Genomic DNA, 55,059 nt, shown 5'->3' with positions numbered 1-55,059 from the left:
GGTGATCTGCTCCACCAGCACGGGCCAGCAGGCGGCATTCCAGGCGATGAGGCTGATGTTGGATCGGTTGCCCTTGTCCCCCGTGCGCCCGTGCGCCAGGCGGTACAACGGCACGGTGACGGGCATCGTGGTTGGCAGTGTGTTCATGCGGCGTGCTCCCCGGCTTCTTTCTCGACCCCTTTGTCGACCCCTTTGTCGATCTCTCCCTCGGCCCACTTCCATCCGGTGGCGACGCTCTGCTGCGCCAGCAGGCAGGACACCGTGCCCAGCCGCGCGCGCAGCGCCGTGCGCACGCCGCCGCCGCCGGCCGGCCCGCAGGTGTACAGCGCATTGACCTCGCGCGGCAGGCGCCGCGCCTGGGCCTGCGTGGGGCGCAGCCAGGCAGCGCGCAGGCGCACGTCCTGGGGGGCGGCTGCGCCGGCCGGCTGCGCGTCGCGCCAGCGGCCGGCGTCATCGCCCAGCACGCTGGCCACGCCGATCCAGTCCAGGCGCAGGTCGCCTGCGGCCTCGCCGCCCAGGCGCTCGCGCAGCACCTCGCCGGCCAGCCGGGCGCGCTCCAGGGCGCGCGGGCCGGCATAGGAGATCTCGCCCTCGGCCAGCCAGCCCGAGGCATGGCAGACATTGACCTTGTAGTGGCCGTTGTGCGCATGGCCGCGCACGCCGCTCAGGCGCACGGCGTCAGGCCCCACCTGGTGCACCTCGGCCTCGGACAGGTCGGCCACCACGTCGGGCGTCAGGTAGGCGGCCGGGTCGTGCACCTCGTACAGCAGCTGTTCCTTGACCGTGCGTTCGCTGACCAGGCCGCCCGTGCCTTCGGGCTTGGTGATGGTGCAGTCGCCCGAGGGCTCGATGATGGCGATGGGATAGCCCAGCCGCGCCAGGCCCTGCACGTCCTTGAAGCCCGGGTCGGCAAAGTAGCCGCCCGTGACCTGCGCGCCGCATTCCAGCAGGTGGCCTGCCATGGTGGCGCGCGCCAGGCGGTCCCAGTCGTCCCAGGCCCAGCCGAAATGCGCCATGGCCGGCCCCAGGGTCAGCGAGGGGTCGGACACGCGGCCGGCCACCACGATCTCGGCGCCGGCCTGCAGGGCCTCGGCAATCGCGCGGGCACCGATGTAGGCGTTGGCACTGACCAGCGAATCCTCGGGAAACTCCGCGCCCAGCGCGGCCCGCAGCGCCCCGCGGTACGCCGGGCCGCTGACATCGTCGCCATGCACCACGGCGATGCGCGGCACGCGCAGGCCCAGGCGCTGCGCCAGCCGCTGGATGCAGCGCGCCGCGCCTTCGGGGTTGGCGGCACCGAAGTTGCTGACGATGCGTATGCCATGCGCCAGGCAGTCGGCCAGCACGGGCTCCAGCAGGTCCTCCAGCAGGGGTTCATAGCCCGCGTCGGGCTGCTCGCGCCGCGCGAGCTGGGCCAGCGCCAGCGTGCGCTCGGCCAGGGTCTCGAAGATCAGGCAGGCGCTCTGGCCGCTGGCCGCCAGGGCGCGCACCACGGGCGCGGCGGCATCGGTGCGGTCGCCCGAGAAGCCGGCTGCGCAGCCCACCCACAGCGGGGGCCTGTCCGGGGCAAGAGAGGGTTCCAGGTTGTCCATGAGAGCCAATGTAGGCAGCCGCTGCTAATCTGTGAAATCGATTGTTCGGATCGACTTATCCAAAAACCAGATGAATATCTCCTCCCGCCAGCTCGATGCCTTCATCGCCCTGGCCCAGCTCAGCAGCTTCACCCTGGCCGCGCAGCGCTGCCATCTGTCGCAGCCGGCCTTCAGTGCCCTGATCAAGGGGCTTGAAGACGGCGTGGGCGTGCGCCTGTTCGACCGCAGCACGCGCCACGTGGCGCTGACGCAGGAGGGGGCGCAGTTCCTCGATGCCGCGCAGCGCATACGCGCCGACCTGGGCGATGCCGTGCACGGCCTGCGCGAGGCGGCGGCGCTGCAGCGCGGGCGCGTGTCCATCGCCCTGCTGCCTTCGCTGGCGGCGGCCTGGCTGCCGCCCGTGCTGGCGCTGTTCCATGCGCGCCATCCGGGCATACAGCTGCAGGTGTCGGACCTGCTGTCCGAATCGTGCATCGCCCAGGTGGCCTCGGGCCAGGCCGACCTGGCGCTGGCCGCCATCCGCGCCGACACCGAGGAGCTGCAGGCCGAATGGTTCTGCGCCGACCGGCTGCACCTGGTCTGCCGCGCCGACCATGCGCTGGCGGCCCTGCCCGCGCCGGCCATGGCCGACCTGCGTGACCAGCCCTTCATCCAGCTCGCCCGCCACAGCAGCGTGCGCCAGTACCTGGAATCGCAGGAACAGGCCCCGCCCCTCAACACCTTGCTGGAGGTGGAGCACCTGGCCACCGTGATGGGCATGGTGCGCGCGGGCCTGGGCATCAGCGTGGTGCCGGCCCTGGCGCTGTTCCACTTCGTGCAGCCTGGCCTGGTGACGCGCCCGCTGGCCGATGCCGACCGCCGGCGCGACCTGTACCTGGTGCGCAGGCGCCAGCGCAGCCTGTCGCCGGCCGCCCAGGCCTTCCACGCGCTGGCGCTGGAGCATCGGCCCGGTGCGGGCGAGACCACCTGATACGGGGCAGCACGAACCTCGCAGCACAATAGCCCGATCGCCAAACGCATCCGAAAGCCGCCACCGTGGGTGAATTCGACCTGATCCGCCGCTTCTTCCAGCGCCCCGTGCGCCGCGCCGCCCTGGGCGTGGGCGATGACTGCGCCCTGCTCGCCCCGGCGCCGGGCATGCAGCTGGCCGTCTCCAGCGACATGCTGGTCGAGGGCCGGCATTTCTTCGCCGACGTGGACCCGCGCCTGCTGGGCCACAAATCCCTGGCCGTGAACCTGTCCGACCTGGCGGCCTGCGGCGCGCGTCCGCTGGCCTTCACCCTGGCCCTGTCCCTGCCGCGCGCCGATGCGGCCTGGACCGAGGCGTTTGCGGCCGGCCTGCTGGCCCTGGCCGACGCCCACGGCTGCGAGCTGGTCGGCGGCGACACCACCCAGGGGCCCTTGAACATCTGCATCACCGTCTTCGGCGAAGTGCCGCCCGGCCAGGCCCTGCTGCGCAGCGGCGCGCGCGCAGGCGACGACATCTGGGTCAGCGGCAGCCTGGGCGATGCCCGCCTGGCGCTGGAAGCCCTGCTGGGCCACACCACCTTGCCACCCGGCACGCTGGCCGCCGCGCGCCAGCGCCTGGAAGCGCCCACGCCGCGCGTGGCCCTGGGCCAGGCGCTGCTCGGCATTGCCAGCAGCGCGCTGGATGTGAGCGACGGCCTGCTGGGCGACCTGGGCCACATCCTGGAGCAATCCCGCGTGGGCGCCAGCCTGGATACGCGCCTGATCACGCCCCTGCTCGATGCCGGCAGGCACACGCCCCTGGCCATCGACCTGCTGCACCAGTGCACCCTGTCCGGCGGCGACGACTACGAGCTGTGCTTCACGGCCCCGGCCGACCGGCGCGATGCCGTGCAGGCCGCAGGCCGCGACAGCGCCACGCGCGTCACGCGCATCGGCTGCATCGAGGAGCAGCCCGGCCTGCGGCTGATCGGCCCGGACGGAGCGGCCATGGCGCCCCGGTGGACCTCATTCGACCACTTCGCTGCGGCCTGACGCCGCGCCAAACCACTTTCATCCGAGAAGGACTGCCCATGGTTCAACGCTCCGCCCTGCCCGCCCTGCCCGCCCTCTCGGCCCTGGCCGCCGCCTGCTTCCTGCTGGCAGGCACCCCGGTCCAGGCCCAGGCACAAGCCCAGGAAGCCACCATCGCCCGCGCCCCCATCGCGCGCGTCACCCTGTATGCGGGCGTGGCCTCGGTGGAGCGCACGGCGCGCATCACGGCCGCCACGCGCCAGCTGGTGTTCGAGTGCCTGCCGGGCTCCATCGACCCGCAGAGCCTGCAGGTCAGCGCCGATGCCGGCGTGCGCCTGGGCGACTACAAGCTGCAGTCGCAGCCGCGCGAACTGGCCTCCAAGGCCTGCGCCAGCCCGCTGGAGCAGCAGATCCGCACGTTGGAAGACCAGCTGGCCGCGCTGGAGGCCGACGAGTCCGCCGCCAAGCTCGTGGGCGACTACCTGCAGGGCCTGGCCAAGCCCGGCGATGACGCCAAAGCCCCCGCCCTGCCCGCCGCCAGCCAGCTGGGCGCCGCCACCGAGGCGCTGCGCAGCACCAGCCGCGGCAACACGCTGCGCGCCCACCAGATCCTGCGGCAAAAGCAGGCGCTGCAGGAGCAGCTCAGGCCGCTGCAGCTCGAACGCGACCGCACGGGCGCAGGCAACGCCCAGGTGATGAAGGTCACCGTGCAACTGGCCAGCCCGGCCGATGCCAATGTGCAGCTCACCTACCAGGTGCGCGGCCCGAGCTGGCAGCCCACCTACCGCGCCCAGCTGGACCCGGCCAAGGGCACGGTGGCCATCGAACGCCTGGCCCTGGTGGCCCAGAACAGCGGCGAGGACTGGAGCCAGGTGCAGCTGCTGCTATCCACCGGCCAGCCTTCGCGCAGCACGCAGGCACGCCTGCCCAATCCCTGGACGCTGGATGTGGAACGGCCCCGCCCCGTGGCCGCCATGGCCCCTGCGCCAGCGCCGGCCCCGGCGGCCCCTGCGATGATGCTGGAGCGCGCCCGCAAGCCCGGGGCGGCCGGCGAGGCCGCCGAACTGCCGGTGCTCGATGTCGCCAGCCTCAACACCGCCTACGCCACGCAGTTCTCCGTGCCCTACCGCATCAGCGTGCCCTCCAGCAGCGAGCGCGTGACCCTGGCCCTGGGCGCGCAGAACCTGCCGGCCACCTTGCTCACGCGCACGGCGCCCGCCGTGGAAGAGGCCGCCTACCTGGTGGCCCAGCTGGCCGTGCCGGCCGGTGTCTGGCCCGCAGGCCCCGTGGCCCTGTTCCGCGACGGCGCCTTCGCCGGCCAGGGCCGGCTGGACTTCGGCAACGCCGCCGCGCTGGCCCAGGGCCTGTCCTTCGGCCGCGATGACAAGGTGGTGGTGCGCAACCTGCCCGTGGACTCGGCCACGGGCAGCGGCGGCCTGCTCAGCAGCAGCACCGAACGCCAGGTCACGCGGCGCTTCCAGGTGGACAACCGCCATGACCGCGCCATCGAGCTGCAGGTGGTGGACGCCGCACCCGTCTCGCGCAACGAGCAGATCCGCGTGCAGTCCCAGTACAACCCGCAGCCGGCCACCACGCGCTGGAACGACCGCAACGGCATGATCGCCTGGCAGCAGCCGCTGGCCGCTGGCGCCAGCGCCAGCTTCGAGGCCCGCCACCAGATCCGCCATCCGCAGGATCTGGCGGTCGAAGAGCGTCAGTGAAGCACCAGGGCCGCGCTTATGATCTCGCCCCATGAGTGACGCGCCGCTGCGGCCGGAGGTTTCCGGCGATCCTGCTACCCCCACCTTTGCCTCTGCGGCGCGCCCACCGGAAGGCCCGCCGCAGGGCGGCATGGCACGCCCCACGCTGGAATTCATGATGTCCCACCCGGCCCACTTCATCGCCATGGGGCTGGGCTCGGGGCTGGGGCGCATCGCGCCCGGCACCGTGGGCACGCTGTGGGCCTGGCTGTCCTTCCTGCTGCTGCAGCACTGGTTCACGCCCCAGCAGATCGGCCTGCTGATCGCGGGCAGCATTCCGCTGGGCTGGTGGGCCTGCACGGTCACGGCGCGCCACATGCGCGTGGCCGACCCGGGCAACCTGGTCTGGGACGAGATCGTGGCCTTCTGGCTGGTGCTGTGGCTGGTCATGCCCACGGGCTTCTGGGGCCAGCTCATCGCCTTTGCGCTGTTTCGCTTCTTCGACGCCGCCAAGCCCCAGCCCGTCAAATGGGCCGACCGGTGCTTCAAGGGCTTCGGCTGGCGCGGCGGCTGGGGGATCATGTTCGATGACCTGGTGGCCGCCTTCTGCACGCTGCTGGTCATCGCGCTATGGCGCCATTTCATCGGCTGAAGGAGCTGGCATGAACGCATCCAACGAACTCGTCGAAACCCTGGCAGGCCTGCTGCTGCAGCGCGGCTGGATGCTGGCCACGGCCGAGAGCTGCACGGGCGGCATGATCGCTGCGGCCTGCACGGACCGCGCCGGCTCCAGCGAATGGTTCGAGCGCGGCCTTGTCAGCTACTCCAACGCGGCCAAGCACGACCTGCTGGGCGTGCCCGAGCCGCTGATCGCCGAACACGGCGCCGTGAGCGAGCCCGTGGCGCGCGCCATGGCCGAAGGCGCCATCGCCCACTCACGCGCGCAGTGCAGCGTGGCCGTGACAGGCGTGGCCGGGCCGGGCGGCGGCAGCGCCGCCAAGCCCGTGGGCACGGTCTGGTTCGGCTGGAACGTGTACGGCACCACGCACAGCGAATGCCTGCGCTTTGACGGCGACCGCGCCGCCGTGCGCCAGGCCACCGTGGTCCATGCCCTGCAGCGCCTCAATGCGCTGATCAGCGCAAGGCTTTTATGAGCCGGTGCGCGATCTCCTGCAGCGGTGCAGGCAGGGCGCGGTAGCTTTCCAGCAGGCGCTGCTCGTCCACGGGCAGCGGCGCGTTGTCGTCTTCCAGGCCAGCCGTCAGCTCCAGCGCCGTGGTCTGCAACGCCAGGGCCACGCGGGCCAGGGTGTCGTTCTTGAGGGTGCGGATGGCCCCCGATTCGATCTGCGACACGGCCGAGGCCGTGATGCCCGCCGCCTCGGCCAGCCGGCCCTGGGTCATGCCCAGTTCGGCGCGGCGGGCGCGTATGCGTTCACCGATATGTCTCATGGCCCGTGCATCCAAAGCCTGTGGCGCGGGCGCTCAGGCGCCGTGGCACTTCTTGAACTTCTTGCCGCTGCCGCAGGGGCAGGGGTCGTTGCGGCCCGGCTGCTCGCCCTTGACGATGGTTTCCTGGCGCGGGCCCATGCTCTTCCAGATCTGGCGCAGGTCGTACAGCGCCCAGATGGCCTCGCCGAACTGCTCCACGCGCTCCTGGCTGGTGCTGGCGGGGCCGTCCTCGTCGTACATGCAGACTTCGGGCTTGCCGGTGTCATCCTCGGTCAGGGCCACGACGGCGTTGAGCGCCTCGTTGAGCCAGCCGGCGGCTTCCTTGTCGCGCGGCGCGGCCCATTCCTCGGCCCAGTTCTCGACCACGAACATGAAGCCCAGCGCCCAGATCTGGCCGAACGAAGGAATCTCGCCGTCATCGGGACGCTCTTCCTCGGGCAGCGACAGGATGGCGCCGCGCATGTCCATGGCCTCGGGCTGGAAGGTGCGGTCGTCTTCCAGCGTCTTCACATCGGCGTCCAGCTGGGTGCGGATCTCGTCCATGCGCAGGCCCACCAGCTCCAGAAAGCGCGCCTGCTGCGCCGCATCCTTGAACACTTCCATCAGCGGCAGCGGCTGGCCCTCGGCCACCTCCAGCGTGCCGCCGTCGCCCAGCAGCATGGGCAGCCACTCGGCGGCCGGCACCTCGCGGCGCGTGCAGATCAGCGCCGTCAGGAAACCGTCGCAGAACTCCCACTGCGGAATCTCCTCGCCGCGCGTGCGCAGCTCGTCGAGCAGATCGTCAAGCTCCTCCAGCGCCTCGGGCGTCAGGGCAGGCTCGTCGGGCAGGGCGGTGGCTTCGTGGGCGTCGTTGGACATGGCGGAAATCTCTAGGGAAAACAGGGAGAAGGAACCGGCCACGGCCAGCCCCTCGAATGAATGGCCCGCAGTGTAGCCGCGCCGCCATGTCCGTGGCGCCCGGTCGGAACTGGCGCCCACGGGGCCATATCTCCCACATGGCCCACCCGCTACCCGGCTCCCTGCCAGGCCGGGAGCATGGAAAGGCCCACCCATTCCCCGACCCGGCTCATCGTCAAATTCTGCAAAGCGCCGCTGGCGCCGCCAAAGACTGCCACCAGTGCCCATGTCTGCTCGTCGAAACCGCGGGTCGTGCAGCAGGCCATCTGGGGCAGGCACATCGCCTCGGACTGGTCCTGGGCCAGCAGGCTGACGAATTCCTGCGCGGTCACGGTCTCCGGATCCAGGCCCATGGGCCAAGTCCCCTTCCAGCGCTGCGCATCCAGGGTCACGCTGTGCACGCCCCATGTCGGAGCGCCTGGCATGTCGCCCCAGGCCAGGCGTTGAAGGACCAGGCCCAGCCCCCTCTCCGCCCATGTCACCGGGTAAGGCGGGGCGTGATCGATCTTCAGCAGCTGCGCATCGCTCAATCCCGCCTGGCGCAGGGCCAGGCGCAGGTAATCCTGCCGGCTGTGCCGCCCCAACGTGCGCAACACGGCATCCATCAACGGGGCGATGGGCTGTGGATTCATGGTGCCGTCCATTCAGAACTCATCAAAACGACGCATATAGGCATCGCATGCCAGTTGCCATGCATGCTCATCATTGGAGCCAGAAGGCGGCGGTCCGATGAAGTTGTTGAGCCGGGATTTGGCACGAATCGGTTTGAGCAGGCGCGCCGCCTCGCCAAAGGCGGGCAGTGTCAGTCCCTGCTCCATATCCCCCAGCCCAGGAAAGTCTCCTGCACGGATTCCCAGGCAGTTGCCTACATCACCGGCCGAAAGATACTGGCTGGCCTCGATCTGCTTGCGCACCGCTTCCCGCCCGCCCAGTTTTTCCAGCAAGGCATCGCTGACAAAACTGAGCCAGTTGATGCTGTACATGGCGTTGTTGAAGTCATGGCTCTGCAAGGCGTGGCCACCCAATGCATTCAAGCCTGGAAACCGCTGAAGATAGGGATATAGCACTTGCTGGCCCTTGCCAACAGGTCCGATATTTCGTTCTTCCACTGCAGGCATGACACCCCATCCGGCAATGGCCCAGAAGGGCTGCATCAACTCCACTAGCTGGGTGGTAATTTTTCCCACATTGCGCTCAGGCGGTTGATCAAGAATCCACCTGACAGGAAGTGCCATGCGAATGAAAGACATGGCAGGGCCTATGCCAGGTGATTGATAGCGATCCTTCATCCAAAGCCCTTCGTCGTTGTTGATACAGCAGTAGAGACGAAAGTCTTGCGCATTTTTTTCCCACACTTCAGGGGGCTTAGGCCTACCCGAGGCCATATAAAATATCAGAGCATAACCTTTTGGGTTATCAAAGCTCTTCTGTTTCTTTGCAGCCAACTTTCTTTGTGCTATCGCGCTGGTCAGCATGGCTGGCATTCCGTCATACCAATAAACCAGCCGTTCCTTCCCTACGGCCTCACAAAAAAGATCAACCACTTTCCATGCACGTTCACGCACAGCCAAGGAATCCCCCTCATGGAACACCATTTCAATGGTCCAGCCGGCTCTTGCACAAACATCACCGAACTGATTGCACAGTACCAGCGCCTTGAGAATATCCATCGTCGCCACGGTGGCAGCATCCGCCTTCTCATTACCGCAAGGCCAATTGAAATCATTTTTCGCAGCCATCTTGATCTTCTCCATTACTTCAAAACACCAGAAATCAGAACAAATCAAACCGGCTCATATAGGCATCGCATGCCAGCAGCCATGCATGTTCATCATTGGAGCCAGAAGGCGGTGGTCCGATGAAGTTGTTGAGCCGGGATTTGGCACGAATCGGCTTGAGCAGGCGCGCCGCCTCGCCAAAGGCGGGCAGTGTCAGTCCCTGCTCCATATCCCCCAGCCCCGGAAAGTCTCCGGCCCGAATCCCCAGGCAGTTGCCCACATCCCCGGCGGAAAGGTATTGGCTGGCCTGCACCTGCTTTCGCACGGCCTCCCGCCCACCCAGTTTCTCCAGCAATGCATCGCTGACAAAACTCAGCCAGTTGATGCTGTACATGGCTTTGTTGAAGTCATGATCGAACAATGCAAGACTTCCTATGGCATTCAATCCTGGGAACCGCTTCAGATAGGGATATAGCACTTGCTGGCCCTTGCCATCGGGTCCAATATTGCGTTCTTCCACTGCAGGAATGACACCCCAGCCGGCAATAGCCCAGAAGGGTTGCATCAACTCCACCACCTGGGTAGTGATCCGGCCCACGTTGTGCTCAGGTGGCTGGTCAAGAATCCACCATGCTGGAAATGCTATGCGAATGAAAGACATGGCAGGACCTATGCCAGGTGAGGTAGAGCGATCATCTAGCCATGTGTATTCTTCGTTGGCAATACGACAGTAAAGACGAAAGTCTTGTGCATTGTTTTCCCATACTTCAGGTGGATTTGGTTTACCCGAAGCCATGTGGAAGATCAGTGCGTAACCTTTAGGGTTGTCCAAGCTTTTCTGTTTCTTGGCGGCCAGCTTTCTTTGTGCGATCGCGCTGGTCAGCATGGCTGGCATTCCGTCGTACCAATAAACCAATTTTTCTTTCCCCACAGCCTCACAAAAAAGATCGACCACTTTCCATGCGCGCTCACGCACGGCCAATGAATCCCCATCATGGAACACCATCTCGATCGTCCAGCCTGCTCTTGCACAAATACGCCCAAATTGATTCTTCAATACCAGCGCCTTGATAATATCCATCGTCGCCACAGTGGCCTTCTGCAGCTCTTTGGTACTCAAAGGTTTGTTGAAGTCTTTTGCCATATCCATCCTCCATATTTCGCCGTATCTAAACCATCGCTTCAAAAGGCCAATCCGAGGACTCTTGCGAGTGCGCTCCCCACCGCACCTACACCTCTAAGTGCCCGCCCCAGCGCAGACGCACCGGCCGCAGCCCCGACCGCCGCCGCCGTATCCTCATTCACCCGCTCTGACAAAGAGATGGCCTTTTCCCTATTGGCCTGCCATCGCGCTGCCTGATTCAACACACCTTCGTTTTCCTTTTCGCCATTACTGTCGCAAGCACAGCTTTCGGCGTCCAAGGCTTCTTTGAGAAACTTATTTTTAAAAATATATTCGTAGGCATCAATCTGACTCATGCCGTCTGGCCCTTCAACATTGGAATACCCATCCCCGGGAAACTTCATCTCATAGACCCGCTGCACGTTGTCCAGCACAGGCGGCAGGCGCGGGTTCTTCACCACGACCACATCCGGGATGCGCGAGCCCGCAGGCCGGCTGCGCGTGGGTCGTACGGGCTCCCTGCGCGACATGACGGGGGCCTTGTTCAGGTACGGCACTTCCTGCTTGTAGTAGCCCCGGTAGCCTTCAAACCCGTCGGCCTGCATGACCACGCCGGCCACGCAGCGCTGGCCCAGGCCGCCGGTCATGCAGCAGCAAAACAGCTCGCACAGCGCCCTGCGGTCCAGTTCGTTGTCGAAGTCCCGGGTGCCGCATACCTTGTTGAAGCCCACAAGCACGACGGCCTTGCACAGGTCCCTGGACCGCTTCAGGCGATTGAGGGCGATGAAGGCGGGGACCAGTTGTTCGCAGCTCATGCGCCAGGCCCGCCGAGGGGCGAGGAGGATTCGCCCACAGGCGTGCGCCGCCGCACCACGTCCCAGATGCCCATCGGCAGTTCAAGCATCATCAACTGGATGCGTCCGTCAGGCGGCAGGTCGGTGCGCGAGAGAAACTTGCGCACGGCGGGAAATTCGTCGAAGCGCTCGCCAAACTGGTGGCGCAAGGCCAGGAAGCCGATGACATCGTCCGGCGTCGACAGGCCCCAGCCCACCGCACGGTCAAGGCCTCGCCGGGTGTGGGCCAGCAGCCTGTCATGTGGCCAATCCTGCTCGCTGAGATGGCAGGTCTGCCGCACGATGGCGGCAATCCCTTCTTCGCTGGGCACGAGGTTGCGGCGCAGCGTGCGCTGCATTTCCAGGGTTGAAATTTCCATCATGGCGAAGACACCTCCCATTGCCTGTTGTCCAGGCGCGCCAGGCCTGTGACGTGGTCCAGAAACTTGCGTTGCGCCATGCCGACCCAGATCCCCTCGGGATGCGGTGCCAGGCAGGCGAGGATGCTGTGGCCGCGGAACCAGTCCCCCAGATGCGCCGGGTCGAACTGCGCCAGCAGGCGAGGCAGCACGCGCGGGTCGTAAAAGCGCAGCCACAGCCGCTGGCCGCCGTCTCCCCTGGCCTGCAGAAACCGCTTGAGATGGCGCTTGAGCGCAGGGGCCGGCAGCCGGCTGATCAGGAAAATGCCCCAGTGCGCCTGCCAGCCTTCATGCGGCCAGCGCTGGAACAGCGGGCTGCCTGCATGCACCCGCATGAGATAGGGCGCGTAGCGCGCATAGCGGGCGGCGGGCATGCCGTCATACAGGCAGGTGATGCCGGACTGCGGCGGCTCGGCCAGGATGGCGTCATGCAGGTGCTCATCCGCCGCCGCGTCCACGATGGCGTAGAGCAGGCCGTCATAGGTCGCCGCCACCTTTTCGAGCACGGCCTGGCGTGCCATCTGGAGGTCGTCCGGCGTGCCGGGGCCTGGGGGGATCAAGGTGGACATGGCGATTCAGTCCTCCATGGCCGACACGAAGGCGGCCCCCGATTGCGCGGCTTCGGCCAGGCACCGGCCCGCATTCGCACCGATCCAGACGGTGGTGCAGCCCGAGACGACCACGCCGCCGTGCACGGTCCTGTCCCCCATGCGGGCTGCGGGCCTGCCGCCGATCAGAACCGTGGCTTCGCCTTCGGCAATGGCGTCGGGCGGCGAACGGGGGCACAGCGCCTGGTCCGTGACCCTGGCCGCCGGCATGCCGCCTATGAGCACATCGGCCTGGCCGGAGAGAATGGCCCCGCCCCCGTGGGCGGGACAGGCATGCATGTCGCCCACTCTTGCTGCAGGTTGTCCCATGCGAGTGTCCCGGGTTCAGCAGTTGATCTTCACCAGCGGCGACTTGATCTCGACCATGGCCGGAGAGATCTCGATGGAGCTCGCCCCCGATTGCAGCCGGATGCTTCGGGTGCCGGTGACGATGACCTGTTGCCCATCGACCGTCAGCGTGGTGCCCGCCGCCAGGGCCAGCTGTCCGCCCGCATCGACCAGGCTGTTGGCGCCCACCCGCAGCGCGTGGTCGTTGCCGACGTTGACCGCCTGGTCCTGCCCTACCTCGGTGCTGTCGTTGTTCTGGATGGTGCTGCTGCGGTTGTTGCCCACGATGAGGCCTTCATCGCTTCCAACCTGCGCGCTGCGGTTGCGCCCCACGGTCCGGCTCCAGTCCATCCCCACGCTGTCGCTTCGCAGGACACCCACGTTGCTCATCAGCACCGCGCCTACGTTGAGGTTGTAGGCACACCCCACGGTGACCATCTTGAACAGGCCCGTGCCCTGGGTGTAGCCGATGCCCACGGTTTCGGATTTCATGCGCCCCGTGGCCAGGGTCCAGTTGCGGCCGATGCTGTCGCGTCCATTGGCATCCACGGTTTTCGTGCGGTTCTTGCAGATGCGGATGCTTTCATCCAGGTCCACCGTGCGCGTGCGGTTCTGGTGGACGGTGAGGGTCTCGTCCAGGTCCACCACCTCCGTGCGCCAGCCGTGGACATCGATCTTCTCGTTGCGGTCCACGGTCTCCGTGCGGTCCCGGTGGATGACATTGGTCTCGTCCCGGTCTACCGTCTTGCGCCGGTCGTTGCCCACCCATTTGTCTTCGTCGTTCTCGACTTCGGTGAGCTGGTCCTTTTGCGCGTGCAGCCACAGCTGTTCGGCGCCCGCCTTGTCCTCGAAGCGGATGGCGTTGGCGTCGCCCTGGCCGTTCTTCATGCCTGACCCCGGGTTGCCATCCTTGCTCGATCGGGTCTTGATGCCCGATTGCGTGGCATTGGCCGGCAGCGCCCAGGGCGGCATGTTGGCCGCGTTGTAGACGCAGCCCGTGACCAGCGGATAGTCGGGGTCGCCATTGAGGAAGTCCACCACCACCTCATGCCCTATGCGGGGGATCGAGATGGCGCCAAAGCCCGGGCCTGCCCAGTTGGTGGCCACGCGGATCCAGCAGCTGGAGTTCTGGTCCTTCTTGCCCAGCCGGTCCCAGTGGAACTGCACCTTGATGCGGCCGTATTCGTCGGTCCAGATTTCTTCTCCGGCCGGACCCACGACGACGGCAGTCTGCGGGCCCGTGGTGCGCGGCTTGGGCGTGGTGCGCGGCGGCGTGAAAGCCAGGCTGGTGGGCTGGGCCTGCAGCTCGTAGCGCTGGAAGGAGCCTTCTTCCTTGGCGCCGTCCCGGGTACTCGGTGCGGATGGGACGCCACGTACGCTGGAGATCGCGCTGACGCGAGGGTTTTCTTTCAGGTGGTAGCTCAGGCCCGTGATCAGGTACTGCCGGTTCTGGTCACCACGCGGGTAGTTGTAGAGGCTGAAGGTGTAGCCCGTGGCCAGCGCCCGATGGCAGGACTGGCCCCGCACCCGGCTGTGGCCCGTGAGGCCTTGCTTCAGGCGCACGCGGATGTAGGCATCTCCGTCGCCGTACTCCGTGTAGCCGCCCGGCCATTCGTAGGTTTCATGGCCGTCGTGCGCATGGCCCGGTGGATCGCGGCGCATGTGGGACAGTTCGGCCCGGGGCTTTTTGAAGTCGTAGTCGTCGATGTAATGGCGGCCCGGCTTGATTTCCTGCTCCAGCTGCCAGGCGTGGATGTTTTCCTGGTCGCCTGCGGCGGCTTTTTCCGGGGGATAGAAGGGAATGGATTCGCCGCCGGGCAATGCGCCGTGCGAGGCAATGATGTCGTCGCACAGCACCAGGGTGTGTTCTCCCATGGCATGCGCGAAGTGGTAGTAGATGCCTTCGTGCTCCATCAATCGCGAGACGAAGTCGCAATCGCTTTCGTTGTATTGCACGCAGTAATCCCAACTGCGATAGGCGCGGGTGAGTTTCCTTTGCATTGGATGGCCATAGACGCCCAATACCTGCTCGACGATGTCGGGCACGTTGAGGTTCTGGAAGATGCGAAAGTCGCTCTTGCGCGTGGCCAGCCACAGCCAGGGGCTCAGCCGCGCCTTGTAGGCGTAGTGGCGGTGGTCCTGGCCCTGCATGCCGAAGCGGGTGACGATGCCGTCGATGAAGCGCCTGCCGCCGCCCTGGGTTTCTATTTCGATGGTGGCGTTTTTGCCCAATAGGGCCTTGGGATCGATGCTTTCGCTTTCGCTGAGCATTTCCACATCGAGGCTGAAGAGCTGGCTGATGTTTTCCTGGCCGCGCAATTCACGGAAATGCAGTTCATCGCCCAATGGCGTGTGGATGGTGACTCGGCGTGTCATTGGTGCTCTCGCCCTGTGGGGGCGCCCTCCCGATCTTTCGATACGGAAAGATCATGGAAGAATGAGCCGCTCTATGGAAATTCCAATTTCTGCCAAAAAATAGGATTGCCAAAAGGAAAATTGCCGCTTCTCCCACTCGGATCGGGCTTGGGAAAAGCCTAGGACAAGCGGCCGGAGCAAGGGCCTTCATGATGTGCAGCCGCTACACATCGCCCCGCTTGGCCGTCCCCCGGATCAGGGCGCCGCACGCCCGCGCAGCCGCTCAGGGGTTCAAAGAGTCCTTGCGATGATCTCCTTCATGATCTCGTCGCTGCCCCCGTAGATCCGCCCTATGCGCGCATCGGTCCAGGCGCGGCCGATCTGGTATTCGGTCATGTAGCCGTAGCCGCCGTGCAGTTGCAGGAATTCGTCGAGCAGGCGGTTTTGCAGCGCCGTGGCATTGAGCTTGACCATGGCGGCCCGGTCGGGCGCGAGCGCGCGGCGCAGGTGCAGGGCGATGCAGTCGTCCACGAAGACGCGCAGCATGGTGGCCTGGGCCTTGGCCTCGGCCAGCTTGAAGCGCGTGTTCTGGAAGTCGAACACCGGCTGGCCGAAGGCCTTGCGCTCGCGCGTGTAGGCAATGGTCTTGTGCAAAAAGGCCTCGATGGAGGCGGCGGCGCGCACGGCCACCACCAGGCGCTCCTGGGCCAGTTCGTGCATGAGGTACCTGAAGCCCGCGTTCTCCTCGCCCAGCAGGTGGTCGGCCGGCACGCGCACGTTGTCGAAGAACAGCTCCGAGGTGTCCTGCGCCATGAGGCCGATCTTCTCGAGCTTGCGGCCCTTGGAGAAGCCGGGCATGCCGTCCTCGACCACGATCAGGGACACGCCCTTGGCACCCATCTCGGGCGCGGTCTTGGCGACGACGATGACCAGCTCCGAATTGATGCCGTTGGTGATGAAGGTCTTCTGGCCGTTGAGCACGTAGTGGTCGCCCTCGCGCCGCGCCGTGGTGCGCACGGACTTGAGGTCGCTGCCCGCGCCGGGCTCGGTCATGGCGATGGCGCCGATCAGCTCGCCCGCGGCCATGCGCGGCAGCCAGCGGTCCTTCTGCACCTTGCTGCCATAGGCATGGATGTAGGGCGCGACGATGTCCGAATGCAGCGGAAAGCCCAACCCGCTGGCGCCCGTGCGCGCGATCTCCTCCAGCAGCACGGCCGCATGGCCGAAGTCGCCGCCGCCGCCATAGGGCTCGGGCAGCATGGGGTTGAGCAGGCCTTCGCGCCCGGCCTTGCGCCAGACCTCCTTGGGCACGATGCCCTGGCGCTCCCATTCGGCATGGTGGGGGACGATCTCGCGCTCGAAGAAGCGGCGGGCCTGCTCGCGGAACTGTTCATGGTCTTCGCGGTAGACGGAGCGCTCGGTCAGGTCTTGCATGGGTCGGTATCCGGTGGTTGTCGGTGAGGAAAGACGGGGAAGGGCCGTTCAGGCGCTGCGCAGGCTGAAGCCCGCGTGGGGCTGCTCGCGCAGCCTGTCCTTGAGCACGCGGCGCAGCAGCTTGCCCGTGGGCAGGCGCGGCAGCTCGTCCACGAACTGCAGGCGCTGCGGGCGCTTGAGGCGCGACAGCGTGGCGCCGGCCTCGGCGACGATGGCGCGTGCCATCTCGGCGCTGGCCGCATGGCCCTGGCGCAGCACGACCACGGCCATGGGCTGCTCGCCGAAGTCGGGCTCGGGCACGCCGACCACGGCCACCTCCTGCACGGCCGGGTGCGTGGCCAGCGCGTTCTCTATCTCCTGCGGATAGAGGTTGACGCCGCCCGACAGGATGAGGTCGGCCCGCCGGTCGCTGAGAAAGAGGTAGCCCTCCTCGTCCACATGGCCCAGGTCGCCGTAGGTGGCCCAGCCACGCTCGTCGATGGCCTCGCGGGTCTTGGCGGGGTCGTTGAGGTAGGCGAAGGGCGCCACGTCCGAGAAGAACACGCGGCCGATCTGGCCCGCAGGCAGCTCCTGCCCGTCGTCGCCCACGATGCGCAGCCGACCGTAGCTGGCGCGGCCCACGGAGCCTGGGCGCCGGCGCCATTCGGCGGAGTTGATCAGGGTGATGCCGCAGCCTTCGGAGCCTGCGTAGTACTCCAGCAGGATGTCGCCCCACCAGTCCAGCAGCGCCTGCTTGACGGCCACCGGGCAGGGCGCGGCCGCATGGATGGCGCAGCGGTGGCTGGACAGGTCATAGCCGTGCCGCACCTCCTCGGGCAGCTGCAGCAGGCGGCCCAGCATGGTCGGCACCCATTGGCTGTGGGTGATGCGGTAGCGCTCGATCATCGCCAGCGCCTGCTGTGCGTCGAAGCGCGCCGTGATCACCACCGCGCCGCCGCCGTCCAGCGTGCGCAGGCAGTAGCGCAGCGGCGCTGCGTGGTACAGCGGCGCGGGCGAGAGGTAGACCGTGTCGGCATCAAAGCCCATGTTGCGCTGCCAGGCCAGGAATTCGGGGTCGGCCTGCGTGCGGTAGAGCGCCGCCGGCAGCGCCTTCTTGATCCCCTTGGGCCGGCCCGTGGTGCCCGAGGAGTACAGCAGGTCGCGCCCCAGCGGACGGCTGGACAGGTCGATGGGCGCGGGCGCCTGCGCACGCCAGGCGGCCAGGGCATCGGCCAGCGGCGGCAGGCCCGTGGATACGCAGTCTCCGTCCACCGAATGCACGGAGGCGGCCAGTTCGGCCGGCAGCTGCGCCGCCGTGGCGGCCGAGGCAAAGACATGGCGCGCCCCGCTGTCGCCCAGGATGTAGGCCACCTCGGGCGCCGTCAGGTGGGTGCTGATGACCACCGCGTACAGGCCCGCCAGGCGAGCGGCCAGCACCAGCTCCAGGATCTCCACGCGGTTTTCCATCAGCACGGCCACCGTGTCGCCGGCCGCCAGGCCCTGCCCCGCCATCCACTGCGCCACTTCGCGCGAGCGCTGCGCCAGCGCGCCCGCCGTGTGTTGCTGGCCGCTGTCGCCCATGGTCAGCGCAACGCGGTCGGGCCGGGCATCGGCCCAGCTGTGAAAGTCATGCACGCCTGTCTCCTTTGCTTTTTTGAATCCGTCGTCTCGAATTCACCGGGTTTCAGCAAGTATTTTTGTTTGCGCGCGGTTTTTCATCCGGGAAAACGCTTTGTTCAATGCAAATTTCGAGACTTATCATTCATTTCGTGAACCTCCAGTCTCATTAAATCAGCATGAACACTCCCGTCATCGTCGATGCCATCCGCAGTCCCATGGCCCGGGCCAAGCCCGATGGCGCCCTGGCCCAACTCCACCCCGTCGATCTGCTCAGCCAGGTGCTGGAGCAGCTCGTGCAGCGCAACCGCATCGACCCCGGCGCGGTGGACGATGTGATCACCGGCTGCGTGAGCCAGGCCGGAGAGCAGGCCGGCACGCCGGGCCGCCTGGCCTGGCTGGCCGCAGGCCTGCCGGCCCATGTGCCGTCCACCACCATCGACCGCAAGTGCGGCTCCAGCCAGCAGGCCGTGCACTTTGCCGTGCAGGCCATCATGTCGGGCACGCAGGACATGGTGATCGCCTGCGGCGTGGAGTCCATGAGCCGCGTGCCCATGGGCAGCTCGCGCATGGGGCAGAACACCACGGGCGCGCGCTTCGATGCGCGCTTTGCGCCGGGGCTGGTGGGCCAGGGCGTGTCGGCCGACCTCGTGGCCGCGCGCTGGGGCCTGAGCCGCGAGGAACTGGATGCCTATGCCGCGCGATCGCACCAGCGCGCCCATGCGGCCCAGTCGGCCGGGCACTTCGAGCGCGAGATCGTAGGCATCACCACGCCTGCCGGCCTCTTCACGGCAGACGAGACCATCCGCCCGGCCACCACGGCGCAGAAGCTGGGCGCGCTCAAGGCCGTGTTCCAGAACGACGAGCTGTCGGCGCGCTTTCCGCAGATCCGCTGGCACACCACGGCGGGCAATGCCTCGCAGATGACCGACGGCGCCAGCGCCATGCTGCTGATGAGCGAGAAGCGCGCCCAGCAGCTGGGCCTGCGCCCGCGAGCGCGCTTCGTGGCGCTGGACGTGGTGGGCGACGATCCGCTGTACATGCTCACGGCCCCCATTCCCGCCACGCGGCGCGTGCTGGCCAAGGCCGGCATGCGGCTGGAGCAGATGGACCACTGCGAGATCAACGAGGCCTTCGCCTCCGTGCCCCTGGCCTGGCTGAAAGAGCTGAGGGAACTGGGCGCCGACCCCGAGCGGCTGAACCCGCGCGGCGGCGCCATCGCCCTGGGCCATCCGCTGGGGGCCTCGGGCATCCGCCTGATGACCACCATGCTGCACGCGCTGGAGGACAGCGGCGCGCGCTACGGCCTGCAATCCATGTGCGAGGCCGGCGGCATGGCCAACGCCACCATCATCGAACGCCTGTGAGCCAGGCACGGGAGACACATCCATGCAACTGCAAGAGAACATGACGGCCCTGGTGACGGGCGGCGTATCAGGCCTGGGCGAGGCATCGGCCCTGGCGCTGCTGGAACGCGGCCTGAACGTGGTGGTGGTGGACCTGAACGAGGACCGCGGCGCGGCCATGGTGGACGCCGCCCGCCAGCGCCACGGCAGTCGCCTGCGCTTCGTGAAGGCCGACGTGGCCGACGCCGACCAGATGGCCGCCGCCATTGCGGCCGCCGAGGACTTCGGCGAGTTCCGCGCCCTGGTGCACTGCGCGGGCGTGGGCGGGCCGCTGCGGCTGGTGGAGAAGGACGGCAGCCCCGGCTCGCTGGACAAGTACACGGGCATCGTCCGCGTGAACCTGATCGGCACCTTCAACACGCTGCGCCTGGCCGCCGCCAGCATGGCGCGCAACGAGCCCGTGCAAGGCGAGCGCGGCGCCTGCGTGCTCACGGCCTCGGTGGCGGGCTACGAGGGGCAGATCGGCCAGATTCCCTATGCGTCGGCCAAGGCCGGCATCATCGGCATGACCATCGTCGCCGCGCGCGACCTGGCCACGCGCATGATCCGCGTGTGCACCATTGCGCCGGGCCTGTTCGACACGCCCATCCTGGCCAAGCTGCCCGACAACATCCGCCAGTCGCTGGCCGCCTCCGTGCCCAACCCCGCACGCCTGGGCCACCCGTCCGAGTACGCGCTGACCGCGCTGCACATTCTTGAAAATCCCATGCTCAATGGCGAGACGATTCGCCTGGACGGTGCCATTCGGATGAGTCCTCGCTGAGAAGCGCCCTGGCCCAGCACACGCGCGGAGAAGAAACACCATGTTCAAACGCCTCACGCTGGCCGCTGCCGCCTGGCTGTGCGCCACGGCCGCCATTGCAGCCGACGCCTGGCCCACGCGGCCCATCACCCTGGTCGTGCCGGGCGCGGCCGGGGGCTCCACCGACATTCCCGCGCGGCTGCTGGCGCTCAAGCTGGGCGAGCGGCTGGGCCAGCCCGTCATCGTGGACAACAGGCCGGGCGCGGGCGGCTCCATCGGTGCCAGCCAGGTGGCACGCGCGCAGCCGGACGGCTATACGGTGCTGGTGGGCAACACGGGCTCCAACGCCATCAACTACACGGCCTACAAGAAGCTGCCCTACAGGCCCGAGGACTTCGTGGCGCTGACGGACATGATCTCGTTTTCCAACGTGCTGGTCGTGCCCCAGGCATCGCCGGTGCGCTCGCTGGACGATCTGCTCAAGGCCGCGCGGCAGGCGCCGGGCAAGCTGTCGTTCTCCTCGGCCGGCGTGGGCCAGACCACGCACCTCATGGGCGAGCTGCTGCGCGAGCGCACGGGCGTGGACGTGGTGCATGTGCCCTACCGCGGCTCGGCACCGGCGACGGCGGCCATCGTCTCGGGAGAGACGCAGTTCATGTTCGACAACCTCACGGCCTCGCTGGTGCATATCAAGGCGGGCAAGCTGCATCCCATCGCCGTGACGGGCGCGCAGCGCGAGCCCGAGCTGCCCAACGTGCCCACCACCACCGAGCTGGGCCTGCAGGACTTCGACAAGGTGGGTTGGATGGGCTTTTTCCTGCCCGCGCAGACGCCGCCCGCCGTGGTGCGCAAGCTCACCGACGGCCTTGTCGCCGTGCTCCGGGACCCCGAGGTGGCGCGCCGCTACCGCGAGCTCGGCGGCCGCCCTGGCGGCATGCCGCAGGCGCAGTTCACCCAGCTGGTGGACAACGACCGCAAGAGCTGGGGCGCGCTGATCACCAGCCGCCAGCTGCAACTCGACTGAACCGATTTCGACGGAGACGCCATGAAGGTGCTGGACAGCGTGCGCGTGCTGGAGATTGGCGGCATCGGCCCGGGGCCGTTCTGCGCCATGCATCTGGCGGACCTGGGGGCCGATGTGGTGTCCATCGTGCGGCCCGAGGCGGAACCCACCGCCACCTCATCCGCCTCAGCCGCCTCCGCGCTGTCGCGCGGCAAGCGCTCGGTGTTCGCCGATCTCAAGTCGCCCGAAGGGCGTGACCTGGTGCTGGCCCTGGTGCGCGATGCCGATGCGCTGATCGAAGGCATGCGGCCCGGCGCCATGGAGCGCCTGGGCCTGGGGCCCGAGGCCTGCCAGGCCCTCAACCCGCGCCTGGTCTATGGCCGCATGACGGGCTGGGGCCAGGACGGCCCGCTCGCCCAGGCAGCCGGCCACGACAACAACTATGCCGCCGTCTCGGGCGCGCTGTGGGGATGCTCGCCGGCCGGCGCGCGGCCGGTCTCGCCCTTTGCCACGCTGGGCGACATCAGCGGCGGCGCCATGTACCTGATGACGGGGCTGCTGGCCGGCATCGTGCAGGCACGCGCCACGGGGCGCGGCACCGTGGTGGACGCGGCCATCGTCGATGGTGCGGCGCACATGCTCAACCTCATGCTGCACGCGCGCCAGCGCGGTCTGGTGGCCGACGAGCGCGGCCACAGCATCCACGACAGTGCGCCGTTCTACGAAACCTATGCCTGTGCCGATGGCGGCTTCATCACCGTGGGCGCCATCGAGCCGCAGTTCCACGCCCTGCTGCTGGACAGGCTGGGCCTGGCCGGTGCCGCAGCGTTCCAGGGCCCCCAGTGGGACCGCGCCGCCTGGCCCGCGCGGCGCGCGCAGCTGCAGACGCTGTTCGCCTCCCGGCCCCGCGCGCACTGGCAGCAATTGCTGGAGGGCAGCGATGCCTGCTTCGGCGCCGTGCTCAGCCCTGTGGAAGCCGCCAGCCACCCGCACCTGCAGGCGCGTGGCGTCTATCTGCAGCCCGAAGGCGGCGCCCTCCAGGCCAGCCCCGCGCCACGCTTTGACGGCCAGGCCTATGCCCCGGGTCCTGCGAGCGCCGCAGGCTCCGACACCGCCAGCGTGCGGGAGAAGGTGAGCGCAGGGCGCGCGCAGGAAGTCTGGCGCAGCGCCCGCTGATTCACGAGAGGCTGGAGGCGCCCAGCATGCCTTCGACCAGGCGCACCAGCGTGATCAGGCGCGGCCCGGCATCGCTTTCCAGCGCGCGGCTTTGCGGGCTGTAGATGGGCAGGGAGACCGAGAACACCCAGTACTCGCCGTCCTGGGCCGTGGACATGGGCACGGCAATGGACTGGATCTCGCGGTGCAGGTCGCCGTGGCTGCGGCAAAAGCCGTGCTCGGCCAGGTCGCGCCGCGCATCGTCGAGCCGCTCGCGCAGTTGTTGGGCGCGTGCGGGATCGTCGGCCTGCAGTTCCGCGATGAAGGCCTCGCGCTCGGCCTCGGGCAGGCTCAGCAGGTAGGCGCGGCCCGTGGCGGTGCGCGACAGCGAGATGTGCACGCCGATCTCGGGCAGGAAGACCTTGTTGGTCAGGCCGTTGGCCAGCTCCACCAGGCACAGCTGGCGGCCGTGGCCCACGGCCAGCTGGATCTGGCCCTCCAGGTGATTGGCCAGCTCCTGCATGTGCGGCCGCGCGAACTGGCGCATGTGCATGCGCGCCAGCACGGGCGAGGACAGGTTCAGCAGCCCCACGCCCGGCACGTACTTGGACAGGCGCTCGGAGTAGCGCATCAGGTTCAGTTCGCACAGGGTGTCGATCAGGCGGAACAGCGTGGGCTTGGGCAGGCCCGTCATGTCCATCAGTTCACGGGCGCTGAGTTCCTGGTGCTTGTTGGAAAAGCACTGCAGTACGGAGATGCCGCGCACCAGGGCGGCCACCAGCTTGCCACTGTCTTCGGAATTCATGGATTGATGAGGGCTGAAAAGATGAAACGATTGTCTCAATTTTCAGGGTGCCGCCGCACAGATTTCCAGGGCCATGCGCAGTGCAAACCCGTAAACAGGCCTTGCCCCGCGCAACGGACATGACACGGCACAATCGGTCCATGCTTGGCGCCCTGCGCCTCCCACCAGAAAAGCCTGCCGTGTCCGAACCGTTTGCCGCCGTCCCGCCTTCCGAATCGCCAGACTACGACGCCTTCCTGCGCGCCCATGTGCTGAGCCAGCCTTTGAGCATCCAGCGCTATGACCGCGGCGACGAAACCATCTGGGTCAAGCGCGCGGGCGCCAGCAACCCGGCGTGGCGCTATCGCGCCCTGGCCCTGCTGGCCGCCGGCCTGCGCCTGCCCGTGCTGCGGCCCGTGCCCAACCCGGGCGGCCACGAAGCCATCCGCACCGAGGTGCGCCGCCTGCGCCAGCTCGCGCAGCGCGGCCTGCGCGTGCCTGCCGTGCTGGCCGAGTGCGAGGACGGCTTTGCCATGCGCCACCTGGGCAGCCCCGGCGTGGAGGCGCCCTCGCTGGGCAATGCCATGGAAGCCGCCCTGCCCCGGAGCGATGGCAGCACGCTGGCGCTGTGGCTGCAGGGCCTGCAGACCCTGCAGCAGGTGCATGGCAGCGGCGACTGCCTGAGCCAGGCCTTTGCGCGCAACATGGTCTGCTGTGCCGATGGCGTGATCGGCTTCATCGACTTCGAGGACGACCCTGCCGCCCACCTGCCCCTGGCGCTGTGCCGCGTGCGCGATGCCCTGTGCTACGCCCACTCCACGGCCTGGATACTGGAGCAGGCCGGCGCCATGCCGGCCGCGCGCACGGCCTGGCGGGACTTCGTGCAGTCCATGGAGCCCGAGACCCGCGCCCTGATGGCGCGCACCGTGAAACAGCTGGCCTGGGTGCGCCGCCTGCCTGAGAGCCGCCGCCTGGGCCGCGACATGCAGCGCGTGCGCATGGCCTACACGCTGGTGACGCCGTAGCGGCAGCGGGCTGCACGCCTCAACCGGGCCTCAGCCGGGCTTCAGCCGGGCCTCACCGGGCAGATGGCCCAGCGAGGCGCTGACGCGCGCCGCTTCAGCGCGCAGGGCCCGGGCCACAGCGCCCTGCGGGTCCGGGTCGAAGCCGCCGCTGGCGCCCAGCGCGCACAGCACGCCCACCACATGGCCCGTGTAATCGTGCAGCGGCGCCGCCACGGCGCTGATGCCCGGCAGGTTGACGTCGCGCACCGAGGCGCAGCCCGCAGCGCGGATCTCGCGGCGCAGCGTGCCCAGCGGGTCCGCGCCATCGAGCAGCGCGCGCCGCGCGGCCGGCGCCTCGGCCAGCTCCCGGGCCAGCAGCGCATCCACGCGGGCATCGTCGTCCATGAAGGCGAAGAAGGCGCGCCCCGTGGCCGACCACAGCAGCGACATTACCGAGCCCACGCGCACATTGACGGTGACCGGCAGGCCCGGCTCCTCGAAGCGCACGATGGTCGGCCCCAGGTTGCCCATCACGGCCACGAAGCTGGTGACCTGCAAGGCCTCGCGCAGGTGCAGCAGGGCCGGCTCGGCCAGGCGGATGGGGTCGGACTGCCGCATGGCGGCCAGGCCCACGCGCATGGCCTCGGCCGCCAGCGCGTACTGCGTGCCGCCACGGTCCTGCTCCACCAGCCCCTCGGCCATCAGGCTGGCCAGGTAGCGGTGGACCTTGGCCGGGCTTTCCTCCACCGCGCCCGCGATGGCCGTGAGGCTGGCGCGTCCGCCCAGCGTGGCCAGGGCCTTGAGCACGGCCAGGCAGGTCTCGGCGGCCTGCACGCGCTGGCGCCTTTCGCGCGGCGGCGCGGGCTCGTCAATCTCGGAGGCAACAGTGGAAGTCATGGCGGCAGGACGGGTCTGGAAAGGCCTGTTTTAAGGGCTGGCGGGGCATTGTGCCGCAGCTTGCGGGTAATCCCGGGCGGTATTTTTACGCAATGCGTAGAAAAATTACGCAAAACAAGATTCCATGGATTCCACCCAGGCCTCACCGGAGACAAGCCCCATGCACAAGCGCCTTTTCCTCACCTCACTGGCCGCAGGCCTGCTATCGGCCACCGCCCTGCCCGGCGCGCTGGCCCAGGACGGATTCCCCAGCAGGAACGTGCGCTGGATCGTTCCCTACGCGGCCGGCGGCGGCTCGGACTTCCTGGCCCGCACCATAGGCCAGGCCTGGGGCGGCCAGGTGCACCAGCCCATCGTGGTGGACAACCGCCCGGGCGGCAACACGGCCATAGGCGCCTCGGAAACCGCGCGCGCCGCCGCCGATGGCTACACCGTGCTGTCGGCCGACAACGGCACCCTGGTCTTCAATCCCGTGCTCTACAAGAGCCTCAGCTACAACCCCGCCAGGGACCTTGCGCCGGTCACGCTGATGGGCCGCTTCCCGATGATCCTGGTGGCCGGCCCCGGCATGGCAGCGGCCACGGCCAAAGACTTCCTGGCCCAGGCGCGCACCAGCAAGGACGGCGTGAACTACGCCTCGGCCGGCGCCGGCAGCCCGCACCACCTAGCCATGGAACTGCTCAGGGTGGAGGCCGGCCTGAAGCTGGTGCACGCACCCTACAAGGGCGCGGCACCGGCCCTGGGCGACGTGGCGGGCGGCCAGGTTCCCGTGATGATGGTGGACCTGGCCGCGGGCGCAGGCTTCATCAAGGGCGGCAAGGTCCGCCCGCTGGCCGTGGCCAACGCCACGCGCCTGCCCCAGTTGCCCGACGTGCCCACCTTCGCCGAGCTGGGCCTGCCCAAGGTGCAGGCCGCCGCCCTGGTGGGACTGGTGGCGCCCGCCAGGACCCCGGCCCCGGTCATCGCGGCCCTGCACCGGCAGGTCGTGGCCGCGATCAACGAGCCCGCCGTGCGCCAGAAGCTCGTGGATTTCGGCGTGGAGCCCGTGGGCAACACGCCCGAGCAGTTCGCCGCGCTGCTGGCCAGCGAAAGCACGCGCTGGCACCAGCTGATCCGCGACCAGAACATCACTTTGGATTGACCCTCCGCGCCTGCCTGCCTGCGAACAACCTGCCATGACTGCCTCCGCCGCCCCCGACACCGCCCCGTCCGCCTTTGCGTCCGCTTTTGCGTCCACCTCTGCGCCAGCCTCCGCGCGCTGCCCCTTCGACCACCGCCAGCCCAGCGGCCAGACCGGCCCCACGGGCTGCCCCGTCAGCGCGGGTGCCGCGGCCTTCGACCCGTTCAGCGACGGCTACCAGCAGGACCCGCCCGAATATGTGCGCTGGGCGCGCGAGCAGGAGCCGGTGTTCTACAGCCCGCAACTGGGCTACTGGGTGGTCACGCGCTTCGACGACATCAAGGCGGTGTTCCGCGACAACATCGCCTTCAGTCCCTCGATCGCGCTGGAGAAGATCACGCCCACGGGCGAGGAGGCCAATGCCGTGCTGGCCTCCTACGGCTTCGCGCTGAACCGCACCCTGGTCAACGAGGACGAGCCCGCGCACATGCCGCGCCGTCGCGCGCTGATGGACCCGTTCACGCCCGAGGAGCTGCGCCACCACGAGCCCATGGTGCGCAAGCTGGCGCGCGCCTATGTGGACCGCTTCATCGACGACGGTCGCGCCGACCTTGTGGACCAGATGCTGTGGGAGGTGCCGCTGACCGTGGCCCTGCACTTCCTCGGCGTGCCCGAGGAGGACATGGACAGGCTGCGCGAGTACTCCATCGCCCACACCGTCAACACCTGGGGCCGGCCCCGGCCCGAGCAGCAGGTGGCCGTGGCCCATGCGGTGGGCAACTTCTGGCAGTTGGCCGGCAAGGTGCTGGCCAAGATGCGCGAGAACCCCGATGCGCCGGGCTGGATGCAATACGGCATACGCAAGCAAAAGGAGCTTCCCGAGGTCGTCACCGACTCCTACCTGCACTCCATGATGATGGCCGGCATCGTGGCCGCGCACGAGACCACGGCCAATGCCACGGCCAACGCCGTCAAGCTGCTGCTGCAGCATCCCGGCGCCTGGAAGCAGATCTGCGAGAACCCCGCGCTGATCCCCAATGCCGTGGAGGAATGCCTGCGCCACAACGGCTCGGTGGCCGCCTGGCGGCGCCTGGCCACGCGCGACGTGGTGATCGGCGGCGTGGCCGTGCCGGCGGGCTCGAAGCTGCTCATCGTGACCTCGTCGGCCAACCACGACGAGCGGCATTTCGCCGATGCCGACTTCTTCGACATCCACCGCGACAACGCCGGCGACCACCTGACCTTCGGCTATGGCTCGCACCAGTGCATGGGCAAGAACCTGGCGCGCATGGAGATGCAGATCTTCCTGGAGGAGTTCACGCGCCGCCTTCCCCACATGCGGCTGGCCGAGCAGCGGTTCACCTACGTGCCCAACACCTCGTTCCGGGGTCCCGAGCACCTGTGGGTGGAGTGGGACCCGGCCCTGAACCCCGAGCGCGCCCGTCCCGCCCTGCTGCAGGCGCGCCAGCCCGTGCGCATCGGCGAAGCCCTGCAGGGCGGCGCCAGCCGGCCCATGGTCGTGGCCGAGGCCGAGGCTGCCGCCGAAGGCGTGCTGCGCCTGCGCCTGAAGGCCGCCGATGGTCACGCCCTGCCGCGCTGGACGCCGGGCTCGCACATCGACCTGCAATGCGGCGACACAGGCCTGTCGCGCCAGTATTCGCTGTGCGGCGACCCGCAGGACACCGGCAGCTACGAGATTGCCGTGCTGCGCGAGACCAACGGCCGTGGCGGCTCGGCCTGGGTGCATGCGCATCTGCACCGCGGCGCCACCGTACAGGTGCGGGGCCCGCGCAACCATTTCCCGCTGGACGAAGGCGCCAGCCACCTGATCCTGGTGGCCGGCGGCATCGGCATCACGCCCATCTCGGCCATGGCACGGCGCGCCAGGGCGCTGGGCCTGTCCTATGAAATCCACTACAGCGGCCGGCGCCGCGCGGGCATGGCGCTGCTGGCGCCGCTGCAGGCCGAGCATGGCGCCCGGCTGCACCTGTACGTGGCGGAGGAAGGCCGGCGCGCCGACTACGCCGCCCTGCTGGCCACGCCGCGCGCCGGAGCCCGCATCCATGCCTGCGGACCGGCGCGCCTGCTGCACGGCCTGGAGGCCGCCAGCCGCCACTGGCCCGAGGACAGCCTGCGCGTGGAGCACTTCGTCTCCACCGTGGGGGCGCTGGACCCTGCCAGGGAGCAGGGCTTCGAGGTGGAACTGCGCGCCTCGGGTCTTGTGCTGCAGGTGCGCAACGACCAGACGCTGCTGGACGCCCTGCGCAGCGCGAAGATCGAAGTGCAAAGCGACTGCCGGGAAGGGCTGTGCGGGTCCTGCGAAGTGCCCGTGCTCGACGGCGAGGTGGACCACCGAGACATGGTGCTCACGCGCGGCGAGCGCGCGGCCTGCACCAAGATGATGAGCTGCTGCTCGCGCGCCAGGAGCGGCAGGCTGGTGCTGGGCCTGTAGCCAGGGCTCCGCTGCCCTGTGCCCGCAAGCCCGGCGCCCAGAAACACAAAAGCCCCAAGGCCATCATCGGCAATGGGGCGATCGCATCGGTGGGCGCGCTTCGGGGCGCACCTGCCTCCAACCGGATTACTGGTTGGCGATTTCGAGCTCGGCGTTGCGGGCTTGCTGGATGAAATCGATCAGGGAATAGATTGCTTGGCGCATGGTGAACTTCCTTACTGAGACGCTCAACAATCACTGGCGGCATGCATCTCAAGTGCCGCGAATGCCGGGAAAACCCTCTAAGCGTTTACCCTAGGTCTAAGTATAAACCACTAGATCCGCCCGTGCAAAGGCACAGTTGTAAGCGCACGTCAAGATTCCGCAGAGGTGCCCAACTGCGTCCCAATGTCAGGCATGGGATGATTCAGGCTTATGACCGCACCTTCCGTTTCCCTCGCACCCTGGCACATAGAGCCGCTGAACCCGGCCGAGGCGCCGTGGCCGCTGCTGCTGTCGGCGGATCCGTCGCGGGAGAAGGTGCGCGGCTATCTGGCGGGCTCCACCTGTTTTGCCGCGCGCGAGTCCTTCCAGCGCGAAGGCCAGCCGCCGCGTCCCGGCGGGCGCGGCGAGGTATTGGGCATGTGCGTGCTGGTGCCGCTGCGCGCCAGCGGCGACGAAGCCTCAGGCCCACCCGCCTGGGAGCTGATGAACATCGCGGTCGCGGAAGCGCTGCACCACCGGGGCCTGGGCACCGCCCTGCTGCGCCAGGCCATCGCCTGGGCGCGCTCGCAAGGTGCTCCCCGCATCGAGGTCGGCACCGGCAGCTTCGGCGACCAGCTGGTCTTCTACCAGCGCGCGGGGTTTCGCGTGACGGGAATCGTGCGTGACTTCTTTCTGAAGCACTACACCACCCAGCTGTGGGAGCGCGGCGTGCAGCACCGCGACATGCTGCGCCTGACGCTGGAGCTGGGCACGGGCCGCTGAACGGCCGCCCCGCTCAGTCCGAAGACATCTTCATCAGCACCAGGCCCGAGACGATGAGCACGGCCGCGCCGATGCGCATGGCGCTGACCTGCTCGCCCAGGACCGTGATGCCGACCAGGAAGGCGCCCACGGCGCCGATGCCGGTCCAGATCGTGTAGGCCGTGCCCAGCGGCAGGCTGCGCATGGCCACGGCCAGCAGGCCGAAGCTGGCGATCATGGTGACGATGGTGATGGCGCTGGGCACCAGCCGCGTGAAGCCGTGCGATTGCTTCATCGAAAACGCCCAGACCACTTCGAGCAGCCCCGCCACCAACAGATAGACCCATGCCATGGAAAACTCCTTGTGAAGCCGGGTCGTCCCGGCGCATGCATGTCCCGATGTGGGGGAGGCCGTCCTCCTGGCAGAAGGGCTTGTGCCTCCTGCATGGCCGCCAGTTTAGGAGAAAGCCTTCAAGCCGGCCGCACCCAGCCTGTTGCCCCATTGCCGCCTGGGTGGTTGCTGCACAACAGCATCCAGGGCGTCAGGCGGCCAGTGCCTCTTCCTGTTCAGCCAGCAGGATGTTGCCCACGGTGGCGCCCAGGCCGGCCACGCGCTTGCGCAGCTTGAGCACGGCCTTGTCCTTGCTGATCAGCAGCGCCTGGTGCTGGCTGGCCAGGTCCAGGAAATGCTGGTCGTCGGGGTCGGTGCAGGCAAAGCGGATGCGCGGCGCATCGGCCACGTACTCGACCGCTCCGTCGAAGGCCGAGAGCACGCCTTCGGCCGTCTTGCCGTAGAAGGCCACGCGCGGCGCGATCTGGCTGTAGTGCAGCACGCGTTCGAGCTCGATGCGCTGGGCCTGGTCGGCGATCCAGCGCATCTGCCCCTGCTCCACCAGCTCGCGGATCGGCGGAACATGCGGATCGTCGAAGATCAGCATGTCAAGGACCACATTGGTATCGAGCACCACGGGCCGGGGCAGGGGACCTTCGTAGCCGTCGTTGCACTGCGGCCAGCGCAGCACGATCTTCATGGCGCGGCGCCCTCTGCCGGGCCTTCGGCGGCCTTTCTGGGCTTGACAGCGCCACGGACCATGTCGAAGCGGAACAGCCGGCACTCGATGGGGCCGTTCCACATGGGCGTGCGCCGCGCTTCCTTCAGGCGCATCTTGCCGGGCAGCTTGAGGTCGGGCGTGAGCATCCAGGCGCTCCAGCCGCTGTAGTTCTTCTTCCAGTGGGTGGCCAGCTGGCTGAAGAATTCCACGCCGTCCTCGGTCTGGGCCGTCTCGCGGCCCGCGCGCTCGACCACGGCCATGCGCTCGCCGGCGCTGCGGCCGGCCGAGCCGGCTGCGGCAATGCGCTCGCCATAGGGCGGATTCAGCAGCATCAGGCCGGGCTGCTCGCAGGGCGGCATGCGCTGCAGCGCGTCGCCGCCGCGCAGCTGCACGGTCTGGCCCACGCCCGCGCGCTCGGCGTTGCGCTGGGCGAAGTCCACCATGCGGTGGGACACGTCGGAGCCATAGATGCCCACGGGGCTGTCGGGCAGGATGGCGGCCTCTGCCTCGTCCAGCATGGCTTCCCACACATGCCTCTGGAAGGGCACGAGCTTTTCGAACGCGAAGCGCCGCAGGATGCCTGCCGGAATGCGCCGGGCGATCTGCGCGGCCTCGATCAGCACCGTGCCGCTGCCGCAGCAGGGGTCGTACAGCGGCTGGGGATCGTCGCCGTGCGGGTCCCAGCCCGTGGCGGCGATCATGGCCGCGGCCAGGGTTTCCTTGAGCGGCGCATCACCCTTGTCCTCGCGCCAACCGCGCTTGAACAGCGCCTCGCCCGAGGTGTCGATGTAGATGGTGGCCTCGTCGGTCGTCAGGTGCAGGTGCACGCGCACGTCGGGGTGGCGCGTTTCCACGTCGGGGCGCACGCCCTTCCTGTCGCGGAAGCGGTCGGCAATGGCGTCCTTGACGCGCAGCGCCGCAAAGTTGAGGCTGGTCAGCGGGCTGTGCTGGGCCGTGACTTCGATCTTGAAGCTCTCGCGCGGGGAGAACCAGATCTCCCAGGCCACTTCGCTGGCGGCGCGGTACAGGTCGTTTTCGTTGCGGTACAGGGTCTGCGACAGCTGCACCAGCACGCGCTGGGCCAGACGGCTGTGCAGGTTCAGCAGCATGGCGTCGCGCCACAGGCCGCGCACCATCACGCCGCCACGGCCGACCAGGAGGTCGTGGCCGCTCAGGCCGGTGATCGCGTGGACCTCGTCGGCCAGAAATCCCTCGACGCCGGCGGCGCAGGGCAAAAACAGATGCAGTTGGTTCATAGCTTGGGTGCCGAGCATACGCGCACCGCGATTCCCCGCGCAGGCGCCAGCCGAAACCCGCTTGCCTGCGCTTCGGCCCGGGCCTACAGTGGAAGCAACCGCGAGGGAGAGCACCATGAAGACTCGAACCACGCCCGTCCACACGGATTTCCTCGGCGCCACGCAGGCCGCACGCCTGGTGGCGCAGGTCGGCGTCGCCGCCTGCCTGGCCGGCCTGGCCGATGCCATCGAGCAAGACTTCGCGCGCTGGCCCGATTTCGAGAAATCGGCCCGCCTCGCCCACCATTCGCCCGGCGGCGTGATCGAGCTCATGCCCGTGTCCGATGCGCTGGACTACGCCTTCAAGTACGTCAATGGCCATCCAGACAACGCCGACCGGGACCTGCCCACGGTGATGGCATTCGGCGCCCTGGCCGACGTGGCCACGGGCCTGCCGGTCTTCCTGTCCGACCTGACGCTGGCCACGGCGCTGCGCACCGCCGCCACCTCGGCGCTGGCCGCGCGCCGGCTGGCGCGGCCGGGCTGCCGCAGCATGGCGCTGATCGGCGCAGGATCGCAGTCCGAATTCCAAGCCCTGGCCTTCACCCACCTGCTGGGCGTGGAGCGGCTGCGCATCTTCGACATCGACGTCCAGGCCATGCGCAAGCTGGTGGACAACCTGGGCCATGCAGGCATTGCCGCCCAGCGCATCACCTGCTGCACCAGCAGCGCCCAGGCGCTGGAAGGCGCCGACATCGTCACCACGGTCACGGCCGCCAAGCGCCGCGCCTGCGTGATCGCCGATGCCGATGTGCGCCCCGGCACCCACATCAATGCCGTCGGCGGCGATTGCCCCGGCAAGACCGAACTGCCCGTGGAGTTGCTGCGGCGCGCGCGCATCTTCGTGGAGTTCACGCCCCAGACGCGCGTGGAAGGCGAGATACAGCAGCTGCCCGCCGACGCGCCCGTGACCGAGCTGTGGCAGGTCATCAATGGCCTGGCGCCGGGACGCGGGCACGACACCGAGATCACGCTGTTCGACTCCGTGGGCTTTGCGCTGGAAGACTATTCGGCCCTGCGCTGGTTGCGCGCGCTGGCCCACGACACCGGGCTGATGCAGTCGATCGACCTGGTGCCTTCGCTGGCCGACCCCCGCGACCTGTACCGGCTGGTGCGCGAGGCCGGGCAGGCAGAACGCGGCTTTGGCTGACACGGGGACTGCATACCATGGGTCCCATGAGCATGAACACCCATACGTCCCCGCAGACCGCACGCGCCCTGAGACTCATAGGCGTGCCCACCGACATCGGCGCCAGCCGCCTGGGCAGCGCCATGGGCCCCGACGCGCTGCGCGTGGCCGGCCTGGCCCCGGCGCTGCGCCAGCTGGGCTGCCAGGTGAGCGACATCGGCAACCTGGCCGGTCCGCCCAATCCCCAGACACCGCCCGAGCAGGGGCTGCGCCACCTCGCACCGGCCCGTGCCTGGATGCAGGCCGTGCACCAGGCCGTGGGCCAGGCACTGGACGATGGCGAGCTGCCGCTGATGCTGGGCGGCGACCACAGCCTGGCCATGGGCTCGATCAGTGCCGTGGCCGCCCACTGCCGCCGCCTGGGCCGCGCGCTGCGCGTGATCTGGCTGGACGCCCACGCCGACTGCAACACGCCCGATATCTCGCCCAGCGGCAACCTGCACGGCATGCCCGTGGCCAGCCTGTGCGGCCTGGGGCCCGAGCCGCTGACCGCGCTGTCCCAGGGCGGCGATCCGGCGCTGGATGCCGCCTCGCTGTGCCAGATCGGCCTGCGCAGCGTGGATGACCAGGAAAAGCGCCTGCTGCATTCGCTGGACATCGAGGTGTACGACATGCGCGCCATCGACGAGTTGGGCATGCGCGAGGTCATGCGCCGCGCGCTCGACGGCCTCGCCGGCAGCGACACCCACCTGCACCTGAGCTTCGACGTGGACTACCTCGATCCCGACATCGCGCCCGGCACGGGCACGCCCGTGCGCGGCGGCCCCAGCTACCGCGAGGCCCAGCTGTGCATGGAGATGCTGGCCGATACCGGACGCCTGGGCTCGATGGACCTGGTGGAACTGAACCCGGCGCTGGACCTGCGCAACCAGACGGCCGAGCTGGTGGTGGACCTGCTGGAGAGCCTGTTCGGCAAGAGCACGCTGGTGCGGGCCGATCGCTGAGGCCGCTCAGGCTGGCGAGAGCGAAATACGCCAGCCGTCGCCCGTTGCGTCCGTAGCGAAGCGCACAGGCACAAAGCGCTCGATCACCTCGAAATTGCTGCGCGCATGCGGCGTCAGTTCCGTGCAGGTGTAGCTGGCACCGCGCCCGCTGCGCCAGACGGCCAGCGCCAGCGGCAGGGCCCATTGGTCGGCCAGGTACGGGCCCAGCGCGGCCCGGCTGCCCTGGTGGCGGCGCACCTCGCGTGCCAGGTCATGCGCCACCTTTTCGGCGCTGACGCCCTTCATGCCGAACTGCGTGAACACTTCGCTCAGGTGCTCATAGGCCAGCGTGGCCAGCAGCGCGTTGCCCGGCCCCTCGTTCTGGCGCACGGCAGCCACCTGCAGTTGCTCGCCAGACCAGTCCAGGGCCTGGCCCAGATGGTCCAGTTCGCGCTGGGCCACCGCGCGTGGCAGCGCGGGCGCAAAGCATTCGGCATGGCTGGCCACGGGGGCGCCGCGTTCGGTGATATCGAAAGGCACAAGCCCATTGGTTGCCGGCGTGATCGTCACGTCCATCTCGCCGCCACCGGCCGGATAAAAGCCCAGCCGGCGCAGCCGCAGTTCGCAGCGCGCGCCCAGCCTGTGCAGCAGCGGCGCATAGCTGCGCTCCAGGAAATGGAAGGGCGGCGCGGCCGGGTTGTGGGTGCCGCCGCCCAGGGTCAGGCGGCTTTCGCCATTGGCCAGCATCAGCGCGGGCCACAGCGTCTGCAGCAGCAGGGTGCAACTGCCCGCCGAGGCGATCACGAAGCGGTACTCGCCCGCACGCACCGGCCCCGGTGTGAATTGCAGCGTCTGCGAATTCATCTCGGCGCCCTGCATCTGCGCGCCGCAGATTTCGGCGGCGGCATTGACGCAGGCCAGGTGCTGGCGCATCAGGCCCGGCTTGGCGCGCCCGGCACGGATGCGCTGCATGGCAAAGGGCTGACCCGTGCACATGGACAGCGCCAGCGCGCTGCGCAGCATCTGGCCTCCGCCCTCCCCGGCGGAGCCGTCGATCTCGATCACTTTCATTTTTCTCTTTCATTCATTGCCGCCAATTGCCGCCAAAGCGCGCCACGGCATCCCGCAGATAGCGGTCCAGCGGCGCCGCATCGGCCTGGTCCCCCGGATCGGGCGCATGGGCCATGGCATGGGCCAGCTCGCGCTCCAGGAAATCATGGACCCGCACCCGGCGCGGCCCCTTGGCGGCCTCGCCCAGGCGCATCTTGAGCTCCAGCAGCTCGTTGAGCTCGGCCAGCAGGACTGCATCCTCCAGCGTGCCCGCCGCCAGCTGTGCAAAGCGCATGGGCGGCGCACCACGCCCCTCGCGTATCCAGCGCGCGGCCAGCAAGGGGCGCAGCACGTAGAAGTACTTCTTGTAGCGCACCACATCACCCTGCAGGTGGGCGCGCAGGTTCTTGCGCGCCATGGCCACGTAGTGGTGGTAGCCGCGCACCGGCGAAAAGCCCTGCTCGGCCAGCAGATGCAGGCGCTCGGCCCAGGGCTGCTCCTGCCGGTAGACCACGGGCGAGCGCAGCCATTCGAGCAGCGTGGGGTTGGAGGCGCGCAGCAGCCCCAGCGCCTTGCGCAGCTCCCAGCCGCTGACATCGAGCTCGCCGCTGAGCGGCTGCTCTATGACATCGCGGCCCGGCGCCACCGTCAGATACCAGGGCAGGCGGTGGACGTAGATGAAGCGCACGTCATAGTCGCTGTCGGGCGAGGCAAAGCCCCAGCCGCGGCTGCCCGACTCGCAGGCAAACAGCACCGTGACCTCGTGCCTGCGCTCCACCTCGGCCAGGTTGGCCAGCACCGTGGCGCGCATGGCGTCGGAGACCGGATGCGCGCTCAATACCTTCTCTTCCCTCATGCTCTCATCCTGCTTTCTGTTCCGGAGGATGAGAGCCCGGGGCCCTCATCCACTCACCCTTTCACGCACACCACTTGCTTCAGGGTGTGCACCACCTCCACAAGATCCTGCTGCGCGGCCATGACCGCATCGATGTCCTTGTAGGCCATGGGAATCTCGTCCACCACATTGGCATCCTTGCGGCATTCCACGCCCTCGGTGGCCTTGATGTGGTCCGCCACGCTGAACATCTTCTTGGCCTTGGTGCGGCTCATCACGCGGCCCGCACCGTGGCTGCAGCTCTCGAAGCTCTCCGGGTTGCCCAGGCCGCGCACGATATAGCTGCGCGCGCCCATGCTGCCCGGGATGATGCCCAGCTCGCCGCGCCGCGCGCTCACCGCGCCCTTGCGGGTGATGAACACGTCCTGGCCGAAATGGCGCTCCTGCTGCACGTAGTTGTGGTGGCAGTTCACCGCCTCCACATGCGACTCGAAGGGCTTGGCGATCACCTTGCGCACCGTGGCGATGAGGTTGACCATCATCACCTCGCGGTTGCGCATGGCGAACTTCTGCGCCCAGGACACGCCGCGCACATAGTCGCCAAAGTAGCGGGCCCCTTCCTCGAAATAGGCCAGGTCCTTGTCGGGCAGGTTGCGCTGATGCAGTTCTGCGTCCTTCTTGGCCAGCTCGATGAAATGGGTGCCGATGGCATTGCCCACGCCGCGCGAGCCCGAGTGCAGCATGAACCACACGAAGCCCGCCTCGTCCAGGCAGATCTCGATGAAGTGGTTGCCGCTGCCCAGCGTTCCCAGGTGCTTGCGGTTGTTGGTGTTGGCCAGGCGCGGATGCAGCTCGCACAGCAGGTCGAACTCATCGGCCAGCGTGGCCCAGACCTGGTCCACCGACACGGGCGGGTTCTCCCAGCTGCCTGGATCACGGCCCCGGTGGCGCGGCACCGAGCCATGCGGCACGGCCTGCTCTATCGCCGAGCGCAGCGGGCCCAGGTTGTCGGGCAGGTCCTCGGCGCGCAGCGTGGTCTTGGCAGCCATCATTCCGCAGCCGATGTCCACGCCCACGGCCGCCGGGATGATGGCCTTGATGGTCGGGATCACCGAGCCCACGGTGGCGCCTATGCCCAGGTGCACATCGGGCATGGCCGCGACATGCTTGAACACCACGGGCAGGCGCGCGGCGTTCTCCAGCTGCTTGCGCGCCTCGTCCTCGACGGGCACGCCCTTGGTCCACATCTTGATGGGAACGCCGCCCTCGACATCATGCTGTTGGTAGTTGTTCATGGTGCTGTTCTCTTTCATGTCTTTGTTCTTGGTTGAATCGTGTTTCCGCCTCAAGTGGCCATGGCGTCGAATACCGCGCCTATGCGCTCATCCAGCGGGTAGCACTGGTGGTCGCGCTTGCCTGAAGGCAGCCAGGTGCTGGCCGGGCCGCGCTCGGCCAGTTGCAGCAGCTTTTCTGCCCAATGCTTCTTGTTGCCTGTCTGCGAGAGCCACTGCTCCATCGTTGCACGGTAGCCATTGCGATCGGATGCGAAGGCATTGCTGATGCAGTGCCCACCCCAGATGAATTCGTAGAAGCATGCATCGACAAAATGCAGCGTGGCGCTCTCGCTGTCACAGGTCAGCCAGTGGTCCAGCAGGGGCTGGAGCGGCACACCGGCGTAGTCCCACATGAGCAAAAAGGAGAAGGCCTCTTCGCCCTGGAAAACGCTGGTGTCCGGCTCAGCCCACTGCTCCAGCCCCAAGGCAAAGAAGGCACGAGCAAAGGCTTGCAACGCCGCGCTTTCCTGCGATGAAAAGGAGCCGGGCTCGCAACGACCAAGGCGGTCCAGATACAACTCGGTGGAGTGGTGCAGCCTTGCGCCCTGCGCCAGCAGTTCCAACATTCTTGGCGCCAGGTACTTGATCTCATCCGCAGGCTGGACCACGCTTTTGGCAGCGTCGTTGTATTGGTAGAAATGGTGCTCGGTCAGGCTGCGCAGGGGCAGTCGACGCATCTCGCGCTCCAGGTCTGCATCCATGCAGCATGTGACGCAAGCGTCCAGCGCTACCGACGGCGACCTGTATCCAGCAAAGCTCTGGTAGAGCGCCTGTGATGCAGCAGCCAGGGCGTCTGTACGCTCCTGTATTTGCGCTGCAGGCGATTGCATCCTTTTCGATGTCATCTTCTTGTCCATGGTGTCTCTCCTTCAAGGGCAGGCATGAAGCAACCGGCACCGCCGGCGACTCCACGCCCGCCTCATCGCGTGATCAACGCATCTTCACCAGCCCGTTGAGCACCTGGTCCAGCCCGCCGAACACGGAGATCTTGTCGATGCGCTCGGCCACACGTTCCAGCGTCTCCAGCTCCTTCATGCGCAGGGCCACGGGGTTGTCCTCCATGACCTTGGCGGTGTTGAGCAGCGAGCGCGTGGCCGCCGTTTCCTCGCGGCGGCGGATCACGTTGGCCTGGGCCTGCTTTTCGGCCTGCACCACCTGGGTCAGGATGGCCTTCATCTCGCCGGGCAGCACGATGTCCTTCACGCCCACGCTCTCCACCACCATGCCGAAGGGCTGCAGCTTGGCCGCCATGTGCGCGGTCACCACGTCGTCGATCACCGTCTTGTTCTCCAGCAGCTCATCGAGCGTGCGGGTGCCCACGGCGGCGCGCAGCGCGAACTGCAGCTCCCGGTACAGGTGCTCGGCGGGCTTTTGCAGCTGGGCAAAGGCGCGCAGAACGTCGGTGTGGCGATAGGTGGCGCTCAGGTTCAGGCGCAGGCTCACCTTGTCGCGGGTCATGATGTCCTGGCCCGAGACCTCGACGGCCTGCAGGCGCAGGTCCACCAGCTCCACGGCAATGCTGCGGCCGAACTTCCAGAACGCATGGCTGCCGGCCTGCAGCAGGCGGTCCACCTTGCCGTCGATGGTCAGCAGCGCGCACTGGCCTGCGGGCACCTGCACCTGCAGCACGCCGTTGAGGCCGGACACGCTGCGCTGGCGCAGCTGCGTCTGGGTCAGGCGCGCCGCCAGGGCGGCGGGCAGCTCGGCGCCGGCCTGCAGGTCGACCACCTGCACGCTCACATCCACCAGTCCCTTCCAGTACAGGCGGCGCGTGCCGGGCGGCAGGATCTCGACCAGCACGCCGTTTTCGCTGCGCAGGCCCGCCTCGGTTTCGGACAGTTCCACGCGCAGGAATTCGGCGGCCACCACGGCGGGCTCCTGCGCCATCAGGTAGTCGGCCAGGCCGTGCGTGAAGGCGGGCTGCTCCAGGGCAAAGGTTTCCACGCGCAGCTGGTCGGTGCCGGCAAACAGCCAGTGCCGGCCGCTGTGCAGCACGCGCTCGAAATCGCCATTGCGCAGCAGCAGGGCGCGTTCGTTCTTCTTGATGGTGATGCGTTGGATCTTCAGCATTTCTTCTTCTCCTCGTTCGGCGTCTTCGCCGCAATCAATAGGGGTGCCGTTACAGCAGCGGCGGGGTTCCAGGGGGCACGGCCCGGGCCTTGCAGTGCGCCGTGGCGGCAACCCTGGAAACAGGTTGCAGCGTGGCTGGCTGCGGGCGCGGACCGTGCCGGGACCTGGCACAGCCGCCGCCGCTGACGGGGGGCGGCCTGGGGGCTGCATCGCAACCCGGCGGCCACCTCCCGCGTTCGGCGGGTGGTCTTTCGACCGTTTCAATAGCCCGGCCTTGCGGCCGGAAGAGTGGACAGGAATCGAACCTGCGACAGTCCTCTTGCGAGGGTGCTCTACCAGACTGAGCTACCAGTGGCTGGCAAGCCTGGAGTCGAACCAGGCGTCCCTTGCGGGACGGTTTCCACAACCTTGCCGTCACCCAGCGCTTGCGGCGTGCGGCATGCGGGAAATCGACAAGCCCCTGGGGGCCCGGACTTCCCGCACCGGCGGGGCGGGCGTTTGCCCCAACCCCGGCCTGTGAGCGGTCACCGCCTGCACTGGATGCCTTGCTTATTGCGAGATGCGTGCCAGCCCGGCATCTGGTGCCAAAAATTTCTTCAACCCCTTGATTTATTTGGATAAATCTCAAATCACACTTTTCTTGATTTCTTCTTCAATCCAAAGAAACTAGAATTTCAGCTATCCAACTAGACAAAAACATGGAAAAGAAAAAGGTCGTCATCGGCTTTCTGGGTACGCAGCTGGACTCCGGCAGGGGCGCGGGGCGCTGGGAGAAATGGCGGCCGACCCTCTCCCTCATGCAGCACGAGGATCTGGTGGTGGAGCGGCTGGAGCTGCTCTACACGCCGCCCCATCTGGCCCTGGCGCAGCTGCTGCAGGGCGACATCGCCACGGCATCGCCCGAGACCCAGGTGAACCTCGTGCCCATGGACATTGCCGATCCCTGGGATTTCGGCGAGGTCTATGCGCGGCTGTTCGACTGGACGCAGGCCTATCGCTTCGACCCCGAGCGCGAGGAGTACTGGACCCACATCACCACGGGCACGCACGTGGCACAGATCTGCCTGTTCCTGCTGGTGGAGTCGCGCCGCATTCCCGGCGTGCTGGCCCAGACTTCGCCGCCCCGGCGCCAGCGCATGGGCGACCCGGGCAGCTATGCGCTGATCGACCTGGACCTGTCGCGCTACGACGTGATCGCCCAGCGCTTCGGCGCCGAGCAGAGCGAGGCCGTGCAATTTCTCAAGAGCGGTATCGCCACGCGCAATGCCGGGTTCAACGCGCTGATCGACGAGATCGAGCGCGTGGCCGTGCGCTCGCGCGCGCCCATCCTGCTCACGGGTCCCACGGGTGCGGGCAAATCGCATCTGGCGCGGCGCATGTACGAGTTGAAGAAGGCCAGGCACCAGGTGCAGGGCGAGTTCGTCGAGGTCAATTGCGCCACGCTGCGCGGCGATGGTGCAGCCTCGGTGCTGTTCGGCCACAAGAAGGGCGCGTTCACGGGCGCTGCGGCCGACCGCGCCGGCCTGCTGCGCAGCGCGCACCAGGGCGTGCTGTTCCTGGACGAAATCGGCGAGCTGGGCCTGGACGAACAGGCCATGCTGCTCAAGGCGGTGGAGGAAAAGCGCTTCTATCCCATGGGCAGCGACCGCGAGGTCAGCAGCGACTTCCAGCTGGTCGCCGGCACGCACCGCGACCTGCGCATCGACGTGGCGCAGGGGCGCTTTCGCGAGGATCTGTTCGCGCGCATCAACCTGTGGTCCTACGCGCTGCCGGGCCTGGCCGGGCGCCCCGAGGACATAGAACCCAACATGGACCACCTGCTCGCGCGCTCGGCCGACGAGACCGGCCAGATGGTGCGCTTCAACGTGGAGGCCCGCGAGCGCTATCTGCGCTTTGCGCGCTCGCCCGAGGCGCTGTGGAGCGGCAACTTCCGCGACCTGTCGGCCAGCATGACGCGCCTGGCCACGCTGGCTGACGGAGGGCGCATCTCCACGGCCCTGGTCGATGCCGAGATCCAGCGCATGCAGTGGCTGTGGCAACGGGGCGAGGCAGCGCAGCCCGCCCCCGCCGGCGCCGGCTGCGGCCTTGATGCGCTGTTGCCCGCCGATAGGCTGGAGCAGATGGATCTGTTCGACCGCATGCAGCTCGAAGCGGTGCTGCGCGTGTGCAGGCAATCGCCCTCGCTGTCCGATGCGGGGCGCCGCCTGTTCGACCAGTCACGCACCCAGCGCAGCGTGGTCAACGATGCCGACCGCCTGCGCAAGTACCTGCTGAAATTCGGCCTCAAATGGGATGACGTGGCCGGCCGCGCGCCTGCGGCCTGAGAGCGTGCGCGCCCTGCGCGGCTACAGGGCCTTGCGCAGCGTGGTCGGGGGGATCTTGAGCAGTTCGCGGTACTTGGCCACGGTGCGCCGTGCGCATTCGATGCCCTGCTCCTTGAGCATGTCGGCGAGCTGGTTGTCCGACAGCGGCTTCCTGGGGTCCTCGGCTGCGACGAACTGCTTGATGAGCGCGCGCACGGCCGTGCTCGACGCGTTGCCGCCCGCCTCGGTGCCCAGGCCCGAGCCGAAGAAATACTTGAGTTCGTAGGTGCCCTGCGGCGTGGCCATGTACTTGGCCGTGGTCACGCGGCTGATGGTGGACTCATGCAGGCCCAGCGCATCGGCAATGTCGCGCAGCACCAGCGGGCGCATGGCCAGCTCGCCATGCACGAAGAAGTTCTTCTGGCGCTCCACGATGGCCTGCGACACGCGCAGGATGGTGTCGAAGCGCTGCTGGATGTTCTTGATGAACCAGCGCGCCTCCTGCAGCCGCTGCTGCAACGCCGCATGGCCTTCGCTGCCCCGGTGGCTGCGCAGCGCGCTGGCATAGATGTCGTGCACGCGCAGCTTGGGCATGACATCGGGGTTGAGTTGCACGCTGAACTCCATGCGTCCCGCACCCATGCGCACCGGGCGCACGATGACATCGGGCACGACGATCTGGCGCTGCACGTCGGCGAAGCGCCGGCCAGGGCGCGGCTCCAGCCGGGCGATCAGGACCATCGCCTCGCGCAGCCGCTCCTCGCGCGCGCCGCACAGGCTGGCGAGCTTGCGCAGGTCACGCCGCGCCAGCAGGTCCATGGGCTGGGCGCAGATGTCCAGCGCGGTGCGCAGCACGGCCTGCCGATCTTCGTCCTCGGCACTGCCGTCGCCTTCGCGCTCGGCATCGGCCAGTTGGTCGCGCAGCTGCAGCGTCAGGCATTCGGCCAGGTCGCGCGCGCCCACGCCCACCGGCTCCAGGCTTTGCAACAGGCGCAGCGCCACGGTGAAGCGGTGCACCAGTTCCTCGCACTCCTCCAGGTCGTCGCCCGCCAGGCCCTGTGCCAGTTCGTCGAGCGGGTCTTCCAGGTAGCCGTCGTCGTTGAGGTTCTCGATCAGAAAGCGCAGCGCGGCACGATCCACCTCGCCCAGGCGCAGGCTCAGGGCCTGGCGGTGCAGATGGTCGGTCAGGCTTTCTGCGCTGCGTGCCAGCTCGGTGGCATCGGTCTCGTCATCGTCACCCTGGCCGCGCGTACGGCTGGAAGGCGCATCGCTGCCCCAGTCGCGGTCGTCGTTGCCCGAGTTGGTCTGGCCATCTCCTTCCCAGCTCAGGGATTCGGCCGTGCCGGAGGTCTCGACGGCATCGCCGGAGGATGTGTCCGACGGCGCCTCCCATTCCACCGCAGCCGATGGCTGGTCCGCACGGCTTTCCTGGAAGGAGTCCGCGGCGTCGGCGCCGGGCGCCGCTGGCTCCGGGGCGCTGCTTGCCGCTTCGTGGTCGCCGTCGTCGTTCGCCAGCTCCAGGAAGGGGTTGTCGCCCAGCATCTGCTCCACTTCCTGCGCCAGCTCCAGCGTGGACAGCTGCAGCAGCTGTATCGACTGCTGCAGTTGCGGGGTGAGCGAAAGATGCTGGGAGACGCGCAGCGACAGTCCGGGCTTCAAGCGGCAGCTCCTTCGCGCAGGCAATCTCGCAGACGGGCCAGGCAGGGCATGGCGCTACATCCGGAAGTGTTCGCCGAGGTAGACGCGCCGCACTTCGGCGTTGTCCACGATCTCCTCGGGTGTGCCTTGGGCCAGCACATGGCCGTCGCTGATGATGAAGGCATGGTCGCAGATGCCCAGCGTCTCGCGCACGTTGTGGTCGGTGATGAGCACGCCGATGCCGCGCGCCTTGAGAAAGCCGATGATGCGCTGGATCTCGATCACGGCGATGGGGTCGATGCCGGCGAAGGGCTCGTCCAGCAGGATGAAACGCGGCTGCGTGGCCAGGGCACGTGCAATCTCGACGCGGCGGCGTTCGCCGCCCGACAGCGCCAGCGCGGGCGATGCGCGCAGATGGTCCACGCGCAGCTCCTGCAGCAGCGCCGTCAGGCGCTCCTCGATGACGCTGCGCGCCAGCGGCCGGCCCTGCTCATCCCTTTGCAGCTCCAGCACGGCGCGCACGTTGTCCTCGACGCTGAGCTTGCGAAAGATCGATGCCTCTTGCGGCAGGTAGGACAGGCCCAGGCGCGAGCGCTGGTGGATGGGCATGTTTCCCACGGCCTGTCCGTCGATGAAGATGTCGCCGCCGTCGCTGCGCACCAGGCCCACGATCATGTAGAACGAGGTGGTCTTGCCCGCGCCATTGGGGCCCAGCAGGCCCACGACCTCGCCCTTCTTCACGGACAGCGACACGTCCTTGACCACCTTGCGGCTGCCGTAGGACTTGGCCAGATGGCGCGCCTGCAGGCTGCTGCCCTGTTCGGCGCGTGGGGAGGAAGCGTGGGCAGCGGGGGCTGAGGCCTCGGTACTCATCGCTTGGTACCACCAAGGCTGTCCAGGGTGTTGCTGGGCTGCAGGGATGTGCCCGGCGCGCCTGCGGCGGGAGCGCGCGGCTGCGAGCCCGGTGTGCCCTCCTTGGGCGCCAGCACGGCGCGCACGCGCCCGCCCTGGCCGGCGGTGGAGCTGGGCTGGCCGCCGCTGGTCTTTTGCCCATCGACGGTGAACACGTCGGTGAGGTTGTTGTAGACGATGATGGAGCCCGTGATCTCGTCGCTGAGCTGGCCGCCGCGATAGCGCCGCAGTTCGCCGCGGCGGATGAACTTCACGAGGTCGGCCTTGCCGTCGTATTCGATGACCTCGCCCTCGCCTTCCACGAATTCCTCGGGCTGGCCGGGAACGGTGTCGCGCTTTTGGCGGAAGAAGGCGCGCTTGCCCGCTTCGGCCGTGACCACGCCGTACTGAAAGCCTTCGGGGTCCTGGCGCACATCGAGCTGGGCACCGCGCAGCACGATGGTGCCCTTGGTCATCACCACGTTGCCGGTGAAGACGCTGGTCTGCTTGAGTTCGTCATGGCGCAGCGCGTCAGCCTCGATGTTCATGGGCTTGGTGCTGTCGGCCTTTTCGGCCTGGGCCAAACCGGCGAAAGCCGCCAGGGCGGCTGCGAGCAGGAGGGAGGAAAGTCGTTGTTTCATGGAGGGCACGCTTCTTGCATCCATTGTAGGGGGTGTCGCGCGCAACCGTTCCTGGCGTCTTTCAAGCCGGGGGGCAAAGCGCTGACACGAAGGCACAAAAAGAGGTTTCCAAAAGCGACAGGCCCGCTCAATGGCGGGCCTGTCACGGTTGGTCTGGGCCGAGGCCCGGACCTCAGCCCTTGCGGCTGGTGGCGATCAGCTGATCGACCACGCGCAGCACATTGGTCATGTTCCCGGCCTTGGTGCCATCGGTGTAGTAGCGGCCCGCCACGCCCATGGCCGGCACGCCTTCCACGTCATAGTCCTGCTGCAGCTGGGTGGCCTTGCGCACCTGGTTGGAGACCGTGAAGGAGTTGTAGACCTCCTTGAACTTGGCCACGTCCACGCCCTGCTTGCCCACCCAGGCGAAGATCTCGTCGTCCTTGGCCAGGCGGTTGCGTTCCACATGGATGGCGTGGAAGGCGCGCGCATGCATGGTGTCCAGCAGGTTCATGCCTTCAAAGGCGTAGTACAGCTTTTGCTGGGGCACGAAGCTGGCGTTGAATGCCACGGGCACGCGGTGCACGACCACGTCGGCCGGCGCCTGGTTCTTCCAGGCGGCAAAGGTGGGCTCGAATGCATTGCAGTGCGGGCAGCTGTACCAGAAGAACTCGACCACCTCGACCTTGCCGGCGCCGGCGCTGGTGGGTGCGGGCTTGGCCAGCTTGATGTAGTCCTTGCCCTCCTTGGGCGCTGCGGCCTGGGCCTGGGCGGCGGAAGTGCCCAGCGTCAGTGCGCTGGCAGCGGCTGCCGAGGCAGCCAGGGAAAAGTCGCGGCGATTCATCAAAACAAACTCCTCGTTCAATGCTGCAGGTTAGGAGGCAGGGGCCCGCCAAAAGTTCAGCGCTCTTGTCGCAGCGCGCTTTCAGCGTGCGGCGCGCACCAGCGTGGACTCGACCCCGGCGCCATCGAGCTTTTGCTTGAGTTGCTCGGCATCGTCGCGCTTGGTGAACGGACCCACGCGCACGCGGAAGATGGTGATGCCGTTTTGCTCTCGCTCGCTCACGCGCGCCTCCCATCCCAGCATGGCCAGCTTGGCCCGCTGCGCATCGGCATCGCCCTGGCTGCGGAAGGCGCCGGCCTGCACGAAGTAGTTGAAGGCAGCCTCGGCCTTTTCGGCCTTTTCCGTCTTCTCGGCAGCGGCGGAACGCGCCTTCACCAGATCACCCAGCGGGTCGGCGGAGGTCTTGCCATCGGCCTTGGTGTCGGGCTTGGCGGGCGGCTTGGCCGGGTCCACGGGCGCGGGCGGCGGCGTCACGCCGCCGGCCACGGCGGGCGGGGTGGGCGCTGCTGGCGTGGTGCTGCCGGGGAGGCTGGGCGTGACGGCAGCCGGTGGTGGCGGCGCCGGGTTCTTGCCCTGCAGCGGTGCGTTGGGGTCCCAGTTCTTGTTGCGCTGGGCCTCTGCCGCGTCCTGGTCGGCCGTCTTGCCGCCCTTGGAGAGAAAGGGCACGGGCACCTTGGTCACATAGACGGCGACGGCCAGGGCTGCTGCCAGCCCGACGATCATGCCGATGATGAGACCGATGACGGTGCCCCCACGTTGCTGTGTCTTCATAGATGGCTTGTCGCTCGAAGTTACATGCGTTGCGGGGCCGAGACGCCCAGCACTGCCAGGCCATTGTGCAATACCTGGCGCGTGGCCGAGATCAGCGCCAGGCGGGCGAGCTTGACCTTTTCATCGTCCACCAGGATGCGTTCCGCGTCGTAGTAGCTGTGGTACAGCGAGGCCAGTTCACGCAGGTAGAAGGTCACGTCGTGGGGCGCATTGCCTTCTGCGGCCGAAGTCAGCATGGCCGGGTACTTGGCCAGCTGCAGCATCAGCGCCTGGGCCTGCGGGCCTTCCAGCGCCGACAGGTCCACGTCCTTGAGCGTGTCCGCATCACCGCCCCAGGCTGCCAGCACCGAGCAGATGCGCGCATGGGCGTACTGCACGTAGTACACGGGGTTGTCATTGTTCTGGGCCACGGCCAGGTCCACGTCGAAGGTGTACTCGGTGTCGGGCTTGCGGGACAGCAGGAAGAAGCGCACCGCATCCTTGCTGGTCCACTCGATCAGGTCGCGCAGCGTGACGTAGGAGCCGGCGCGCTTGCTGATCTTGACTTCCTCGCCGCCGCGCACTACCCGCACCATGGTGTGCAGCACATAGTCGGGATAGCCGGCCGGAATGCCCACGTCGGCGGCCTGCAGGCCGGCGCGCACGCGTGCGATGGTGCCGTGGTGGTCCGTGCCCTGGATGTTGACGACCTTGGAGTAGCCGCGCTTGAACTTCTGGATGTGGTAGGCGACATCGGGCACGAAGTACGTGTAGTTGCCGTCCTGCTTGCGCATCACGCGGTCCTTGTCGTCACCGTAGTCGGTGGACTTGAGCCAGAGCGCGCCGTCGAGTTCGTAGGTGTGCCCGCCCGCGATCAGGCGCTGCACCGCGTCCTCGACATGGCCGTTGGTGTAGAGGCTGGATTCGAGGTAGTACTCGTCAAAGTGCAGGTTGAAGGCCTGCAGGTCCTTGTCCTGCTCGTTGCGCAGATAGGCGACGGCGAACTGGCGGATGTTGTCGTAGTCCTCGACATCGCCGTTGGCCGTGAATTCGCGGTCATCGGCCTTGACGGTCTTGCAGGCCTTGAAATCGTCTGCGATGTCCTGGATGTAGGAGCCGTTGTAGAAGGCCTTGCTTTCCGGATTCTCGGGATCGATGGGCCAGCATTCGTCGCCGGGCTTGAAGCCCTTGGCGCGCAGCTGCGTGCTCTTGGTCAGCGTGTCGATCTGCACGCCCGCGTCGTTGTAGTAGAACTCGCGGTGCACGCCCCAGCCCTGGGTGGCATAGAGGTTGCAGATGGCATCGCCCAGCGCGGCCTGGCGGCCATGGCCCACGTGCAGCGGGCCGGTGGGGTTGGCGGAGACGAACTCGACCAGCATCTTGGCGCCACGGTCGGCCTGCCAGCCGAATTTCTCGGCCTGTCCCAGCACTTCGCGGATGATCTGCTGCTTGGCGGCGGGCTTGAGACGGATGTTCAGAAAGCCGGGGCCGGCGATCTCGATGGCATCGACCCAGCGCTGGAAAGCCGGCGTGGCCTCCAGCGCAGCCTTGAGCTGTTCACCGAGCGCGCGCGGATTGAGCTTGAGTGGCTTGGCCAGCTGCATGGCGGCCGTGCAGGCGAAATCGCCATGGGCAGCCACCTTGGGGGATTCGAAAGCGGCACGGGCACCGGCGCCGGGCGACAAAGTTTCAAGCTCGCCGGCCAGAGCCGCGAGCAGTTCCTGTTTGACGGAGAGCATCGGCGGATTCTACGTGGCAGGCCTGCCCCATGCCGCCAGACAGGAAAACCGGGCCTACATGCCCCGCGCCCAGAACACCGCCACCACCGCGATCACAGGCACCACATGCGCCTGCCACATCACCCAGCGGCGCGTGCTGGCCACCTCGGCAGGCTGGGGCAGGCCCTGGCCGGCATCCAGCGCGCGGCGCCAGCGGCGGAAGGCCAGCGTGGGCTTGATCGACAACACGGCGCCGACCACGAACAAAGTCATCTTCAGATGAAACAGTGGCTGCGAGACGTACCAGGACATGCCCTTGACGCCCCACACCAGGCGCGCAATGCCGGTGAGCACCAGGAACACCACCGCCAGCCCGTAGATCATGTCCAGCCGCGCCAGGCGCTGGACCACGGCGGCACTCATCCACTCGCTGCGGCACAGCGCCGCCTGGCTGGACAGGAACACCACGAAGGTGAGGATGGCCAGCAGGTGAAGGCTGGCCAGAATGGCTTCTATCGTCATGGGGAATCCGTATAGAAATTGAGCCTCTTGGGCCATGCTGCATTACGCCAGAAACGGCGACCGCCATCGGGATGCCCGAGGCAATCGGTAGACCACTGCGGTCCTCCCGTCGCGCCGGCTCTTGCGTCGTTACTTCGGCAGTTCCGCGCGCAACCAGTCATCCAGCAGCGTCTTCTCGTAGCGCAGGGGATCGTTGGGATACAGGTCGGGGCGCATCATGAAGGTCGCATCGCGCAGTTGGCGGCTGCCCTCGCGCAGCAGCTTTCCGTCGGCATCCAGCAGCTTGAAACGCAGGTCGATGCGCGGCGGATAGATATCGCGGACGATGCGCACATCGGCGGCCTGGGGTCCGCGCCAGGGCTCGAAACTGCCGGCACGCTGCACATCGGTGAGGTGGACTTCAAGCCGCTGGCCCTGGGACAGCCTGGGCGCGGCACGCTCGGCCAGGAACTGGGCCAGCGCATCGACCCAGGCGCGGCGCGCCTTCTCGGACTCCTGGGTTCCATTGCGCCCGGCATCGAACCGCGAGGGATCGTCAAAGGTCACGCTCACGATGCCGGCAGGCACCGCGCCCTGCCGCATCCCGTCCGGCCGGCCCTGCCCCGGCCCCTGGACGGCGCAGCCTGCCACCATCCCCAGGCAGGCGGCGCCCAGCGCCATGCACATCCAGCGCCGCCTTGCGGGGGGCGCGGCCTGCGTTGCGGATACCGCTTCCGTCGCGATCGACACTGCCATGCTCATTCCTCCTTGCTGGGCGGCCCGCTCAGGCCGCGTGGGTTCGACGCCAGAATTCCGGCTGCTCGTAATGGTGCTTGAGATAGTCGATCCACAGCCGCACGCGCAGCGGCATGTGCTTGCGCTGGGGAAAGACCACGAAGATGCCGTTCGGTGGGGCCGCAAATTCCTCCAGCACCGCCACCAGGCGCCCGGCGGCGATCTCGGCCTCCACCTCCCAGGTGCTGCGCCAGGCAATGCCCCAGCCGCCCAGGCACCAGTCGTGCAGCACCTGGCCGTCGGAGCAGTCCAGCGGACCGCCCGGCTTGAAATGCACGACTTCGCTGGTACCGCTGTCCGGGTGCGGAATGCGGAAGGCCCAGCCGCGCGTCTGCGAGGCATCGCTGGACAGCGTCAGGCAGTCATGCTGGGTCAGCTCGCTGGGGTGGCGCGGCGTGCCGCGGCGCTCCAGATAGGAGGGCGTGGCCACGCACTGGCGCCGGTTGTCGGCGATGCGCACGCTGACCAGGGCCGAGTCGGGCAGGTCGCCTACCCGCACCGCGCAGTCAAAGCCCTCACCGGCCAGATCGACCACGCGGTCGCTCAGATTCAGGGAAATCGTCACATCGGGGTGCAGGTCCCGAAAACGCGGCACCAGAGGCGCCACATGCCGCCGACCAAAGCCTGCCGGCGCCGTGATGCGCAGATGTCCTGTGGCCTTGACCCCGCCCGCACTGACGCTGGCCTCGGCGTTGGACACATCGGACAAGAGGCGCTGGCAATCCTCGAGAAAAGCGCTGCCCTCGTGCGTGAGCGAGATGCGGCGTGTGGTCCGCACCATGAGCTTGACGCCCAGGTGCTCTTCCAAGGCATCCAGTCGCCGCCCCATGATGGCTGGCGCCACGCCTTCCGCCTTGGCCGCTGCCGTGAGGCTGCCGCGCGTGGCCACCGATACGAATGACTCGAATGCCTTGAGCTTGTCCATGACTGCTGTCCGTTTCTTTTCCGTGTTCTTGTGGGGCATGCGCATGCATGCCTGTCTCCTGGGGTCCGCCTTTTTGCGCAGTAGGCACTGGCTGTCTGCCATTTGCCCTTCGCACCGGGCTGCATGCCAATTTCCGATGGTTTTGGCAGGCGCATAACCTTCCCACATTTTTGCGTAAAAGTCACGAGTTTTAAGATTTATGGTCTATTTATGTACGCAAATAAATCTAATAAAGTATTCCTTATAGTCAGGCCCGTAAAGGGTCCAGGCCAGTCTTTCCATCCATCCAACCGGGGTTCCCACCATGACCGATCGCACCCAAGTCCACAGCCTGCAGGTGGCCACAGAGCTGCACCGCTTCATCAATGAACAAGTGCTCCCGGGCACGGGTGTCGCGCCCGAGGCATTCTGGAAAGGCTTCGACGAGATCGTCAACGACCTCGCCCCCCGCAATGCTGCCCTGCTGGCCGAACGCGACCGCCTGCAGGCCGAGCTGGACACCTGGCACAAGGCCCATCCCGGCCCCATCACCGACATGGCCGGCTACCAGCAGTTCCTGACGCAGATCGGCTATCTGGTCGAGCAGCCCAAGGATGCCAAGGCGACCACCACCAACGTGGATGCGGAACTGGCCATCCAGGCCGGCCCCCAGCTGGTCGTGCCCATTCTCAATGCCCGCTATGCGCTCAACGCCGCCAACGCGCGCTGGGGTTCGCTGTATGACGCGCTGTACGGCACGGACGCCATCGGCGAAGACGGCGGCGCGGAAAAGGGCAAGGGCTACAACCCCGTGCGCGGCGCCAAGGTCATCGCCTTCGCACGTGATTTCCTGGACCAGGCCGCCCCGCTGGCCTCGGGCTCGCACAAGGATGCCGCCGGCTATCGCGTGGAAGCTGGCCAGCTGGTCGTCGCGCTCAAGAACGGCGGCACCACGGGCCTGAAGAACACCGCCCAGTTTGTGGGCTACCAGGGTGATGCCGCAGCGCCCTCTTCCGTGCTGCTGCTCAACAACGGCCTGCATATCGACATCCGCATCGACAAGACCACGGCCATCGGCCAGACCGATGCCGCCGGCGTGGCCGACGTGGTGGTCGAAGCCGCCCTGTCCACCATCCTGGACCTGGAAGACTCCGTGGCGGCCGTGGATGCCGAGGACAAGGTGGTGGGCTATGCCAACTGGCTGGGCATCCTCAAGGGCACGCTGACCGAGACCTTCGACAAGGGCGGAAAGAGCATGACGCGCGGCCTGAATGCAGACCGCGAGTACACCGGCGCCGACGGCAAGCCCGTCAGGCTGCATGGCCGTTCGCTGATGTTCGTTCGCAACGTCGGCCACCTGATGACCAACCCGGCCATCCTCTGGGGCAACGGCAAGGAAATCCCCGAAGGCATCCTGGACGCCATGGTCACCACGGCCATCGCCGTCCATGACATCAAGGGTCTGGGCGCCAACGGCATCCGCAACTCGCGCACGGGCAGCGTCTACATCGTCAAGCCCAAGATGCACGGCCCTGCGGAAGCCGCCTTCGCCAGCGAGCTGTTCGGCCGCGTGGAAAAGGTGCTCGGCCTGCCCGAGAACACCGTCAAGCTTGGCATCATGGACGAGGAGCGCCGCACCAGCGTCAACCTCAAGGCCTGCATCGCCGCCGCCGCATCGCGCGTGGCCTTCATCAACACCGGCTTCCTGGACCGCACGGGCGACGAAATGCACACCGCCATGTATGCCGGCCCCATGGTCCGCAAGGCCGACATGAAGGGAAGCGCTTGGCTGGCCGCCTATGAGCGCAGCAACGTGCTCGTGGGCCTGGGCCTGGGCCTGCGCGGCAAGGCGCAGATCGGCAAGGGCATGTGGGCCATGCCCGACCTGATGAAGGCCATGCTGGAGCAAAAGATCGGCCACCCCAAGGCCGGCGCCAATACCGCCTGGGTGCCCTCGCCCACGGCCGCCACGCTGCACGCCCTGCACTACCACCAGGTCAACGTGGCCGAAGTGCAAAAGCAGCTGGAGCAGACCAATGCCGACGCCGAGCGCGCCAACATCCTGGCCGACCTGCTGCAGGTGCCCGTGGTCAAGGAAGACAAGTGGAGCGCGGCTGAAAAGCAGCAGGAGCTGGACAACAACGTCCAGGGTATCCTCGGCTATGTGGTGCGCTGGGTGGACCAGGGCGTGGGCTGCTCCAAGGTGCCCGACATCCACAACGTGGGCCTGATGGAAGACCGCGCCACGCTGCGCATCTCCAGCCAGCACATCGCCAACTGGCTGCAGCACGGCATCGTGACCGAGGCGCAGGTGCGCGAGACCTTCGAGCGCATGGCCGCCGTGGTCGACCAGCAGAACGCGGGCGATGCGCTGTACAAGCCCATGGCCGGCCACTTCGACACCTCGATGGCCTACCAGGCCGCCTGTGACCTGGTCTTCAAGGGCAAGGAGCAACCCAGCGGCTACACCGAGCCCCTGCTGCATGCCTGGCGCCTGAAGGTCAAGGCCGCCGCCTGACGCGGGCGGCACCCGGCGCTTGAAAAAGCACCCAGGCTTGCCTGAGGTGCTTTTTTCATGGATCTACACTCAGAACCACGATGAGTGCCCCTCCCCCCGATGCCAGCCTGTGTCCGCTGTGCGGCCGCAGCAATCAGTGCGCCATTCTTGCGGGCGTTGATCCGCTGAACTGCTGGTGCATGGACACGCCGGTGGCACCCGATGCATTGGCCCGTATTCCGGAGCCCCTGCGCAACAAGGTATGCCTGTGTCCCGCCTGCGCACTTGGCACCGACAAGCCTCGACCGCCCGCGTCGGCCGATATGATGTCGCCGACCCAACCCCCTAGAACTTGATCCCTGAGGAGATTGACATGCCCACGTACCACGTCGAAATGATGGAAGGCCGCACCGTCGAACAAAAGCGCAAGCTGGTCGAAGAGATCACGCGCGTCTCGGTCGAAGTCCTCGGTGGCTCGCCCGAATCGGTGGACATCCTGATCACCGACATCAAGCGCGAAAACTGGGCCACGGGCGGCAAGCTCTGGTCCGAGCGCAGCTGAGGACTTTTCCTCCAACGCATGCAAAAGGCAGCTTCGGCTGCCTTTTTCCATGAAGCTGCAGCTTTATTTGCGCATTTCTCCAAGTGCCTGCAGCGCACTGGCAGCCACGGTCCACGGCACAGGATGGGAGTCTCTGGCCTGCCAGTACCTGGCAACCCCATCCATGGAAACCTGGGTCAAAACCACCTGGGCGGCGCCGGCCGCATAGGCTTGAAAAGCGGCATCGGTCATCCGTGCCTGGTAGCCAGAGAGATCGCCTCTACGGAAAAGCGCCCATGCGCCTTCGACACACTGCAGCTGCAGGCGCAGATGTGCATCGCCAGACAGCAACGCTTGCACGAACAGATCGCGCGTGGCTTCATACGTCGTGGGAGCAGCACACAGCAGTGCAATGCGTGACTGGGGATCTCTCTGCAAGGCAGCGGCCACCTTGCGGGCCAGCATGCCATCGGCACGCCAGACCTTGTCACTGAGGCAATCCGCCACGGCCGGACCCAGGGTCGAACAGGTCAGCAGCACGGCATCGATATCGGCAGGGTCTGCCAGCGCATCAAGCTGCCCCGCCGTTTTCTGCCGAAGCGACGCATTCATGCCGCCGGCAGCCTCCGCCTCCAACAGCAGTTCCTCATGCACCTGATGAACGCTTGAGTGGGCCGGCCAGCCCAGTTCGGCAGCAGCCTGCTCGAAGATCACGGCGTTGCTGTGCGCCGTATGCAGACAGAGGATGGGCATGGGTGTGTTCCGTTTTTTTGCCGTTGCCCCGCATTGTGCTTGCAGCTGCCGCGCCAGGCGTTAGGCTATGGCTTGAACTACGCAAACAACGATACCGCCATGTGCCAGCTGCTTGGAATGAACTGCAACACGCCCACCGACGTGCGCTTCAGCTTCTCGGGGTTCACCCAGCGGGCGGGCAATACCGGCGACCATACGGACGGCTGGGGCATCGCCTTCTTCGAGGACAAGGGCCTGCGCCACTTCGTGGGCTATGAGCGCGCCATCGACTCACCCATCGCCAAGCTGATACGCGAGTACCCGATCAAGAGCCGCAACGTCATCGCCCACATCCGCAAGGCCACGCAGGGCGCGGTAAGCCTGCAGAATTGCCACCCCTTCGTGCGTGAACTGTGGGGTCGCAACTGGGTCTTTGCCCACAACGGGGATCTCAAGGGCTTTGCACCCAAGCTGCATGCCCACTTCCACCCGGTGGGAAACACCGACAGCGAACAGGCCTTCTGCTGGATTCTCCAGGAGCTGTGGAAGTCGCATGCCGGCCTGCCCAGCGTGCAGGAACTCACCCACACGCTGCGCGAGCTGGCCAAGCGCATCTCGCCGCATGGAACCTTCAATTTCCTGCTGTCCAACGGCGAGGCGCTGTGGGCCCATGCCACCACGCACCTGTGCTATATCGAACGACGCCACCCCTTTGCCCAGGCCCATCTGTCGGATGAAGACCTGGCCGTGGACTTCGCCCGGGAAACCACACCCCAGGACCGCGTGGCCATCATCGTCACGGCGCCATTGACCAAGAATGAGACCTGGACCTCAATCCAGTCGGGCGAACTCAAGGTCTTTGTACAGGGCGAATGCCTGCCGCTTTGAACCATTGCGTATTCAGGAATAAAAAGAGAGCGCGTCAGCGCTCTCTTTTTTTGGGTTGTCCGTTTTGGCTGTTTTGGCTGTTCTGCCTGTTTCCCCGTTTCCTGCAGCCCAATGCAAAAAACCCCGTAGCTTTGGGCTACGGGGTTTCTT

The 55,059-nt window shown here is 67.4% G+C and carries 54 protein-coding genes (1 of these 54 only partly in view); 20 read left to right on the top strand and 34 right to left on the bottom strand.

Going from position 1 to position 55,059, the window contains the following annotated elements; genetic code table 11:
- Together ACF8NF_RS00270 and ACF8NF_RS00265 are read right to left on the bottom strand one after the other, a co-directional pair.
- Nucleotides 1–147: the 5' portion of a hypothetical protein gene (locus tag ACF8NF_RS00270; protein ID WP_013804720.1), read on the bottom strand. The gene continues 225 nt to the left of window position 1, outside the view; only the first 147 of its 372 coding nucleotides appear in the window; it begins with the start codon at nt 145–147; its stop codon lies beyond the left edge, outside the window.
- Nucleotides 144–1,592 carry an acyclic terpene utilization AtuA family protein gene (locus tag ACF8NF_RS00265; protein ID WP_392412347.1) on the bottom strand — a complete coding sequence of 483 codons (1,449 nt, stop codon included), beginning with the start codon at nt 1,590–1,592 and terminating at the stop codon, nt 144–146. The genes ACF8NF_RS00270 and ACF8NF_RS00265 overlap by 4 nt, the downstream gene beginning before the upstream one ends.
- 70 nt (nt 1,593–1,662) lie before the next feature.
- Here ACF8NF_RS00265 and ACF8NF_RS00260 point away from each other — a divergent pair, with 70 nt between their 5' ends.
- The 5 genes from ACF8NF_RS00260 to ACF8NF_RS00240 all read left to right on the top strand — a co-directional run bounded on the left by ACF8NF_RS00260 (nt 1,663) and on the right by ACF8NF_RS00240 (nt 6,426).
- Nucleotides 1,663–2,562, top strand: coding sequence for a LysR family transcriptional regulator (locus ACF8NF_RS00260; protein WP_047219821.1), 900 nt, complete (start codon nt 1,663–1,665; stop codon nt 2,560–2,562).
- 65 nt (nt 2,563–2,627) lie between these two features.
- The gene (gene thiL, locus ACF8NF_RS00255; protein ID WP_338499110.1) at nt 2,628–3,593 is read left to right on the top strand and encodes a thiamine-phosphate kinase; all 966 of its coding nucleotides are present in this window, start codon (nt 2,628–2,630) and stop codon (nt 3,591–3,593) included.
- 38 nt (nt 3,594–3,631) lie between these two features.
- On the top strand, nt 3,632–5,293 hold the full coding sequence (locus tag ACF8NF_RS00250) for a DUF4139 domain-containing protein (protein WP_392449874.1): 1,662 nt from the start codon (nt 3,632–3,634) through the stop codon (nt 5,291–5,293).
- 130 nt (nt 5,294–5,423) lie between these two features.
- Nucleotides 5,424–5,924 carry a phosphatidylglycerophosphatase A gene (locus ACF8NF_RS00245; RefSeq protein ID WP_012202641.1) on the top strand — a complete coding sequence of 167 codons (501 nt, stop codon included), beginning with the start codon at nt 5,424–5,426 and terminating at the stop codon, nt 5,922–5,924.
- Between the two features lie 10 nt (nt 5,925–5,934).
- Nucleotides 5,935–6,426 (top strand): CinA family protein, encoded by a 492-nt coding sequence (locus ACF8NF_RS00240; protein ID WP_047219825.1) that lies wholly within the window; start codon nt 5,935–5,937, stop codon nt 6,424–6,426.
- Here ACF8NF_RS00240 and ACF8NF_RS00235 read toward each other — a convergent pair.
- From ACF8NF_RS00235 to ACF8NF_RS00180, 12 genes are all read right to left on the bottom strand, one after another.
- Nucleotides 6,407–6,721, bottom strand: a complete 315-nt coding sequence (locus tag ACF8NF_RS00235; protein WP_012202639.1) for a helix-turn-helix domain-containing protein — start codon at nt 6,719–6,721, stop codon at nt 6,407–6,409. The genes ACF8NF_RS00240 and ACF8NF_RS00235 overlap by 20 nt on opposite strands.
- 33 nt (nt 6,722–6,754) lie before the next feature.
- Entirely contained in the window at nt 6,755–7,579 is an 825-nt protein-coding gene (locus ACF8NF_RS00230; protein ID WP_013804727.1) for a UPF0149 family protein, read from the bottom strand.
- 149 nt (nt 7,580–7,728) lie between these two features.
- Nucleotides 7,729–8,262, bottom strand: coding sequence for a hypothetical protein (locus tag ACF8NF_RS00225; protein ID WP_052734102.1), 534 nt, complete (start codon nt 8,260–8,262; stop codon nt 7,729–7,731).
- Nucleotides 8,263–9,372, bottom strand: a complete 1,110-nt coding sequence (locus ACF8NF_RS00220) for a type VI immunity family protein (protein WP_043790809.1) — start codon at nt 9,370–9,372, stop codon at nt 8,263–8,265.
- 19 nt (nt 9,373–9,391) lie between these two features.
- The gene (locus tag ACF8NF_RS00215) at nt 9,392–10,480 is read right to left on the bottom strand and encodes a type VI immunity family protein (RefSeq protein ID WP_046240577.1); all 1,089 of its coding nucleotides are present in this window, start codon (nt 10,478–10,480) and stop codon (nt 9,392–9,394) included.
- A gap of 38 nt (nt 10,481–10,518) precedes the next feature.
- Nucleotides 10,519–11,274, bottom strand: a complete 756-nt coding sequence (locus ACF8NF_RS00210; RefSeq protein ID WP_392449873.1) for a hypothetical protein — start codon at nt 11,272–11,274, stop codon at nt 10,519–10,521.
- On the bottom strand, nt 11,271–11,651 hold the full coding sequence (locus ACF8NF_RS00205) for a hypothetical protein (protein WP_227740866.1): 381 nt from the start codon (nt 11,649–11,651) through the stop codon (nt 11,271–11,273). Before ACF8NF_RS00205 ends, ACF8NF_RS00210 begins: the two co-directional genes overlap by 4 nt.
- 20 nt (nt 11,652–11,671) lie before the next feature.
- Nucleotides 11,672–12,280 (bottom strand): DUF4123 domain-containing protein, encoded by a 609-nt coding sequence (locus ACF8NF_RS00200; RefSeq protein ID WP_016453940.1) that lies wholly within the window; start codon nt 12,278–12,280, stop codon nt 11,672–11,674.
- A 6-nt stretch (nt 12,281–12,286) separates the two neighbouring features.
- Complete coding sequence (locus tag ACF8NF_RS00195) at nt 12,287–12,598, bottom strand: PAAR domain-containing protein (protein ID WP_016453939.1); 312 nt, start codon at nt 12,596–12,598, stop codon at nt 12,287–12,289.
- Nucleotides 12,599–12,643: 45 nt separating this feature from the next.
- Nucleotides 12,644–15,022 (bottom strand): type VI secretion system Vgr family protein, encoded by a 2,379-nt coding sequence (locus ACF8NF_RS00190; protein WP_392449871.1) that lies wholly within the window; start codon nt 15,020–15,022, stop codon nt 12,644–12,646.
- Nucleotides 15,023–15,292: 270 nt separating this feature from the next.
- A complete protein-coding gene (locus tag ACF8NF_RS00185) occupies nt 15,293–16,435 on the bottom strand; it encodes an acyl-CoA dehydrogenase family protein (protein WP_373791986.1) in 1,143 nt (380 codons plus the stop codon).
- Nucleotides 16,436–16,483: 48 nt separating this feature from the next.
- The gene (locus ACF8NF_RS00180) at nt 16,484–18,049 is read right to left on the bottom strand and encodes an AMP-binding protein (protein WP_392449870.1); all 1,566 of its coding nucleotides are present in this window, start codon (nt 18,047–18,049) and stop codon (nt 16,484–16,486) included.
- Nucleotides 18,050–18,210: 161 nt separating this feature from the next.
- On the opposite strand from ACF8NF_RS00180, the gene ACF8NF_RS00175 reads away from it, so the two are divergent.
- From ACF8NF_RS00175 to ACF8NF_RS00160, 4 genes are read left to right on the top strand one after another with little or no spacing between them, the layout of a single operon-like run.
- Complete coding sequence (locus ACF8NF_RS00175; protein ID WP_047327981.1) at nt 18,211–19,398, top strand: thiolase family protein; 1,188 nt, start codon at nt 18,211–18,213, stop codon at nt 19,396–19,398.
- Nucleotides 19,399–19,420: 22 nt separating this feature from the next.
- Nucleotides 19,421–20,200, top strand: coding sequence for an SDR family NAD(P)-dependent oxidoreductase (locus tag ACF8NF_RS00170; protein ID WP_016450520.1), 780 nt, complete (start codon nt 19,421–19,423; stop codon nt 20,198–20,200).
- A gap of 40 nt (nt 20,201–20,240) precedes the next feature.
- A complete protein-coding gene (locus tag ACF8NF_RS00165; RefSeq protein WP_012202625.1) occupies nt 20,241–21,203 on the top strand; it encodes a tripartite tricarboxylate transporter substrate binding protein in 963 nt (320 codons plus the stop codon).
- Between the two features lie 21 nt (nt 21,204–21,224).
- The gene (locus ACF8NF_RS00160; protein WP_392449868.1) at nt 21,225–22,358 is read left to right on the top strand and encodes a CaiB/BaiF CoA transferase family protein; all 1,134 of its coding nucleotides are present in this window, start codon (nt 21,225–21,227) and stop codon (nt 22,356–22,358) included.
- Nucleotide 22,359: 1 nt separating this feature from the next.
- On the opposite strand, the gene ACF8NF_RS00155 is transcribed toward ACF8NF_RS00160, so the two are convergent.
- Nucleotides 22,360–23,142: an IclR family transcriptional regulator gene (locus tag ACF8NF_RS00155; RefSeq protein WP_016450517.1), complete on the bottom strand. Its 783-nt coding sequence runs from the start codon at nt 23,140–23,142 to the stop codon at nt 22,360–22,362.
- Between the two features lie 140 nt (nt 23,143–23,282).
- Between ACF8NF_RS00155 and ACF8NF_RS00150 the strand changes: the two genes are divergently transcribed.
- Nucleotides 23,283–24,146 (top strand): hypothetical protein, encoded by an 864-nt coding sequence (locus tag ACF8NF_RS00150; RefSeq protein WP_312841392.1) that lies wholly within the window; start codon nt 23,283–23,285, stop codon nt 24,144–24,146.
- A gap of 30 nt (nt 24,147–24,176) precedes the next feature.
- Here ACF8NF_RS00150 and ACF8NF_RS00145 read toward each other — a convergent pair whose 3' ends face one another.
- Nucleotides 24,177–25,022, bottom strand: a complete 846-nt coding sequence (locus tag ACF8NF_RS00145; RefSeq protein ID WP_016450515.1) for an IclR family transcriptional regulator — start codon at nt 25,020–25,022, stop codon at nt 24,177–24,179.
- Nucleotides 25,023–25,182: 160 nt separating this feature from the next.
- Here ACF8NF_RS00145 and ACF8NF_RS00140 point away from each other — a divergent pair, with 160 nt between their 5' ends.
- The 3 genes from ACF8NF_RS00140 (at nt 25,183) to ACF8NF_RS00130 (ending at nt 29,560) form a co-directional block, all read left to right on the top strand.
- Nucleotides 25,183–26,163 carry a tripartite tricarboxylate transporter substrate binding protein gene (locus ACF8NF_RS00140; RefSeq protein WP_133073147.1) on the top strand — a complete coding sequence of 327 codons (981 nt, stop codon included), beginning with the start codon at nt 25,183–25,185 and terminating at the stop codon, nt 26,161–26,163.
- 34 nt (nt 26,164–26,197) lie between these two features.
- Nucleotides 26,198–28,594 (top strand): cytochrome P450/oxidoreductase, encoded by a 2,397-nt coding sequence (locus ACF8NF_RS00135; RefSeq protein ID WP_392449867.1) that lies wholly within the window; start codon nt 26,198–26,200, stop codon nt 28,592–28,594.
- Nucleotides 28,595–29,008: 414 nt separating this feature from the next.
- Complete coding sequence (locus tag ACF8NF_RS00130) at nt 29,009–29,560, top strand: N-acetyltransferase (RefSeq protein ID WP_046987243.1); 552 nt, start codon at nt 29,009–29,011, stop codon at nt 29,558–29,560.
- A 13-nt stretch (nt 29,561–29,573) separates the two neighbouring features.
- Here ACF8NF_RS00130 and sugE read toward each other — a convergent pair whose 3' ends face one another.
- From sugE to ACF8NF_RS00115, 3 genes are all read right to left on the bottom strand, one after another.
- Nucleotides 29,574–29,891, bottom strand: coding sequence for a quaternary ammonium compound efflux SMR transporter SugE (gene sugE / locus ACF8NF_RS00125; protein ID WP_013804742.1), 318 nt, complete (start codon nt 29,889–29,891; stop codon nt 29,574–29,576).
- A gap of 190 nt (nt 29,892–30,081) precedes the next feature.
- Nucleotides 30,082–30,570, bottom strand: coding sequence for a putative toxin-antitoxin system toxin component, PIN family (locus ACF8NF_RS00120; RefSeq protein ID WP_016454612.1), 489 nt, complete (start codon nt 30,568–30,570; stop codon nt 30,082–30,084).
- Nucleotides 30,567–31,847: a class I SAM-dependent RNA methyltransferase gene (locus tag ACF8NF_RS00115; protein WP_017406989.1), complete on the bottom strand. Its 1,281-nt coding sequence runs from the start codon at nt 31,845–31,847 to the stop codon at nt 30,567–30,569. The genes ACF8NF_RS00120 and ACF8NF_RS00115 overlap by 4 nt, the downstream gene beginning before the upstream one ends.
- Before the next feature lie 115 nt (nt 31,848–31,962).
- Here ACF8NF_RS00115 and ACF8NF_RS00110 point away from each other — a divergent pair, with 115 nt between their 5' ends.
- Complete coding sequence (locus ACF8NF_RS00110) at nt 31,963–33,036, top strand: ornithine cyclodeaminase (protein ID WP_244387674.1); 1,074 nt, start codon at nt 31,963–31,965, stop codon at nt 33,034–33,036.
- A 17-nt stretch (nt 33,037–33,053) separates the two neighbouring features.
- Complete coding sequence (rocF, locus tag ACF8NF_RS00105) at nt 33,054–34,019, top strand: arginase (RefSeq protein WP_016454609.1); 966 nt, start codon at nt 33,054–33,056, stop codon at nt 34,017–34,019.
- 6 nt (nt 34,020–34,025) lie between these two features.
- Here rocF and rtcA read toward each other — a convergent pair whose 3' ends face one another.
- From rtcA to ACF8NF_RS00080, 5 genes are all read right to left on the bottom strand, one after another.
- Nucleotides 34,026–35,069, bottom strand: coding sequence for an RNA 3'-terminal phosphate cyclase (rtcA, locus tag ACF8NF_RS00100; protein WP_016454608.1), 1,044 nt, complete (start codon nt 35,067–35,069; stop codon nt 34,026–34,028).
- Between the two features lie 13 nt (nt 35,070–35,082).
- Nucleotides 35,083–35,904, bottom strand: coding sequence for a nucleotidyltransferase domain-containing protein (locus tag ACF8NF_RS00095; RefSeq protein WP_016454607.1), 822 nt, complete (start codon nt 35,902–35,904; stop codon nt 35,083–35,085).
- Between the two features lie 53 nt (nt 35,905–35,957).
- Complete coding sequence (locus tag ACF8NF_RS00090; RefSeq protein ID WP_310037306.1) at nt 35,958–37,196, bottom strand: RtcB family protein; 1,239 nt, start codon at nt 37,194–37,196, stop codon at nt 35,958–35,960.
- Between the two features lie 32 nt (nt 37,197–37,228).
- Nucleotides 37,229–38,074, bottom strand: a complete 846-nt coding sequence (locus ACF8NF_RS00085; RefSeq protein ID WP_047219510.1) for a hypothetical protein — start codon at nt 38,072–38,074, stop codon at nt 37,229–37,231.
- Nucleotides 38,075–38,147: 73 nt separating this feature from the next.
- Nucleotides 38,148–39,287: a slipin family protein gene (locus ACF8NF_RS00080; protein ID WP_013804750.1), complete on the bottom strand. Its 1,140-nt coding sequence runs from the start codon at nt 39,285–39,287 to the stop codon at nt 38,148–38,150.
- A gap of 698 nt (nt 39,288–39,985) precedes the next feature.
- On the opposite strand from ACF8NF_RS00080, the gene rtcR reads away from it, so the two are divergent.
- Entirely contained in the window at nt 39,986–41,611 is a 1,626-nt protein-coding gene (rtcR, locus tag ACF8NF_RS00075; RefSeq protein WP_046239906.1) for an RNA repair transcriptional activator RtcR, read from the top strand.
- A gap of 21 nt (nt 41,612–41,632) precedes the next feature.
- Here rtcR and ACF8NF_RS00070 read toward each other — a convergent pair whose 3' ends face one another.
- The 9 genes from ACF8NF_RS00070 to ACF8NF_RS00030 all read right to left on the bottom strand — a co-directional run bounded on the left by ACF8NF_RS00070 (nt 41,633) and on the right by ACF8NF_RS00030 (nt 50,272).
- Nucleotides 41,633–43,249 (bottom strand): RNA polymerase factor sigma-54, encoded by a 1,617-nt coding sequence (locus ACF8NF_RS00070; protein ID WP_016454603.1) that lies wholly within the window; start codon nt 43,247–43,249, stop codon nt 41,633–41,635.
- Between the two features lie 54 nt (nt 43,250–43,303).
- Nucleotides 43,304–44,101 (bottom strand): LPS export ABC transporter ATP-binding protein, encoded by a 798-nt coding sequence (gene lptB, locus ACF8NF_RS00065; RefSeq protein ID WP_016450697.1) that lies wholly within the window; start codon nt 44,099–44,101, stop codon nt 43,304–43,306.
- A complete protein-coding gene (gene lptA / locus ACF8NF_RS00060) occupies nt 44,098–44,760 on the bottom strand; it encodes a lipopolysaccharide transport periplasmic protein LptA (RefSeq protein WP_046987249.1) in 663 nt (220 codons plus the stop codon). Before lptA ends, lptB begins: the two co-directional genes overlap by 4 nt.
- Before the next feature lie 172 nt (nt 44,761–44,932).
- Nucleotides 44,933–45,583 carry a thiol:disulfide interchange protein DsbA/DsbL gene (locus ACF8NF_RS00055; protein ID WP_016450695.1) on the bottom strand — a complete coding sequence of 217 codons (651 nt, stop codon included), beginning with the start codon at nt 45,581–45,583 and terminating at the stop codon, nt 44,933–44,935.
- A gap of 81 nt (nt 45,584–45,664) precedes the next feature.
- Nucleotides 45,665–46,354, bottom strand: coding sequence for an SPOR domain-containing protein (locus tag ACF8NF_RS00050; protein ID WP_016454601.1), 690 nt, complete (start codon nt 46,352–46,354; stop codon nt 45,665–45,667).
- Nucleotides 46,355–46,374: 20 nt separating this feature from the next.
- On the bottom strand, nt 46,375–48,072 hold the full coding sequence (gene argS / locus ACF8NF_RS00045) for an arginine--tRNA ligase (RefSeq protein WP_016450693.1): 1,698 nt from the start codon (nt 48,070–48,072) through the stop codon (nt 46,375–46,377).
- 54 nt (nt 48,073–48,126) lie between these two features.
- Nucleotides 48,127–48,573, bottom strand: a complete 447-nt coding sequence (locus ACF8NF_RS00040; protein ID WP_016450692.1) for a DUF2214 family protein — start codon at nt 48,571–48,573, stop codon at nt 48,127–48,129.
- A 129-nt stretch (nt 48,574–48,702) separates the two neighbouring features.
- Nucleotides 48,703–49,308 carry a DUF3016 domain-containing protein gene (locus ACF8NF_RS00035; RefSeq protein ID WP_312841386.1) on the bottom strand — a complete coding sequence of 202 codons (606 nt, stop codon included), beginning with the start codon at nt 49,306–49,308 and terminating at the stop codon, nt 48,703–48,705.
- 28 nt (nt 49,309–49,336) lie between these two features.
- Nucleotides 49,337–50,272, bottom strand: coding sequence for a LysR family transcriptional regulator (locus ACF8NF_RS00030; RefSeq protein ID WP_026062476.1), 936 nt, complete (start codon nt 50,270–50,272; stop codon nt 49,337–49,339).
- Nucleotides 50,273–50,576: 304 nt separating this feature from the next.
- Between ACF8NF_RS00030 and ACF8NF_RS00025 the strand changes: the two genes are divergently transcribed.
- The 3 genes from ACF8NF_RS00025 (at nt 50,577) to ACF8NF_RS00015 (ending at nt 53,310) form a co-directional block, all read left to right on the top strand.
- Complete coding sequence (locus ACF8NF_RS00025; RefSeq protein ID WP_016454599.1) at nt 50,577–52,769, top strand: malate synthase G; 2,193 nt, start codon at nt 50,577–50,579, stop codon at nt 52,767–52,769.
- Nucleotides 52,770–52,849: 80 nt separating this feature from the next.
- Entirely contained in the window at nt 52,850–53,104 is a 255-nt protein-coding gene (locus ACF8NF_RS00020) for a cysteine-rich CWC family protein (protein WP_392449863.1), read from the top strand.
- Nucleotides 53,105–53,121: 17 nt separating this feature from the next.
- Nucleotides 53,122–53,310: a 4-oxalocrotonate tautomerase gene (locus ACF8NF_RS00015; protein ID WP_012202595.1), complete on the top strand. Its 189-nt coding sequence runs from the start codon at nt 53,122–53,124 to the stop codon at nt 53,308–53,310.
- Nucleotides 53,311–53,373: 63 nt separating this feature from the next.
- Here the strand turns inward: ACF8NF_RS00015 and ACF8NF_RS00010 are convergent, their stop codons facing one another.
- Nucleotides 53,374–54,042, bottom strand: a complete 669-nt coding sequence (locus ACF8NF_RS00010; RefSeq protein WP_392449862.1) for a hypothetical protein — start codon at nt 54,040–54,042, stop codon at nt 53,374–53,376.
- 99 nt (nt 54,043–54,141) lie between these two features.
- Between ACF8NF_RS00010 and ACF8NF_RS00005 the strand changes: the two genes are divergently transcribed.
- The gene (locus tag ACF8NF_RS00005) at nt 54,142–54,909 is read left to right on the top strand and encodes a class II glutamine amidotransferase (RefSeq protein ID WP_034400144.1); all 768 of its coding nucleotides are present in this window, start codon (nt 54,142–54,144) and stop codon (nt 54,907–54,909) included.
- Nucleotides 54,910–55,059 lie beyond the last annotated feature (150 nt).

Origin of the sequence: Delftia sp. WSY_22 (genome assembly GCF_043104185.1) — a bacterium.
GTDB classification, from domain to species: Bacteria; Pseudomonadota; Gammaproteobacteria; order Burkholderiales; family Burkholderiaceae_C; genus Comamonas; species Comamonas tsuruhatensis.
This window is presented reverse-complemented; position numbering and strand designations above follow the sequence as displayed.

Excerpts from the sequence above, each read along its gene's own strand:
- ACF8NF_RS00055 (WP_016450695.1), bottom strand. The coding sequence starts at position 45,583 with ATGAATCGCCGCGACTTTTCCCTGGCTGCCTCGGCAGCCGCTGCCAGC.
- ACF8NF_RS00220 (WP_043790809.1), bottom strand. The coding sequence starts at position 9,372 with ATGGAGAAGATCAAGATGGCTGCGAAAAATGATTTCAATTGGCCTTGC.
- ACF8NF_RS00090 (WP_310037306.1), bottom strand. The coding sequence starts at position 37,196 with ATGAAAGAGAACAGCACCATGAACAACTACCAACAGCATGATGTCGAG.
- ACF8NF_RS00035 (WP_312841386.1), bottom strand. The coding sequence starts at position 49,308 with ATGGCAGTGTCGATCGCGACGGAAGCGGTATCCGCAACGCAGGCCGCG.
- ACF8NF_RS00210 (WP_392449873.1), bottom strand. The coding sequence starts at position 11,274 with ATGAGCTGCGAACAACTGGTCCCCGCCTTCATCGCCCTCAATCGCCTG.
- ACF8NF_RS00010 (WP_392449862.1), bottom strand. The coding sequence starts at position 54,042 with ATGCCCATCCTCTGTCTGCATACGGCGCACAGCAACGCCGTGATCTTC.
- ACF8NF_RS00025 (WP_016454599.1), top strand. The coding sequence starts at position 50,577 with ATGACCGATCGCACCCAAGTCCACAGCCTGCAGGTGGCCACAGAGCTG.
- ACF8NF_RS00185 (WP_373791986.1), bottom strand. The coding sequence starts at position 16,435 with ATGCAAGACCTGACCGAGCGCTCCGTCTACCGCGAAGACCATGAACAG.
- ACF8NF_RS00225 (WP_052734102.1), bottom strand. The coding sequence starts at position 8,262 with ATGGACGGCACCATGAATCCACAGCCCATCGCCCCGTTGATGGATGCC.
- ACF8NF_RS00040 (WP_016450692.1), bottom strand. The coding sequence starts at position 48,573 with ATGACGATAGAAGCCATTCTGGCCAGCCTTCACCTGCTGGCCATCCTC.
- ACF8NF_RS00135 (WP_392449867.1), top strand. The coding sequence starts at position 26,198 with ATGACTGCCTCCGCCGCCCCCGACACCGCCCCGTCCGCCTTTGCGTCC.
- ACF8NF_RS00235 (WP_012202639.1), bottom strand. The coding sequence starts at position 6,721 with ATGAGACATATCGGTGAACGCATACGCGCCCGCCGCGCCGAACTGGGC.
- ACF8NF_RS00095 (WP_016454607.1), bottom strand. The coding sequence starts at position 35,904 with ATGAGGGAAGAGAAGGTATTGAGCGCGCATCCGGTCTCCGACGCCATG.
- sugE (WP_013804742.1), bottom strand. The coding sequence starts at position 29,891 with ATGGCATGGGTCTATCTGTTGGTGGCGGGGCTGCTCGAAGTGGTCTGG.
- ACF8NF_RS00110 (WP_244387674.1), top strand. The coding sequence starts at position 31,963 with ATGAAGACTCGAACCACGCCCGTCCACACGGATTTCCTCGGCGCCACG.
- argS (WP_016450693.1), bottom strand. The coding sequence starts at position 48,072 with ATGCTCTCCGTCAAACAGGAACTGCTCGCGGCTCTGGCCGGCGAGCTT.
- ACF8NF_RS00160 (WP_392449868.1), top strand. The coding sequence starts at position 21,225 with ATGAAGGTGCTGGACAGCGTGCGCGTGCTGGAGATTGGCGGCATCGGC.
- ACF8NF_RS00015 (WP_012202595.1), top strand. The coding sequence starts at position 53,122 with ATGCCCACGTACCACGTCGAAATGATGGAAGGCCGCACCGTCGAACAA.
- rtcA (WP_016454608.1), bottom strand. The coding sequence starts at position 35,069 with ATGAAAGTGATCGAGATCGACGGCTCCGCCGGGGAGGGCGGAGGCCAG.
- ACF8NF_RS00175 (WP_047327981.1), top strand. The coding sequence starts at position 18,211 with ATGAACACTCCCGTCATCGTCGATGCCATCCGCAGTCCCATGGCCCGG.
- ACF8NF_RS00030 (WP_026062476.1), bottom strand. The coding sequence starts at position 50,272 with ATGGACAAGCTCAAGGCATTCGAGTCATTCGTATCGGTGGCCACGCGC.
- ACF8NF_RS00130 (WP_046987243.1), top strand. The coding sequence starts at position 29,009 with ATGACCGCACCTTCCGTTTCCCTCGCACCCTGGCACATAGAGCCGCTG.
- ACF8NF_RS00245 (WP_012202641.1), top strand. The coding sequence starts at position 5,424 with ATGGCACGCCCCACGCTGGAATTCATGATGTCCCACCCGGCCCACTTC.
- ACF8NF_RS00085 (WP_047219510.1), bottom strand. The coding sequence starts at position 38,074 with ATGGACAAGAAGATGACATCGAAAAGGATGCAATCGCCTGCAGCGCAA.
- ACF8NF_RS00020 (WP_392449863.1), top strand. The coding sequence starts at position 52,850 with ATGAGTGCCCCTCCCCCCGATGCCAGCCTGTGTCCGCTGTGCGGCCGC.
- ACF8NF_RS00195 (WP_016453939.1), bottom strand. The coding sequence starts at position 12,598 with ATGCATGCCTGTCCCGCCCACGGGGGCGGGGCCATTCTCTCCGGCCAG.
- ACF8NF_RS00050 (WP_016454601.1), bottom strand. The coding sequence starts at position 46,354 with ATGAAGACACAGCAACGTGGGGGCACCGTCATCGGTCTCATCATCGGC.
- ACF8NF_RS00240 (WP_047219825.1), top strand. The coding sequence starts at position 5,935 with ATGAACGCATCCAACGAACTCGTCGAAACCCTGGCAGGCCTGCTGCTG.
- ACF8NF_RS00250 (WP_392449874.1), top strand. The coding sequence starts at position 3,632 with ATGGTTCAACGCTCCGCCCTGCCCGCCCTGCCCGCCCTCTCGGCCCTG.
- ACF8NF_RS00140 (WP_133073147.1), top strand. The coding sequence starts at position 25,183 with ATGCACAAGCGCCTTTTCCTCACCTCACTGGCCGCAGGCCTGCTATCG.
- ACF8NF_RS00120 (WP_016454612.1), bottom strand. The coding sequence starts at position 30,570 with ATGAAGATCGTGCTGCGCTGGCCGCAGTGCAACGACGGCTACGAAGGT.
- ACF8NF_RS00265 (WP_392412347.1), bottom strand. The coding sequence starts at position 1,592 with ATGGACAACCTGGAACCCTCTCTTGCCCCGGACAGGCCCCCGCTGTGG.
- ACF8NF_RS00215 (WP_046240577.1), bottom strand. The coding sequence starts at position 10,480 with ATGGCAAAAGACTTCAACAAACCTTTGAGTACCAAAGAGCTGCAGAAG.
- rtcR (WP_046239906.1), top strand. The coding sequence starts at position 39,986 with ATGGAAAAGAAAAAGGTCGTCATCGGCTTTCTGGGTACGCAGCTGGAC.
- ACF8NF_RS00005 (WP_034400144.1), top strand. The coding sequence starts at position 54,142 with ATGTGCCAGCTGCTTGGAATGAACTGCAACACGCCCACCGACGTGCGC.
- lptB (WP_016450697.1), bottom strand. The coding sequence starts at position 44,101 with ATGAGTACCGAGGCCTCAGCCCCCGCTGCCCACGCTTCCTCCCCACGC.
- ACF8NF_RS00155 (WP_016450517.1), bottom strand. The coding sequence starts at position 23,142 with ATGAATTCCGAAGACAGTGGCAAGCTGGTGGCCGCCCTGGTGCGCGGC.
- rocF (WP_016454609.1), top strand. The coding sequence starts at position 33,054 with ATGGGTCCCATGAGCATGAACACCCATACGTCCCCGCAGACCGCACGC.
- ACF8NF_RS00200 (WP_016453940.1), bottom strand. The coding sequence starts at position 12,280 with ATGTCCACCTTGATCCCCCCAGGCCCCGGCACGCCGGACGACCTCCAG.
- ACF8NF_RS00230 (WP_013804727.1), bottom strand. The coding sequence starts at position 7,579 with ATGTCCAACGACGCCCACGAAGCCACCGCCCTGCCCGACGAGCCTGCC.
- ACF8NF_RS00205 (WP_227740866.1), bottom strand. The coding sequence starts at position 11,651 with ATGCAGCGCACGCTGCGCCGCAACCTCGTGCCCAGCGAAGAAGGGATT.
- lptA (WP_046987249.1), bottom strand. The coding sequence starts at position 44,760 with ATGAAACAACGACTTTCCTCCCTCCTGCTCGCAGCCGCCCTGGCGGCT.
- ACF8NF_RS00190 (WP_392449871.1), bottom strand. The coding sequence starts at position 15,022 with ATGACACGCCGAGTCACCATCCACACGCCATTGGGCGATGAACTGCAT.
- ACF8NF_RS00150 (WP_312841392.1), top strand. The coding sequence starts at position 23,283 with ATGCTTGGCGCCCTGCGCCTCCCACCAGAAAAGCCTGCCGTGTCCGAA.
- ACF8NF_RS00170 (WP_016450520.1), top strand. The coding sequence starts at position 19,421 with ATGCAACTGCAAGAGAACATGACGGCCCTGGTGACGGGCGGCGTATCA.
- ACF8NF_RS00260 (WP_047219821.1), top strand. The coding sequence starts at position 1,663 with ATGAATATCTCCTCCCGCCAGCTCGATGCCTTCATCGCCCTGGCCCAG.
- ACF8NF_RS00165 (WP_012202625.1), top strand. The coding sequence starts at position 20,241 with ATGTTCAAACGCCTCACGCTGGCCGCTGCCGCCTGGCTGTGCGCCACG.
- ACF8NF_RS00145 (WP_016450515.1), bottom strand. The coding sequence starts at position 25,022 with ATGACTTCCACTGTTGCCTCCGAGATTGACGAGCCCGCGCCGCCGCGC.
- ACF8NF_RS00115 (WP_017406989.1), bottom strand. The coding sequence starts at position 31,847 with ATGAACCAACTGCATCTGTTTTTGCCCTGCGCCGCCGGCGTCGAGGGA.
- ACF8NF_RS00080 (WP_013804750.1), bottom strand. The coding sequence starts at position 39,287 with ATGCTGAAGATCCAACGCATCACCATCAAGAAGAACGAACGCGCCCTG.